Origin of the sequence: Curtobacterium sp. NPDC086286 (genome assembly GCF_044746255.1) — a bacterium.
GTDB lineage: Bacteria > Actinomycetota > Actinomycetes > Actinomycetales > Microbacteriaceae > Curtobacterium.
In genome coordinates this window covers 78,181-135,080 of the sequence record NZ_JBIVBW010000002.1, presented here as the reverse complement: position 1 = coordinate 135,080, position 56,900 = coordinate 78,181, and the positions used below count along the sequence as shown (strand labels likewise).

The following is a 56,900-nucleotide window of genomic DNA, read 5'->3' as shown; positions in this document are numbered from 1 at the left end:
GGCCCGACCCCTCACGCGCTCGGCGCGACCGACCCCGTCATCGTGTCGCCCGACGACCGGGTGACGAAGCACGAGATGAACGTGTCCCCCTGGTCCCACGTCTCCTGGTCGGGCGCGTAGGAGCCCTGGACCTGCACGTCGCCGTACGCCGCCGCGGCCGAGGCGTTCAACGCCGCCGAGGTCTGGCACTGCTCGGCCGCCTGGGCCGCGAGCGCGTCCGGCCCGGGCCACTGGTTCGCCGAGACGGGCAGCCGCGCGGTGAGCTGTGCGACGTGCGGCGTCTGGCAGTCGACGACCGTGTAGGTCTGCGCCCACGCGTTCGTGAACGGCGACAGGCACTCCCCGCCGGCGAGGTCGGTCCACGCGTGCTCGCCCGGGGCCGCCGGCGTCGTCGCGAACTGCAGCGTCTCGAGCGAGGTCGATGCCGACGAAGGCTGCGACGCCGCGGCGGACGGCGTCTCCTTCGGGGTCGCCGCCGACGACGCCGAGGCCGCCGAGGTCGACGTCGGCGCCGGCGTGCGCTCCTCGATCGAGTTGCCGAGGATCCACCGCGTCAGCGCGAACACGGCGACGAGCAGCACGACGATGAGCGCGACCGAGCCCCAGATGAGCAGCCGCTTCCCGCGCTGTCCCTCGTTCCGGAGCTTGGCGAAGCCCTCGTTGATGAAGTTGTCGCGGTCGCCCCCGCCCGCGGACGCCGACGGCACCGGCGCCACGGGTGGCACGGGCGTGCGCTCGGGCGCGGGTGCGTGCGCCGGCGTGGCACCGACGGCCGGCATCATGCGCGTTCCGGTGTCGTGCGGGTCGTACCCGGTCCCACCGAGCTGCCCGACCGCCTCGGTCCCGAAGAGGTCCTTGATCGCACTCGTGTCGCTGGTCTCGCGACCGTCCCACTCGGACTGGTCGAGGTCGTCCGGCGCGGCGACCGGGAGCGGCTCCGGCTCGTGACCGCGGATACCCATCACGGCGTCGAGGTCCTGCCCGACCGCCGGAGGCAGGTGCGCGGGGTACGCGCTCGGCTCCGCCTCGGACGCGGCCGGTTCGACCAGCGGCGGGGCAGCCGTCGGCGGCACGGTGCCGTCCGGCTCGGCCCACCACGGGCCGCCGGCGACGGGCAGCGCCGTGGTCGGTTCGTCGGCCTGGAGGCGCGGCTCGTCCTCCGGCGCCGCCGTCGCGCCGTCGAGGTGCCCGGGCTCCACCGCCGCGGTCGGCTCGACGACGGGCGTCCCGCCGACCGGGATCGGCAGCGCACCCGCGACGACGTCGTCGTCCGAGTCGTCCGCCAGGCTCCACGAGCCGCCGGCCAGCGCCGTCGTGTCGAACGCGTTCGTGGTCAGGGTCGCCGGCACCTCGCCGGCCTCGTCGTCGCGGATCGCCCAGTCGAACGGGCGCTCCTGCCCGCCGGTGCCCTCGCCCTCGCCGTCGGCGATGCGGAGCAGCTCCGTGAAGCTCGGCGGTTCGTCGGTGGCCGGCAGGACGTTCTCCACGCCGACCGGCTGCGGCACGACGGGGAACGCGGGCGCAGCGGGCGCGTCGGCCGGCTGCGAGCCCGTGGCCCGACCGAGCCAGTCGACGTCCTCGCGCCCGGCGCCGAACGGGTCGGTGCGGCGCCGCTCCTCGTCGATCGCACGGTTCTCGGCCGCACGCTGGTCGCGGTGGGACTGGGCGGTCGGCAGGCTGATCGACGACGGGTGCGGTGCGGTCGACGACGGCGGGACCGGGGCCGCTGCGGGGATCCGGTCGGAGAGCGTGGCCCGCTCGGCCTCGGCGTCGGCCTGGGGGTTCTCGGACGGTGCCTCGAGCTGCTCGGGCATCGAGATCGCCTGCGTGGAGTCGTCCTCGGCGGACGACGCGGACGACGCGGACGATGCGGGCGACCCGGGCGACCCGGGGGTCACGGGCTCGTCGGACACCACCGGCTCGAACGGGTCCGGCAGGGGTGCGCCGGTCTCGCGCGCGGTCTTCTCCGCCTCGCGCCGCTCACGGCGCGAGGGCCAGTCGTCCGCGCCCCGCGGCGCACCGAAGATGTCGGCGGCACTGCGGAGACCGTGGAACGGAGCGTCCGGGGCGGAGTCGCGCCGTGCCTCCAGTCCGTCGTCCCCGTCTGCGGGACCGGCGGTCTGGTCGGGCTCGTGCGCGTCGTCCGGACGCTCCTCGGTCACGCGCTCAGCCCCAGATCAGCCAGCCCGATGGCCGCGAAGTACGGGTACCCGGCAGCCTCGATCTTCTCCTTCGCGCCGGTGTCGCGGTCGACGACGACGGCCACGGCGGCGATGATCGCGCCCTCGCGCTCGAGTGCCTCGGCGGCCTTGAGCGGCGAGCCGCCCGTCGTCGAGGTGTCCTCGAGCACGATCACGCGCTTGCCGGCGAGGTCCGGCCCCTCGACCTGCTTGCCGCGGCCGTGGTCCTTCGGCTCCTTGCGCACGACGAACGCGTCGTAGGCGAGTCCGCGGGCGGCGGCCTGGTGCAGCACGGCGCTCGCGATGGGGTCGGCGCCCATGGTCAGTCCGCCCACGGCGGCGACGTCCGGTACCTGGCCGATGAGGTCGGTCATCACCTGACCGATGAGCGGGGCGACACGGTGGTCCAGGCTCACCTTGCGGAGGTCGATGTAGTACGTCGCCTTCTTCCCGCTGGTGAGGGTGAAGTCTCCGTGGAACACCGCTTCGTCCGTGATGAACTGGATGAGCTGGTCGCGCGCGTCGGTCACAGCCCACAAGGGTAGCCGGTCGTCCCCGCAGCGCGCTGCCCCGTGTGGGTGGGGTGCGCTGCGAGCCACGCTCGGTACGCTCCGGTCATGTCCTCCGACGCGCGCCCGGTCAGCGAGGTCGTGCGTCCGACGGGCGGCTCGCGGTGGCGCGCGCGACGGCTCGCGGTCGGCCAGGAGGCGCTGGGCGCCCTGGTCGCGCTGGCCCTGGCCGTCATCGCCCTGCGCCACGTCGTCGCGACCTCCAGGGTCGCCCTGCTCTGGTACGACGGGGACTCGGTGCTGCTGCCGCTCGTCGAACGGTCGATGCAGCTCGGGCAGCCGTTCGAGTGGGCGATGTCCCCGGCGCTGTTCTTCTTCCCGGAGCTGCCGGTCTACCTCCTCTGCTCCGTCGTGACGGCCACGCCGCAGCAGGCGCTCGCGCTGAACGGCGTCCTCGTGCTGCTCGCCGTGTACGCGCTCGTGCGGGCCGCGGCGAACGAGCTCATGCCGGCGGCCCGGCGGTCGGCCCGGATCGCGGTGTCCGCGGTCGCCCTCGGGTTCGTGACACTGCTGGTGCTCACCGAGTCGTCGGCCACCGCGACCTCGTTGGAGCTCGCGTCCCTGCTCCTCACGACGACGTACTACTACGGCGCGGTGCTGGCGATGCTCGGCACCGCGGTGCTCGTGCTCCGTGCGGTGCGGCTCGGGCGGGCGTCCGTCACGGTCCTCGTCGTGCTCGGCCTCGTCGCCGCGTGCACGACGGCGTCGAACCCGCTGTACGTCCCGTGGTCGGCCGCCCCGGTCGTCGTGACCCTCGTGCTCCTGGCACTCGCCCGCCGGCTCCCGTGGCGTCCGGTCGGGCTGCTCGCTGCGTTGCTCACCCTCGGGTCCGTCGTCGGGTACCTGCTGCGGATCCCGCTGCGGCCGTTCGTGTCCCTCGACCCGTCGACCTACGTCCAGCCGTCGCGGGCCGGCGAGACGCTCGGGTTCTTCGCCGCGCTCACCGACGACCGCGCGGGGTCGGCGGCGGGCGACGCGGGGCTGCTCCTGCTGCTCGTGGGGGTGCTCCTGTCGGTCGGCGGCACCGTCTGGGCGTGGCGGGTCCGGACCTCGCGGACCGTCCTCGTCGCCCCAGCGCTCGCGCTCGTCACCGTCGTGGCGGTGTCGGTCGGGGTCGTCGTCGCGGGTTCGGAGACCCCGCGGTACCTCGAGCCGATCGTCACGGCGCCGCTGCTCGCCCTGGTCGCGGTCGCCGAGCTCGCCCGCACCGCCGTCCGCCGGACCCAGGTGCACCGGCCGCGACGCGGCATCCGGGCCGTGCTCGCCCTCGCGGCCGCCGGGGTGCTGCTCGCCGGGATCGCCACCGCACCGAGCACCGCCCGCGCGGTCGCACAGGCGCGGTACGACCCGGCGGCCTGCCTCGACCGCTGGGCCGACGGGCGGGACGTCGTCGGGGTCGGGCAGTTCTGGACGGTCCGCCCGCTCGCAACGTACGCGTCCACGAACGTGCAGCTGCTGCAGGTGCGCGACACGTTCGCGACCTACCCCTGGCTCGTCGACCTGGGGGCGTACCGCGACGCCGCGCCGACCTTCGTGGTGATCGGGTCCGGCGACGTCTGGACGACCGCCGTCGAGGACTCCCTCGGCCCGCCCGCGACGATCACGCACTGCACGGGATTCGACGTGTACGACTACGCCGGCACGTCGGGCGCCGCCGTCCTGCAGCGGGACGTCGTCGACAGTGCCGATGCCGTCCGACGGGAACGCGGCTTCTGAACGCCCGCCCTGCGAAGTTGTCCACAGCCGCGCGGCGACGGCCGATCGTGCCTGAACGGATGTATAGGCTCGTGCCCGTGACTCGTCCCACCAGCCACTCCCGTCCTCGTGCCGCCGTCCGACTCCGTCTCGCCGCCACCGGCCTCGCGCTCGCGGGCCTCGTCGGCACGGTGGTGTTCGACGCGCCGGTGGCGAGCGCGGCGACCTACCCCTCGTGGGACGAGGTCATGGCCGCGCGCGGGCAAGAGTCCGACAAGCAGGACCAGATCACCGAGATCCGCGGCATCATCTCCGGGCTGTCGAGCAAGGTGAAGGCGGCCGAGGCCGAGGCCGAGCGCCTCGGCACCGAGTTCTTCGATGCGCAGAGCGAAGCGCAGGACGCCGCCGAGAAGGAACAGCGGCTCCGCGCCGACGCCGACGACCACGCCGAGGTCGCCGAGCAGAGCGCCGCCCAGGCGGGGCAGTTCGCCGCCCAGATGGCCCGGTCCGGCGGCGCCGACGTCACCGCGTCCGTGATCTCCGGCGGCCAGGACGCCAGCGACCTCCTCTACAACCTCGGTGCGCTCAGCAAGCTCTCCGAGCAGGCCGAACGCGTCGAGGCCGCAGCCACCGCCGACGCCGCCGTCGCCCGGTCCCTCACCGCCCAGGCCGACCGTGCGTCCGAGGCGCTCGACGACCTCGCTGCCGAGGCCGAGCGCCGCATGCAGGCCTCCCAGGCCGCGGCGGACAAGGTGCAGGCCGCCTACGACGAACAGCAGACCAACAAGGCACGGCTCGACGCCCAGCTCGCGACGCTGACCTCCGGCCGGGTCCGGACCGAGGCCGAGTTCGCCAAGGGCGAGGCCGTGCGCAAGGCGGCGGAGGAGAAGGCCGCGCGCGAGGCGTACCTCCGGGCCATCGCCGCCCAGAACGCCGCGAACGCGGCCAACGCCGGCAGCGGCGGCGGGGGTGGCGGTACCGGCAGCAGCGGCTCGGGTTCCAGCGGTTCGCCGGGGTCCGGCTCGGGGACCGGGTGGGTCCGTCCGGCCAGCGGGTACGTGATCAGCCCCTACGGGTACCGCGTGCACCCGATCTACGGCACCGTGATCAAGCACGACGGCGCCGACCTCGCGAGCGGGTGCTCGACGCCCATCGTCGCGGCGGCCGCCGGCACGGTCGACTACGCCGGCTGGTACGGCGGGTACGGCAACTACGTGCGGATCAGCCACGGCGGCGGGGTCCAGACGGCCTACGGGCACATCGTGAACGGCGGGTTCCGGGTCAGCCCCGGCCAGCAGGTGTCGGCCGGGCAGCTGATCGCGCTCGTCGGCTCCACCGGCAACTCGACCGGCTGCCACACGCACTTCGAGGTCCACGTGAACGGCGCCACCGTCGACCCGGTGCCGTTCATGCAGGCGCGGGGCGTGGCCTTCTAGCCGTCCCGTCGGGCATCCGGTCCGGCGCTCGTCCCGTCGGCGGTCTCCGTGCCGGACGCGGTCTCGATGCCGGACGCGGTCTCCGTGCCGGACGCGGTCTCGATGCCGTCGTCGTCCAGGTTCCACAGCGCCCGGTACCAGGCCGTCCGCTCCTCGTCGACGGGCAGCCCGTACGCCTCGTGGAAGAGTCCGTCCCACCCGGGGCCGTAGTTCCACCCGAGCGCCATCGTCGCCACGCCCAGGTCCGCCCAGCGGTCCGCGATGCCGAGCGCGTCGAGGTCGACGTGCCCGGCGAACCGGCCGTCCGCGCCGATCAGGGTGTTCGGCGTGCACGGGTCGCCGTGGCACACCACCACGCGGTCCACGGGCGGCTCCGGACCGAGCGCCTCGGGGTCGGCGCCGGCAGCGCGGGCCCGTCCGGCCCGCTGCACGGTGGACCACTCGAACGGGCAGTCGAGCACGGGCAGAGTGTCGTGCAGCGCCCGCAGTCCCTCGCCGGCCGCGATCACGGCCGTGCGCGGTTCGTCGTGCCACCGGGGGTCGACCGCGCTCCACCCCGGCAGCGCGCGGGTGCGGAGCCAGGCCCCCTCGTCGTCGACCCCGTGGTCGAGGAGCTCCGGGACCCGCGCGTACCGGGAGGCCCAGGTCAGGCGTGCGGCCTCGCCGACGATCCACGGCGCGTAGGCGTGCGGGAGCACCTTGACGTACTCCTCGGCCAGGCCGTCCGCACCGATGCGGAACGTCCGGCCACCGATCTCGTTGACCCACACGGCCTGCACCGGACGACCCCGTGCGATGCCACGGACGACCGCGGGCACCGCGACGGCACCCCGCGCACGGGACAGTCCGTCGATCGAGCGCGGCATGCCGACCTCAGTGCACCCGGTCCGTGCGGCCGGAGCCCGCGCCACCCCGGGCGATCTCGAGCAGGACCGGCAGACGGTCCCCGAGCAGGGCGTCCAGGTCGGCGACGATGTCCTCCACCCCTGTCGTGATGTCGCGCGGCGAGGCTCCGCGCCGGGGTCGGACGCGGATCCGGATCGCCCGGCTGCCCCGGACCCGGAACACGTCGACCGCGAGCGAGCCCACCTGCGGCATGGCACCGATCGCCGACGACAGCGCGTGCTGCACCGCGGCGGCGTCGATCCGGACCGAACCGGCGACCCCGCCGGCGGACCCGTCGTCCTCGACCACGGTGCCGACCCGACCGCCACCGAGCGTCGACAGCACCACGATCGCCAGGACCCCGAGCACCACCGCACCGCCGAGGACCCAGGTCCACGCCGTCACCGAGGTCTCGCGCGGGGCATCCGCGCCCAGGGCGTCGAGCACGCCGGCACGCTCGTGCCACGCCGTGGCCGCCCACGGCAGCGTCTGGACGAGGATCGCCCCGACGCCGAGCACGAGCAGCGCGAGTCCGACCAGCACGAGCGCCGTCCGTCCGACGACGCGGTTCGTCGCGTTCATCCGTCCACCCGTCCGGTCGGCTGCACGCGGACCCGCGCGGTGACGCCGGGCTGCGCGTCGATCGCGGCGAACTCCGCGGTCACGGCGTCGGTCGCGGCGACCGCGGGGACGTCGGCCCCCGCGGGCGGGCGGAGCACGACGTCGACCGTCCGACGGCCGACGGTGCCGACGGCCGCGTCAGGACCGAGCCGGGTGGCCGACCGTGCGGCCCGCGCGGCGGCCGATGCGAGCACCTCGTCGTCGACGACCACGGCGAGCCGCGACGACGACATCGCGTGCCGGGGCCGACGCTGCGGCAGGAGGCCCTGCGCGAGGAACACGAGACCGACCAGGGCGACGATCGCCGCGATGCCGACCACGACGGTCGCGTCGAGCCCGCGGGGCGCCCGGGCGGCGGCGTCCACGACCGCACGGGGATCGACACCGAGCGCACGCTGGTCGAGGAACACGAGTGCGGCGGCGAACACGGCGGCCGCGGCGAGCACGAGGGTGACGAGCATCGCGACGACGACCGCTCCCGACCGCGAGGCGTTCGTCTCACGGCGGACGATCCGGCGGTACACCCGGTCGTGGGTCGGGCCGGCCGGGAGGGAACGCTCGGTCACCGGACCCTCCTCGGGGTGTCGACGACGGACGACGAGAACGTCACGGTCACCCGTTCGATCTGTCGGCCGGTGATGGTGCGGAGCCGCTCGGCGATCGTGCCGCGGGCGCGGTGCGCCGAGGTGGTGACGGGTTCGTCGGGGACCGCGTGGCTCCCCAGCACGGGGACGGCGAGCGGTGCGGTGATCTCGACCGCCAGCCCACCGCGGCCGTCGTCGGCGACCCGGGCACGTGCCTCCTGGAACGGCACCCGGAGCGCCTCCGCAGCGACCGCCTGCGCGGTGTGCACGAGGGCTGCCGAACCGATCCGGTCGGAGCCGGGGACCCGTCCGCCGCTGCCGGGACCGGCGACGGCGGGCGTACTCACGACGAGCTCCGGCGTCCGCGCAGCACGTCGAGGAGCCGGCGCACGTCGACGTCGCCGGTGACGATGCGGGCGACGATCCCGCCCACGAGCATGCAGAAGGCGACCACGACGAACGCCCAGGCGCCGAGCGTCACGGCGACGATCGCGAGCAGTGCGCCGACGCCCATGCCGACGACGGTGGCGTTCACCGGACGCGGCCCTCGGCGTCGTCGACGACACCGTTGAGGGCGGGGATGTTCACGTCGTTGATGGCGATGTTGACCTCGGTGACCTCGAGCCCGACGAGCTCGGTGACCGCGGTCGTGACGGCCGCGCGCACCGCGGTGGCGACGTCCATCATCGGCGTCGGGTAGTCCACGACGATCGTCAGGTCGACCGCGACCTGCGTCTCGCCGACCTCGACGCGGACGCCCTGGCCGAGCGCGCTCGAGCCGATCGCGTCACGGATCGCGCCGAACGCCCGGGCCGCGTTGCCGCCGAGCGCGAAGACGCCGGGGACGTCCCGGGCGGCGATGCCGGCGACCTTCGCGACGACCGTGTCGTCGATGATCGTCCGGCCCTTGGTGGTGACCTGCGTCGTCGTGGTGCCGGTCGTCGCGGTCCCGTCGACGCGGTTCGTCGTCGATGCCATGAGTGCCTCCGATGCAGTCTCGTCCTGGTGTCCAGCGAACACCATCGTGCCGTGCTCCGCCCGGGAGCACGGCCCGGCGCGCGGAGCCCCGCAGGGCCGGGGCGAGGAGCCCCGCCGGGCCGGCGCACGGTAGGTTCGGACCCATGCGCGTGGCGACCTGGAACGTGAACTCCGTCCGCACCCGAGTGGGTCGGATCGTCGACTGGCTGGTGCGCGAGGACGTCGACGTCCTCGGCATGCAGGAGATCAAGTGCAAGCCGGAGCAGTTCCCGGTCGAGGCGTTCGAGGCCGCTGGGTACCAGGTCGAGGCGCACGGCCTGAACCAGTGGAACGGGGTGGCCTTCGCCAGCCGACTCCCGCTCGAGGACGTCACCCGCGACTTCCCCGGCCAGCCCGGGTTCCTCAAGGGGCACGAGGGCCCCGACCTCCCGGTGGAGGCCCGCGCCCTCGGTGTCACGGTCGACGGCGTCCGCCTGTGGAGCCTCTACGTGCCGAACGGGCGCGAGGTCGGCGACCCGCACTACACGTACAAGCTCGACTGGCTCGGGCAGTTGGCCGACCGCACCTCGGAGTGGCTCACCGCGCACCCCGAGCAGCCGCTCGCGCTGATGGGCGACTGGAACGTGGCGCCGCTCGACTCCGACGTGTGGGACGTCTCGGTCTTCGAGGGGCACACGCACGTCACCGAGCCCGAACGCGCGGCCTTCCGGGAGTTCGAGGCGCGTGGGCTGCAGGACGTCGTCCGCCCGATCGTGCCGGACGGCTACACCTACTGGGACTACAAGCAGCTGCGGTTCCCCCGCAACGAGGGCATGCGCATCGACTTCATCATGGGCTCGCAGACGTTCTCGGACGTCGTGACGGACGCCCGCATCCACCGCGACGAGCGGAAGGGCGACGCGCCGAGCGACCACGTCCCGGTGTCGGTCGACCTCGACCTCGAGACCTCGCTCGACGACGACCGGCCGATGATCTTCTGACGCCTTCTGTTACTCCCCGCGTCCGCCCTCGTTGAGCGGGGCGGACCCAGCGACGTACGTTGCCTGCACCGAACCCCTTCGAGAGCAGGTGAAGCCATGTCCCGCACGACCCCGTCGACGATCCTTCCGATCCAGCGCGTCATGGCCGACGCCACGCCCCGCGCCTGGAGGGACGGCATCGTCGTCGAGACACGCCCCGCCGACGTGGTGGTCGCGTTCCTCGACGGCGGCGTGACGCAGCTGCGGGTGGCGGACGCCGACACGCTCGTGTCGGTCGGCGACCCGGTCGCCCACCACCCGGCCGCGGAGATCCTCATCGCCGGCGGTCGGAAGACCACCGCGCGCACCGCGTGACGCGTCAGGCGGTCATCGAGGCCATCATCGCCTCGCACTTCGCGACCATCTCGTCGCACGCCATCGCGCAGTAGCGGCACGACTCGTCCATGTCCGCGTGGCTGCGGCACTCGGCGGCACACGCCGTGCCCATCGCGACGCAGGCCGTGAGCATCGCGCGCATGCTGTCGGCGTCCATGCCCATCGGACGCATCATCATCCGCATGCCGGTGTCGGCCATCATCGCCGTGTTCGAGCACATCGCGGCACACGTGGCCATGTCGGCACCCATCTGCATGTCGCTCGCGGAGCACATCGTCGCGGCCATCGACGCGGCGTTCATCGCCATCATCGTGTCCTGCATGAGCTCAGCGTCCATCGCCACGGGCATCTCGCTCGTGGACATGGTCTTCATCATCGCCATGGTGTCCATCGGGGACCTCCTCTTCCGTTCGGTGGCGCCCACGGTACGCGCCGCCCCGATGCGTGACGCGGCTACGGGTGCAGGAGCGCGGCGACCGCGACCAGCACCGGCACGGAACCGATCGTCGAGATGAGCACCACGTCCCGCGCGACCGGCACCGCCGCCCCGTACCGCTGCGCGTAGTTGAACACGTTCTGCGCTGCCGGCAGCGCCCCGAGGGTCGTGAGCACGAAGACGTCCTGGTCCCCCAGCCCGAACACGAACCGGGCGAACACGAACGCCACGGCCGGCATCACGACGAGCTTGATCGCCGACGCGACGATGACGTCCGTCCGGATCGCCGGGTCGCGGAGCGGGGTCGCCCCGTGCAGGCTCATCCCGAACGACAGCAGGACCACGGGCACGGCGGCCGCGCCGACCAGCGAGAACGGCTCGAGCACGGGCGTCGGCAGGTCGATGCCCGTCGCCGAGAAGACCAGGCCCACGAGCGAGGCGATGATGATCGGGTTCCGGAACGGCCCCGAGACCCGGCGCCACCAGCTCCCGCCCGCCGAGGTCGCGGTGTCCAGGATCGTCAGCGCGATCGGCGCGAGCACGATGAGCTGCAGCAGGATGACCGGCACGACCGCGGTGGCCTGGCCGAGGACGTAGACGGCGACCGGCAGCCCGATGTTGTTCGCGTTGACGTAGCTCGCGGCGAGCGCCCCGACCGTCGTGGTCGCGAGCGGCCGGCGCAGGACGACCCGGAAGACCACGCCGGCACCGATGGCCACCACGACCGCGCTGAGCAGGGACACCCACAGCATCGGCGACAGCAGGACGTGGATGTCCGCCGTGGCGATCGTGTGGAAGAGCAGGCAGGGCATGAGCACGAAGAACGCGAGCCGGCTCATCACGAACTGGGCGTGCTGGCCGAGCAGTCCGATGCGTCCGACGACGTACCCGGCGGCGATGATCGCGCCGATGATCGCGAACCCGGTCAACACGCCACCCATCGGCTCCATCCTTGCACCATGTGACGTTGCTCAGGCCGGAAATGCGAACGCATCGAATACCGTTGTGCCCACCATGACCTCGACGAACTCCAGCACGCTCACGCGTTCGACCGACTCCAGCCAGCCCCTCGTCCCCCTGCTCGAGGAGCGGTGGAGCCCCCGTTCCTACGACGAGACCGCGACGATCGACGACGCGGCGTACGACGCGGTCCTCGAAGCCGCTCGCTGGGCCCCGTCGGCCATGAACTTCCAGCCGCGCCGCTTCATCGCCGGCCGCCGTGGCACCGAGACGTTCCGGAAGATCAACGAGAACCTGCTCGGCTTCAACGCCGCCTGGGCCTTCCGCGCCAGCGCCCTGGTCGTCGGTGTGCTCGAGACCGTGACCGAGGACGGCGACGAGCGTCCCTTCGCCCAGTACGACCTCGGCCAGTCCCTCGCGGCCCTGACCGTCCAGGCGCACGCCGAGGGCCTGCACGTGCACCAGATGGCGGGCATCGACGCCGAGGGCCTTCGTGCCGCGTTCGACCTGCCGGAGCGGTTCCTGCCCTACACGGTCACCGCGATCGGCACCGTGGCGGACCCGTCGCAGCTCGACGACAAGGCCGCCGAGCGCGAGGTCGCCCCGCGCACCCGTCTCCCCCTCGACGAGGTCGTGCTCGTCAAGGAGTAGTCCTGCACCACCGCACGCGGCCGCATCCCCACCGGGGTGCGGCCGCTGCCGTGTGCGGCGAGGCGTAGCATGTACTGACATGCAGCACGACGCGAACACCCCCGGCCCCGAGATGAACTTCTACACCCGCAAGTGGGTCCGTCCGGAGGACCTCAACGCCAACGGCACCCTGTTCGGCGGCAGCCTCCTCCGCTGGATCGACGAGGAAGCCGCCGTCTACGCGATCATCCAGCTCGGCAACGGCAAGGTCGTCACGAAGTACATGTCCGAGATCGTGTTCGTGTCGTCCGCGCGCGAGGGCGACATCGTCGAGATCGGTCTCGTCGCCACCCGCTTCGGCCGCACCTCGCTGACGATGCGGGCCGAGGCACGGAACCTCTTCACGCACCGCAGCATCCTCACCATCGACGAGGTCGTGTTCGTCAACCTCGACGAGGACGGCTCCCCGGCGCCGCACGGCTACACCGACATCACGTACGACCGCGACCGGGTGCCCGCCACGCACCGCGCGTGACACCGCAGACATCACGCAGCGCCGTCCGGGCAGGACATCGCACCCGGCATGTGATCGGGGGCCTCTGGCAGGATCGGGGCATGACCACGCCCCGCCTCGTCGCCTTCGACCTGGACGACACCCTCGCCCCCTCGAAGTCCGCGCTCGACCCCCGGATGCTCGAGACCTTCGCGTCCCTGCTCGAGGTCGTGCCGGTCGCGGTGATCTCCGGCGGCAACTTCCAGCAGTTCGAGCAGCAGCTGGTCGCACCCCTGCGGCGTCGCGACGGGCTCGTGCTCGACGACCTGCACCTCCTGCCGACCTGCGGCACCGCCTACTACCGGTGGACCGGCGACGACTGGGCGCTCCAGTACGCCGAAGACCTCACCGACGAGCAGAAGGCGCGCGCCCTGGCCGCGGTCGAGGCCGAGGCAAAGGCCGCCGGCTTCTGGGAGTCCGAGACGTGGGGGCCCATCCTCGAGGACCGCGGTTCCCAGATCACGTTCTCCGCGCTCGGCCAGTCCGCTCCGGTCGACGTGAAGAAGCAGTGGGACCCGACGGGCGCGAAGAAGGACGAGCTCCGTCGGCGCGTCCAGGCCGAGCTGCCCGACCTCGAGGTCCGTTCCGGTGGCTCGACGAGCGTCGACATCACCCGCAAGGGCATCGACAAGGCGTACGGCATGCAGCGCCTGGCCGAGATCACGAGCGTCGCGCTCGACGACATGCTGTTCGTCGGCGACCGCCTCGACCCCGAGGGCAACGACTACCCGGTGAAGGCCCTCGGCGTCCCCTGCCACGCGGTCGAGGGCTGGGAGGACACCGACGCGTTCCTCACGGAGCTGATCCCCACCCTGCGCTGACGCGCCGACGGACGGGAGGCGCGGCGAACCACTCAGGGGATGCTGCGGACCGCCTCGACGAACGCCCGGATCTTCGCCTCGTCCTTCACGCCGCGCTCGGACTCGACACCGCTCGACACGTCCACGCCGTCCGGGTCGAGCGACTCGATCGCCGCGACCACGTTGGCCGGCGTCAGCCCGCCCGCGAGGATCCATGCTTCGTCGACCTTCCCCGTGATCGAGGCGGGGTCGATGAGCCGCCCACTGCCCGGCACCGCGGCGTCGAGCAGGAGCAGGTCGTGGTCGTACGACGCGCGCTGTTCCGGCGTCTCGGCCAGGTAGTCCTCGGCCGCGACCGCCCGGATCGTGAAGAACCCGGCGTCGCGGGCGCGCGCGAAGTCCGTGGCCGACTCGCCGCCGTGCAGCTGCAGCGTGGTGAGCCCCACGGCCGAGGCGATGCCGACCACCTCGTCGATCTCCTGGTCTCGGAAGACCCCGACCGCGTCGATGCCGTCCGGCACCCGCTCGACGAGCTCCTTCGCGAGGTCCGCCGTCACGGTCCGGGGGCTGCCGGCGGCGAAGACGAACCCGACCGCGTCCGCACCCGCGTCGATGGCGGCGTCCACGGTCGCAGGGGTCGACAGTCCGCAGATCTTGATCCATCGCTGGTCGGTCATGCCGTCCATCCTGCCAGGGACCCCGGAGGTGCGGAGCGGCCGCCGGTACGGGGTGCGCGGCGGCCGTGCGACCGGCCTAGTGCAGGGTGCCGGCGACGTAGGACGCCCCGCAGGCGACCAGGACGCCGAAGGCCGCGAACGACCCGACGAGCACGTTGCGCCGCCGCCAGCGCCGCACGGTGACGAACGTCCCACGCTTGGCGTGCCGGTGCGCGGCGCGGTGCAGGCGGTGGTCGCGCTTGTGCTTCACGCGCTGCGGTCCCAGCGGCACCGGACCGGTGATCTGGGCCGAACCACCGCGGAGGGCGTTCGCGATCGCCACCGCGGTCGGGCGGCGGTCGGGGTTGCGCGCGGTCATCTTCGCGAGGAGGTCCCGCCACTCCGGCGCGATGCCGTCCGGGATCTCGGGGTCGTGGCGGAGCCGTGCGAGTGCCGCCTCGATGAGGGTGCCGGAGTACTCCTGCTTGCCGGTGAGGGCCTCGAGCAGAACCAGTCCGAGCGAGTAGACGTCGGTGGCGAAGCCGATCGGTTCCCCGGCGACCTGCTCGGGGCTGAGGTACGCGGCCGTGCCGATGATCGTGCCGTCGTTCGTCAGGCGCGAGCCGTCGACGAAGTGGGCGACGCCGAAGTCGGTGAGCTTCACGGTGCGCGCGAAGCCCGACGAGCCCTCGTCGCTGATGAGGATGTTCGCTGGCTTGACGTCGCGGTGGACGATGCCGCGCGAGTGCACGTACGCCAGCGCGTCGGCCAGCTGGGCCCCGAGGTCGGCCACCTCGTAGTTGTGCAGGGCGCCCCCGGCGAGCCGGCGCAGGAGCGTCGTGTCCGCGATGAGCTCCATCACGATGTACCGGTGCGGACCGTCCTCGAAGTCGTGGGTGCCGGCGTCGTACAACGGGATGAGCCCCGGGTGCGACAGCATGCTGAGCAGCCGGATCTCGCGCTCCTGGCGGACCCGGTCGGCCGTGGTCATCGACTCGGGCGTGGCGAAGAGCTTCACGGCGACGGCACGGTAGGTGTGCTCGTCACGTGCTTCGTAGACGGATCCCATGCCGCCCGTGCCGATGAGCTTCACGAGGCGGTAGCGGCCCGAGAGGACCGTTTCCGACCGTGTGTCGTTCAGCAGGGTCATGGCTGATGTCGTTCCGTCCGGAGCCGGTGTTCCGTGGCAGTTGCCAACGTGGTGACTCACCCACTACGGTACGCGGCCGCCCCGTGATCCGCGCGGACGTTATGACATCGTGATCGGCCCACTTCCCTGTGTTCATGCGGATGCATCGGGGTACAGTCCGACGTCCGAACAGGTGAGCGATCACGCAAGGAGGACACCATGGCGCTGTCGAAGGGCGACACCGTGCACTGGAACACGTCGCAGGGGAAGACGACCGGCACGCTCGTGCAGAAGCGGGTCTCGGACTTCGAGTTCGACGGCCAGTCGTTCAAGCCGAGCGACGACGACCCGTACTGGATCGTCGAGTCGGAGAAGTCCGGCAAGCGCGCCGCCCACAAGGAGTCGGCGCTGACGAAGGCGTGAGCGCTCAGTCGCCGGCGGGCTCGGCGCGACGACGGCCTCGGGCAGCCACTGCGCCGTGCTCGGTGCGCTGGTTCCGCTCGGCCCGGATGCGTCGGACCCGTCGGACGACGAACGTCACCACGACGACGGCGATCGCCACGTAGAGGACCCGGTCGATCCACTCGGTGTACTGCTCGACCTTGTCGTACTGGGTCCCGAAGGCCGCTCCGAGCAGCACCAGGGCGCTGTTCCAGATCCCGCTCGCGATGATCGTGAACACCGAGAACGTCCCGAGGTGCATCCGGTCCGCTCCGGCCGGCAGCGAGATGAGGCTGCGGACGATCGGCACGAACCGGCCGAAGAAGACCGCGCTCTTGCCGTGCCGGTGGAACCAGTCCGCCGCCTTGCGGAAGTCGTCCTCGTCGACGAGGGGCAGCTTGCCGAGCCAGCGCGTCGTCCGCTCGAAGCCGATGACGGCGCCGAGCCAGTACAGCACCAGTGCGCCGAGGTAGGAGCCGAGGGTCGCGAGCAGCAGGACGAGCACGAGGTTCATCCGGCCGGCACCCGCCAGGAACCCGGCCAACGGCAGGATCACCTCGGACGGGATCGGCGGGAAGACCGTCTCGACGAAGAGCATCAGCGCGACGCCCCACTCCCCCAGGGCGTCGATGAGCTGCAGCACGAGGCCGGACAACCCGCCCATCTCGGGGTCCGCGGCGGAGTCGCCGGCGGCGACGGTCATGGTGTGGGCAGGCGCAGCCACGGCAGTCGTCATCCCCCGATGGTGCCTGAGTGCCCTGTCAGGACCCGGCACGCAGCCTGGACGTCAGCCGAGTCCCATGTGCGTCGTCCGGACGTGGGTCAGGGAACGGGCGAGGGCGCCGCGGGCCACGGCGTCGCGGCCGACCGTCGACGGGACGATCTCGACGGGGTGGCGGAGCTGCGGCGTGACGATCTCGGTCAGGGCCTCGCAGAACACCGGGGCCGCGGGCAGGACCTCGCCCCCGACGACGACCACCTCGGGGTCGATCGTCGCGATGAGCTGCACGACCCCGGGCGCGACGTCCGCGGCGAGCGCCCGCACGGCCGCGGCGGCGTCCGGGTCGCCTTGCCCGGCCGACGCCATGACGGACTCGACGTCCGTACCGGGGGCGATCCGCGCCTCCAGTCGGGCGGGTGCGCCGGGCCAGCCGGTCGATGCCAGGCCGCCCATCTCGCCGGCCGCCCCGCGCGCACCGCGCGCGAGGGACCCGTCGACCAGGTAGGCCGCGCCGATCTGGCGACCCATCACCAGGTACAGGCCGTCCTGCACGCCGCGGAAGCGTCCCCACATCGCCTCGGCGGTGGCGGCGAGCTTGGCGTCGTTGTCGAAGAACGTGGTGGCCGTGGGGAACAGGTCGCCGATCCGGCCGGGGACCCGTCGCTCGACCCACTGCGGGACCGCGACGGTGTAGTCGATCTCGCCGGAACGGTCCACGACGGCCGGGACCCCGAAGGTGGCGGCGAGGAGCCGCGACGGGTCGGTGCCCTCGACCAGACGACGGACGACGTCCTGCACGCTCTCCCACGCCTGCTCGGCGGAGGCGAGGTCGGTGTAGACCTCCTCGACCCGGGCGAGCTGCCGACCGCGGAGGTCCGAGCGGAGCCCCACGATGCCGTGCAGCCCGAGGTCGACCCCGAGCACCGATCCGGCCCCGGCGTCCGCGCGGAACCGCTTCGCGCGGCGACCCGCCTTGTTCGGCGTGGCGATCGCCTCGGCCTCGGTGACCCACCCCTCGTCGACGAGGTCGGCCAGCGCCGCCTCGACCGTGGGGCGCGACAGGCCCACGGTCTGCCCGAGCTCGGTGACGGTGTGCGAGCCGTCGTCACGGAAGAGCTCCGCGAGGAGCGCACGCGAGTTGATGAGTCGGAGCATCCCCGGTGTGCTGCCGACGACACCGTTCGGAAGCGTTGACACGGTCTCGTCCACGGCCATAGCCTCCATATTACGAAAGATCATTGAGGAATGGTGGACTCCGACATGCTCATCCCACGGCCGCGCCGCACCGAACCGGGTGCCGGCGCCTTCGCGATCACCCCGTCGACCCGCATCGCCGCAGACGCCGCGAGCGAGTCGGTCCGACTGTACCTGCAGCAGACCCTGCGGGGGTCGACCGGGCTGCCGGTGCGCGACGCCGACGACGCGGCCGGGGTCGACACCGCGCGCACGGACGTGATCGCACTCCGTGTCGCCGACGACGACACGCTCCCCACCGGACCGGCCGGTGACCGCTCCGAGTCGTTCCGGCTGCGGGTCACGGCCGACCGGGTCGAGATCACCGGCGGGGGCCCGGCGGGCGTCTTCTACGGCGTCCAGGCGCTCCTGCAGTCGCTGCCGGCCGACGTCTACCGCCGGGGCCGGGTCGGCACCGGCCCGTGGACGGTCCCGGCGGTCACCGTCGAGGACGCCCCGGCGTTCGCCTGGCGCGGCGTCATGCTCGACGTCGCCCGGCACTTCCGCACCAAGCACGAGGTCATGCGGGTGATCGACCAGCTCGCCGCGCACCGGCTCAACCGACTGCACTTCCACCTCACCGAGGACCAGGGATGGCGCATCGAGATCCGGAAGTACCCGCGCCTGACCGAGGTCGGCTCGTGGCGGAAGGAATCGCAGGTCGGGGCGCACGTGCCGGACGCCGACGGGGTGCTGCACCCGGCGGCGTTCGACGGTCGTCCGCACGGCGGCTACTACACGCAGGACGACATCCGCGAGATCGTCGCCTACGCGGCCGACCGGTTCGTCACCGTCGTCCCCGAGATCGAGACGCCGGGGCACGTCCGCGCCGCCCTCGCCGCCTACCCGTCGCTCGGCGTCTCGGGCGAGCCGATCGACGTGTGGACGGAGTGGGGCATCGCCGAGGACGTCCTCAACGCCGAGGAGTCCACGATCGCCTTCTTCCAGGACGTCCTCGACGAGGTCATCGCCCTGTTCCCCTCGGAGTACATCGGCGTCGGCGGCGACGAGTGCCCCAAGGTCCAGTGGGAGGACGACCCCCGCACGCAGGAACGCATCCGCGAGCTCGGCCTCGACGACGAGGAGCAGCTGCAGGCGTGGATCATCGGTCGGCTCGCCTCCCACGTCGAGTCGCACGGGCGGCGGGCGTTCGGGTGGGACGAGATCCTCGAGGGCGGCACGCTCTCGAAGTCCGCGACCGTGCTCTCGTGGCGCGGGCTCACCGGCGCCCGGACCGCGGCGAAGCGGGGCCACGACGTGATCTCCGCCCCGGACGACCAGGTGTACCTCGACTACCGGCAGAGCGACCTCGAGACCGAGCCCATCCCGGTGTCGATCGTCCTGTCCGTCGACGACGTGTTCGCCTTCGACCCGGTGCCGGCGGACCTCACCGACGCCGAGCGCGCCCACGTGATCGGCGGCCAGGGCAACATGTGGACCGAGCACGTGGACACCGCCCGCAAGCTCGACTACCAGCTCTTCCCGCGGGTCGCCGCCCTCGCCGAGGCGCTCTGGTCGGCCGACGTCACCGGGCCCCGAGACGTCGCCGAGTTCCGGGGGCGGCTCGCCGAGCACCTCGCTCGGCTCGAGGCGATGGGGATCGAGTACCGGCACGACGCCGGGCCGTTCCCGTGGGAGCAGCGGCCGGGGGTGCCGGGGCGGCCGCACTCGCGCGAGGAGCGTGCGGCCTACATCGACGCCGTCACCGCGAACATCGCGGACTGAGGCCCGGCCGCCCGCCCGCGCAGGCGCGCGCACGCGCGCGCACGCGCGCGCTGGCCCGCGCTGCGTTTCGTGAGCAGAAACGGTCGGGTCGTACGTGCCCACCCGACCATTGCTGCTCACGAAGTGCGGTGGTCGCGACCACGGACGGACGGACGGGAGGCGCGGTGCCAGCCGGCACCCCTCCCTCGCAGGCTCGGTCGGCGCGCCCCGCGCAACGCTTCGCGTTGCCGCTGAGCGGGGCGCGCCCGTCAATCAGGTGGTGACGACCACTACACGGCGACCGCCACGCGGTCGTCCGCCGTCTCGGACACGGCGGCGTCGGCCGCCGGGGCCCGCCGCACGAACTTCTTCAGCCCGACGAGCACGAGCGCCGACACCACGGTGCCCGCGAGGATCGCGACGATGAACATCGCCACGTCCCCGATCGCGAAGAACACGAAGATCCCACCGTGCGGCGCCCGCGAGGTCACGCCGGCAGCCATCGAGATCGCACCCGTGACCGCGGCACCGACCATCGACGCCGGGATGACGCGCAGCGGGTCGGCGGCCGCGAACGGGATCGCCCCCTCGGAGATGAACGAGGCACCGAGCAGCCACGCGGCCTTGCCGTTCTCGCGCTCGGGCTTCGTGAAGCCCTTGCGGTAGAGCACGGTCGAGGCGAGCGCCAGGGCCAGCGGCGGGACCATGCCCGCGGCCATCACGGCCGCCATGATCTCGAACGGGACGACGTTCGTCGCGGATCCGGCGCCGAGGCCGGCGACTGCGAACGCGTACGCCACCTTGTTGACCGGGCCACCGAGGTCGAACGCCATCATCAGGCCGAGGATGATGCCGAGCAGGATCGCCGAGGCACCGGACAGCGAGTTGAGGAACTCGGTCAGCTGGGTCATCAGCCAGGCGATGGGCCCGCCGAGCACGAGCAGCATGAGCCCCGAGGCGATGATCGACGCGAACAGCGGGATGATGACGACGGGCATCAGGCCACGCAGCCAACGCCAGGTCGGGATGCGGCCGATCCAGTAGGCGGCGGCACCGGCGATGAGACCACCGATCAGGCCGCCGAGGAACCCGGCGTTCATGAAGACGGCGATCGAACCGGCGACGAAGCCGGGCGCGATGCCGGGTCGGTCGGCCATGGCGTAGGCGATGTACCCGGCGAGCGCTGCCACCAGGAACCCGAGCGACACGCCACCGATCTGGAACGCGGCGGCACCGAGGTAGTACGCCAGACCCTCCGGCGGCAGGTTCAGGAGCGTGTAGTTCGTCAGCGTGTAGACCGCGTTGTTCTGCCCCGAGTCACCGTGGGTCAGCGCGATGCCGTACCCGGCGAGCAGGAAGCCGAGCGCGATGAGCAGCCCGCCGCCCGCGACGAACGGGATCATGTAGCTCACACCCGTGAGCAGCCAGCGCTTGAGCGCCTGCCCGAAGTGCTCGTCCTTGGCGGTGCTCGAGCCGGCCTCGGCCGCGTTGCCGTGCACGCGTGCGGCGTTCGGGTCGTCGGCGGCACGGAGGGCCTCGGCGATCATCTTGTCCGGCTCGTCGACACCGCGCTTGACCGGGCCGGCCACGAGGGGCTTGCCGGCGAAGCGGCCACGGTCGCGGACGTCCACGTCGACCGCGAAGACGACGGCGTCGGCACGGGCGATGAGGGCCGGGTCGAGCGGCTCGACCTGCGAGGACCCCTGCGTCTCGATGTGCATCTCGGCACCCGCGCGCTGGGCCGCGGCGACGAGGGCGTCGGCTGCCATGTAGGTGTGCGCGATGCCGGTCGGGCAGGCGGTGACGCCGACGAGCACCTTGCGTGCTCCGGCGGTGGACCCGGCCGCGTCGCCGTCCGCGGCGTGCGTGGCGGCGGCGGGTCGCGCCTCCTGGCCGGTGGCGGTCGCACTGGAGGCGCTGCTCGCGGTGCCGACGCCGGCCTGCGCGACCTCACCGCTCACCTCGCGGTCGACGAGGTCCACGATCTCCTGCGGGGTGGCGGCGGCGCGGAGGGCGGCGGTGAAGTCCTCGCGGATGAGCGCACGGGCCAGGGTCGAGAGGACCGTGAGGTGGTCCTTGTCGGCCCCTTCGGGCACGGCGATCATGAAGACGATGTCGGCGTCGCCGTCCGGGGCGCCGAACGACACCGTGCGGGCGAGGCGGCTCATCGCCAGGGTCGGCTCGGAGACCGACGCGGACCGGGCGTGCGGGATCGCGATGCCACCGGGGACGCCGGTGCCGACGCTGGCCTCGCGCTTGATCGCGTCAGCGGCGAGGGACGCCCCGTCCGCCGCGCGGCCGGTCGCGGCGACGCGGTCGGCGAGGACGCGGATGACGTCGCTCGAGGTGGCGCCGAGGTCCTCGTCGAGACCGACGAGCTGGACGCTGATGAGGCGTGGACTCGTGTTGACGGACATGGGTTGCTCCTTTGCAATGGCGCTGGGGGCGCGGGTGCTGCGGGGTTGAGTGTGTGTGCGGGGGTGGGTCAGGCGGGTTCGGGCGCTCGCTCGAGCGCTCGGACCTCGATGCCCGACGGGTCGGTGTGGTCGAGGGCGGGGACGTCGCTGCCGGGGAGGGCGGCGGCTGCCGCTCCGGTGGCGACGGCCTGGGCGAGGCGCTGCTCGGGCGACTGCCCGGCGACCTCGGCGAGCAGGTAGCCGGCGAGGGAGGAGTCCCCCGCGCCGACGGTCGAGCGCGCCACGATCCGGGGTGCTGCGGCCGCGTAGCTCCCGTCCTCCGTCACGAGGACGGCTCCGGCGCTGCCGAGCGTCAGGAGCACGGTGCCGACGTTCTTGTCACGAAGGCGCTGCGCCGCGATCGCTGCCGCGTCGACGTCCCGCTCGAACTCGTCCGGGTCGCCGCCGACGACCTCGGCGAGCTCCTCGGCGTTCGGCTTCACGAGGTCGATCCGCTCGCCGGACTGCAGCAGCGCGGTGAAGGGCACGCCCGAGGAGTCGACCGCGATCCGGACGTCGCCGCCGTGGCGCTGCCGGACGGCTCGGACGAGGACCGCGAGGGCATCGTCCGGCAGCCCCGGGGGCAGGGAGCCGGCGAGGACCACCCAGCGTGCGACGGGTCCGGTCGCGGTGGCACCGGCGGTGTCGGCGACGAGTGCCGCGAGGTCCTCGAGGCGACCCGCGAGCGACGGACCGGGCTCGTTGAGCTTCGTCGTCGTGCCGGTCGGCTCGGTCACCGTGACGTTCGAGCGGAGCGGTGCACCGATCGGGAGTGCCGCGGTCGGGATCCCGCGCGTCGCGAGGCCGAGCAGCACCGGGTCGAGCTCGTCGCCGGGCAGCACCGCCACGGTGTCGCCGCCGCTCGCGACGACGACGCGGGAGACGTTGACGCCCTTGCCGCCGGGCTCGGCCGTGGAGCGGGTGGCGCGCTGGACGGCGCCGCGCTGGAGTTCGCCGGCGAGCTCGATCGTGCGGTCGAGGCTCGGGTTCGGGGTGACCGTGACGATGCGGGTGCTCATGGTGCTGCGTGTCGTGTTCGTGTTCGTGGTCATGCGACGACCACCTCGACGTCGGCTTCGGCGAGCGCTCCGGCGAGGTCGGCCGGCGGCTCCTGGTCGGTGACGATCGTGTCGATCTCGTCGAGCCGGGCGAACCGCATGAGCGCCTCGACCCCGTGCTTCGCCGCGTCCGCGAGCACCACGCTGCGCCGGGCCGCGAGGACGTACGCCCCCTTCACCGCCGCCTCGTACTCGTCCGGCGTGCTCAGGCCGAAGCCCGCGGACAGGCCGTTCGTCCCGACGAAGGCGATGTCCGGACGCAGCGCGCCGATCTGCTCGACCGTGGCCGTCCCGACGGCGGCGCTCGTCACCCCGCGGACACGGCCGCCGAGCAGGTGCAGCTCGACGTGCTCGCTGTGCTGCAGGGTCGCGGCGATCGGGACCGAGTTCGTGATGACCGTGAGGGTCGCCCCGGCCGTCGCGGGCTCCCACCGGGCGAGCTCGGCGGCGACCGCGGCGCAGGTGGTGCCGGCGTCGAGGGCGATCGAGCCGGTGAAGGTCGGCGGGACGAGGCGCATCGCGGCCCGGGCGATGGCGGACTTGGCGGAGTTGTGCTGCCCCTCGCGCTCGGCGACGGAGAGTTCGACGACGCTCGATCGGCCGACCGGGACCGCTCCCCCGTGCACGCGGCGCAGGAGGCCGGCGGACTCGAGGGCGTCGAGGTCACGGCGGACGGTCTCGGTCGTGACGTCGAAGTGCTCGGCGAGGTCGGCCACGGACACGCGGCCGGCGTCCTGCAACGCTGCTGCGATCGCGTCGTGCCGCTCGGTTGCGTACATGCCCGAACTCCTTCGTTCCCGTGGGTTTTGAGAAGCGTACGTCCGGATGCCACACAAACGCAACCATGCTTGTCAGTATTTCAACATTTGATATGCTGTTATTATGCACGCACCTGCAGGCACCCATTGGCGGACGGACATCCAGGGCCTCCGCGCCGTCGCCGTGCTCGGCGTCGTGCTCTTCCACGCAGGTGTGCCGTGGCTGGACGGCGGCTACACCGGAGTCGACGTGTTCTTCGTCATCTCCGGGTTCCTCATCACCCAGAACCTCCTCCGGGAGCGCGCGGGCTCGGGCACCATCCGTCTCGGTCGGTTCTTCGTCGGGCGCCTGGTGCGCCTCGGCCCGGCGGCTGCGGCCACGGTGCTGTGCACGGTCCTCGCCGTCCACTTCCTCCTTCCGCCGCTCGACCGGACCGGCGCGCGGACGAGCGCCTGGGCCGCGCTGTTCGGGGCCGAGAACCTCAAGCTCGCCGCGACCGGCACGGACTACCTCGCCGCGCACGCACCGAGTCCGTTCCAGCAGTTCTGGTCGCTCGGCGTCGAGGAGCAGTTCTACGTCGGGTGGGCGCTCGTGCTCGCCCTCCTCTGCTCGGTCCCGGTGCTCCGCCGCGTCCTGCTGCCGATCGCCGTCCTCCTCTTCGTCCTGAGCTTCGTCACGATGATCGTGGTGAGCGACATCAGCGGCCCCTGGGCGTTCTTCGGCGTGCACACGCGGACGTGGGAACTCGGTGCGGGAGCGCTCACCGCGATCGTCGCTCGTTCCGGCCGCCGTCGGGCCAGCGGGGACGCACGACTCCCCCGCTGGGCGGGTCGTCTCGCCCGGCCCGTCGGGCTCCTCGCGATCGTGGTCTCGTACGTCGGGTTCGACGAAGCGACCCCCTTCCCCAGCGCTTGGACCCTACTCCCGGTCCTCGGAGCAGTCCTCGTGGTGGCACCGCTCCCGGCGGACCGCACGGCGGCGCTCCTCTCGACCGCCCCGCTGCGATGGCTCGGAGACCGCTCGTACTCCCTGTACCTGTGGCACTGGCCGGTCCTCCTGCTCCCGACCCTCGCCTGGGGGCGGCCGCTCCGTCCGTTCGAGGTGGTCGCGGCGTGCGCCGTCACCGTCGCGCTCGGCTGGAGCAGCCACCTGCTGCTCGAACGCTGGACCAGTCACTGGGCTCGGCGCACCCGACTCCGTCCGGTCGCGCTCGTTGCGGGAACCGTCGTCGTCGCTGCTGCAGTGGCGCCGCTCACCGCACTCCCGACGCTCCGCGGCGAAGTGGTGGCGAGTACGCCGTCACCCACCGACGTGCTCGGCGGGCCGCGATCACCCGCGGGCGTCCCAGCCAACCTGACGCCCGCCGTGGCATCCGCGGAGGACGACCTCCCGGCGCTCTACGCGGACGGCTGTCATGCAGAATCGACCGCCACCGCACCCACGTCCTGCACGTACGGCGACGACGACAGCAGCCGGACGATCGTGCTCTTGGGAGACTCCCACGCCGCACAGTGGTTCACGCCGGTCGTCGAAGCGGCCGATGCCTCGGGCGCACGTGTCGTACCGATGACGAAGTCCGCCTGCCCCGCGGCGAGCATCCCCGTGACCTCCGAAGCACTGGGCCGCGAGTACCGCGAGTGCGATCAGTGGCGAGCAGCCGCACTCGAGCGGATCGCCGAGCTGGAGCCGGACCTCGTCGTGCTGTCCAGTGCGGCCGCCGGCTACGAACCGACACGGATCGGCACCGGTTCGTTCGAGCGAGCATGGGAAGACGGACTCCGCCGGACGATGTCGACGATCACCGAGCGCACCGGCGCTCGGATCCTCCTCGTCCACGACACCCCTCGGTGGACGGAGAGCCCGAACCGATGTCTGTCCGGAGCGATCGACGACGTCGGCTCGTGCGCCCGCTCGCAGGTCGACCTGCACCGCCCGGAGATCGCCGAAGCCGAGCGTCGTGCCGTGAGCGCGGTGGGCGGCACCGCGGTCGACCCGTTCCCCTGGCTGTGCACAACGACGTGCTCCCCGGTGGTGTGGAACGTGCTCGCTTACCGTGACGCCGACCACATCACGGACACCGTCGCGACCGTGCTCACGCCGAGGGTCGCCGAGGCGATCGGCTCGGCGGGCTGAGCCTGCGTCAGCCCTTGACGGCCCCCGCGGTCATCCCGCTCACGAGCCGCCGCTGCACGATGAGGAAGAACATCACCACCGGGATCGAGAACAGCACACTCGCCGCCATGAGCCCGCCGAAGTCCGTCCCCTTGTTCGTCGAGAACCCCGCGAGCCACACCGGCAGCGTGTACATCCCCTGGTCCTTGAGCATCACGTAGGCCGTCAGGTAGTCGTTCCACGCAGCGATGAAGGCGAACACACTCGTGGCGATGACCCCCGGCATCACCAGCGGGAACAGCACGCTCCACAGGATCCGGAACGTCCCCGCACCGTCGACCTTCGCGGCTTCCTCGATCTCGACCGGCACCGCGACGAAGAACCCCCGCATGACCCAGATCGAGAACGGCAGCACGCTCGCGACGTAGGCGAGGATCAGCCCGATGTAGCTGTTGAGCAGCCCGAGCGACTGGAACGACAGGAACAGCGGGATGAGCAGAGCACCCGACGGGATCATCTGCACGAAGAGGATCGCCACGAGGATCGCCCGCCGGCCACGGAACCGGAAGCGCGACAGCGCCGCCGACGCCAGGAACCCGACGACGATCGACAGCAGCACGGCCGCCACGACCACGATCGCGGAGTTCCGCAGGTACACGAGGAACCCGTCCTGCGTCAGCGCCCGCGTGAAGTTCTCGAGCGTCGGCCGCAGCGGCAGCCAGATCGGCGTGAGGGTCGTCACTTCGTCCGACGGCTTGAACGCCGTGTTCACCATCCAGTAGATCGGGAACACCCAGACCAGGCAGAAGACCACCGCGATCGTGTTCGCCACGACCCGCGGCCTGCGTCGGCGCGCGCGCACCGGCGCGATCGGACCGGGCCTGGAGGCGCGACCCGCCCCCGTCACGTCCGGTTGCGTCTCGGAAGCGGTCGCCCCGGTGACACCGGGGGTGGTCGTCGTCGTCACAGGTCTTCCTCCCCGCTCCGGACGAGCCGGCGGATGTAGTAGCTGGTGAGCGCCCCGAGGATCAGCGTCGAGATGACGGCGATCGCCGCGCCCTGCCCGTACGCGTTCGACACGAAGGACTTCACGAACGTCCAGATGCCGAGGGTGAGCGTGGTGTCCTCGGGGCCGCCCTTGGTGAGCAGCCAGATCTGGTTGAAGACGTTGAAGTCCCAGATCACCGAGAGGATCGTGACGAGCAGCAGCGTCGGCACGAGCGCCGGCAGGGTGATCGAGCGGTACATCGCCCACGCGGACGCCCCGTCGAGCGCCCCGGCCTCGTAGTACTCGGGCGCGATCTGGGACTGCGCGGCGTACAGCGTCAGCGCGACGAACGGCACCGCCTGCCAGATCACGAGCGAGAGCACGATCGTCAGCGCCTGCCCGGGGCTCGACGCCCAGTTGTCCTGCGTGTGGTCGCCGAACACCCCGAGTTGAGTGATGAGCCAGTTGAGCACGCCGTAGAAGGGCTGGAAGAGCCATTGCCAGACCAGGCTCGACGCGACGTTCGGCATCGCCCACGCCAGCACGAGCACGACACTCACGACCGTGCGCATGACGACACCGAGCCGGGTCAGCAGCTGGGACACCGCCATGCCGATGCCGATGGTCCCGATCACCATCGCGCCCGTGACGAGCACGGTGCGCAGCATGACCGGCCAGAAGCTGGCGTCGGTGAGGACGTTCGTGTAGTTCGTGAAGCCGGCGAACCCGGCCTGCCCGGTGAAGATCGCCCGCAGCCCGTAGTCCTGGAAGGAGATGACGACCAGGCGGACGAGCGGGTAGACGACGAGCGCGAGGAGCAGCAGCGCAGCCGGTGCGAGCAGGACCAGCGGCGCTCGTGACGAGGTGAGCGATCGACGTCCTGCGCGGCCGCCCGGCCCGGTGGGACCGCGACGCCCCGTCGACCCACGCCGGGTCCCCGGCTCGGCCTGCGCCGAACCGGGGACCCGCTCCGCAGTGGAGGTCATCGAACTACTGCTGCGCGTTGAGCGCGGTCGTGAGGTGCTCCGAGAAGCCCTCGGCTGCCTGCTTCGGCGTCTTCCGACCGGTGGCGACGTCCGCGAACATCGTCTGGAACGTCGAGTCGCCTTCGATCGTCGCCCAGCCCGGGGTCGCCGGCGTCGGACGGCTGGTGGAAGCGGCCGCGAAGTACGGCTTGTGGAGCTCGTCCACGTCACCGGCGACCGCGTCGAGCAGCTGCGTGGAGTTCGGCTCCCAGCCGTCGACCCCGAACACCTGGTCCTGCTGGAACTTCTTCGAGGTGAGGATCTTCGTGTAGTACAGCGCGAGGTCCTGGTTGGCGGACTTCGACGGGATGCCGAGGTCCGAGCCACCGAGGAACACCGGCTGCGTCTTGCCCGCGGTGCTCGACGGCATCGCGAAGGTGCCGATCTGGTCCTTGAGCTCGGGCTTCGCCGTGGTGATCGAACCGATCTCCCACGCGGACCCGAGGATCGCCGAGGTGTTGCCCTGTGCGAAGACGTCGGACTCGGCCGGCTTGTCGGTGTTGATGTCCTGCGTGGACTTCGCCGAGTACGAGTTCTGGAAGTCCTTCCACGCGGTGAGGCCCTTCACGGCGTCGGCGGAGTCGATCGCGCCCTTCCACTTGCCGTCCTTCTCGGTGGCGATCTGCCCACCGGCGTCCCACACCCACTGCAGCCCGCCGTACCAGTACTGCCCCGGCATGTAGAACGCCGAGAAGTCCGCTTGCGGGTTCTTCGCCTTGACCTTGTCGAGGTCGGCCGTGAGCTCGTCGTAGGACTTCGGGACGTCGGTCACCCCGGCGTCGGCCCACATCTTCTTGTTGTAGATCACCGCACGGTTGCCGGCGAAGAGCGGGGCGCCGTACAGCTTGCCGTCCACGGTCGCCGGGCCCTCGAGCCCGGAGAGCCACGTCTGCCCGTCGGCCAGCTCGTCCTTGTACGGCGAGAGGTCCATCAGGCCACCTGTCGCCGCGTACACCGGTACCTGCGTGTTGCCGAGGTCGACCACGTCCGGCGCGTCCTTCTGTGCGAGGGCCGTGGTGAGCTTCGTGGTGATGCCGTCCCACTGCTGGAGCTGCAGCTTCACCTTGGCGCCGGTGGCCTTGGTGAACTGCTTCTCGGCGACGTCGAGGATCTTCGGGCTGAGGTCGCCGTTCATGATCCAGACGGTGAGGGTCTTGCCCTTGCCATCGGGTGTGCCGATGGACTTCGTGCCGCCGTCGGAAGCTCCGTTGCTTCCGGCGGAGCACCCGGTGAGGGCGAGCGCGCCTGCGAGGGCGAGCGCACCGAGTGCGGCGAAACGCGTGCGTGTCACGTTGACTCCCTTGGTCCGACCTTTATGAAAGGACGTTGCGTAATGGTGAGTAAAGACCCATCACGCGGGGATGTCAACCACGAACCGGCAGGCTGTGGACAATCGCGATCCGCATGTTTCCGGGGGATCACGGATGTGGAACGGATGATCGACGGCGCTTGACGAACTGGTCATGACCAGGCATGATCAGCACCCGCGCTCAGGCGTCGAACGGCACCTCGCCGTGCTTGCTCACACCCGCACGCTGCCGGTGGGCCAGGTGCCCACCGAGGTACCCGCCGACGCCGACGACCGCGAGCCCCGCGAACCCGAGGAGCTTGCCTGCCCCGTGGTTCCCGGACTTCCGTTGCATCCACGACAGCCCGTACAGCGAGATGCCCACCCAGTTCACGGCCTGGTGCACCCAACCGGTGCGGAGTTGCTCACGATCGAGCTCCGACCAGTCGACGTAGCCGGCCACCGAGGCGCTGCCCGACGACACCAGCCCCACACCGACGAGGGTCTTCGCCGCCCGCGCGTTCCCCTTCCCGCCGATCAGGTCGAGCACCGCCGCCGAGATCCACGCACCCAGCGGTACCTGCACCATGAGCGGGTGCAGCGGGTGCCCGAACGGCACGCCGTGGAGCAGCTGGCGCAGTGCCTTCGGCTTCGCGAGGGCGTTCACCACGGAACGATCGATGTCGACAGCCTTGTCGAGCACGCTCGCGTGCTCGACGGCGTCGGTGAGGCGACGGAACGCTCGGATCCCAGGCATGCCCTGGACGGTAGGCCTGGAGGCGCGGTACCGGTCCCAGGAACCGGCACCGCACCTCCAGGCCGTCACGTCCAGTGCGCCGCCTACTCCTCGACGATCTCCGCGAGTTCGAACGGCTCCACCGTCAGCTCATCGCCGCCTGCGGCGACGTCGACGCGGACGGTGTCCCCGTCACGCACGTCACCGGCGAGGATCGCCCGCGCCAACCGGTCGTCGATCTGCCGCTGCATGAGCCGACGGAGCGGACGCGCTCCGTACACCGGGTCGTACCCGCGCTCGGCGAGCCAGGCCCGGGCGTCCGGGGTGACGGCCAGCTCCAGTCGGCGGTCGGTCAGCCGGCGTGCGAGCCGGTCGACGTAGAGCGACACGATCTGGCCGAGGTCCTCTTGCGTGAGCGCCTGGAACACCACGATGTCGTCGAGTCGGTTGATGAACTCGGGGCGGAAGGCCTGCTGGACGAGCTCGCGGACAGCCTCCTCGCGCTGCACGTCGGTGATCGACTGGTCGGTCATGAACTGCGACCCGAGGTTCGACGTCAGGATGAGGATCGTGTTCCGGAAGTCCACCGTCCGGCCCTGGCCGTCGGTCAGGCGGCCGTCGTCGAGGACCTGCAGGAGCACGTCGAAGACCTCGGGGTGGGCTTTCTCGATCTCGTCGAGCAGCACCACGGAGTACGGGCGACGCCGGACGGTCTCGGTGAGCTGCCCGCCGGCCTCGTAGCCGACGTACCCGGGCGGGGCGCCGATGAGCCGCGCGACCGAGTGCTTCTCGCCGTACTCGCTCATGTCGATCCGGACGAGTGCCTTCTCGTCGTCGAACAGGAACTCGGCGAGCGCCTTGGCCAGCTCGGTCTTGCCGACGCCGGTGGGGCCCAGGAACAGGAACGAGCCCGTCGGACGGTCCGGGTCGGAGATGCCCGCGCGGGTGCGACGGACCGCTTCCGACACGGTCGAGACGGCGGAGCGCTGCCCGATGATCCGGCGGCCGAGTTCGTTCTCGAGGTGCAGGAGCTTCTCGGTCTCGCCCTGCAGCAGGCGCCCGAGGGGAATGCCCGTCCACTGCGCGATCACGGCGGCGATGTCCTCGTCGGTGACGCTGTCGTTCACCATCCGGTCGGCCTGCTCAGCTTGTTCGGCGGCGGCGAGCTCGGCCTCGATCCGGGGCTTCTCGCTGTACTCGATGCGCGACACGAGTTCGTAGTCGGCCTCGCGCTGTGCCCGCTGCGAGCGCATGTTGAGGTCGTCGAGCTGCTGCTTCAGTTCACCGATGCGGTTGAGGCTGGCGCGTTCGGCCTGCCACCGCTGCTCGAGTTCGCCGAGCAGGGTCTCGCGGCTCGCGAGCTCGGCCCGCAGCGTCTCCAGCCGAGCCTTCGACGCGTCGTCCTTCTCCTGCTTCAGCGCGAACTCCTCGACGCGCAACCGGTCCACGGTGCGCTTGAGCTCGTCGATCTCGACCGGGCTCGAGTCGATCTCCATCCGGAGCCGGCTCGCGGCTTCGTCGATGAGGTCGATCGCCTTGTCGGGCAGCTGCCGCCCGGAGATGTACCGGTTCGACAGGCTCGACGCGGCCACGAGCGCGGAGTCGTTGATCGTGACCTTGTGGTGCGCCTCGTAGCGCTCCTTGAGGCCGCGGAGGATCGCCACGGTGTCCTCGACGCTGGGCTCCCCCACGAAGACCTGCTGGAAGCGCCGCTCAAGGGCGGCGTCCTTCTCGATGTACTCGCGGTACTCGTCGAGCGTCGTCGCGCCGATGAGCCGGAGTTCACCGCGCGCGAGCATCGGCTTGAGCATGTTCGACGCGGCCACGGACCCTTCGCCCCCACCGGCGCCCATGAGGGTGTGCAGCTCGTCGATGAACGTGATGACCTGCCCGTCAGAGTCGTTGATCTCCTTGAGCACGGCCTTGAGCCGCTCCTCGAACTCGCCGCGGTACTTCGCGCCGGCGATGAGGGCGGACATGTCGAGCGACACGAGCCGCTTGTCCTTGAGGGAGTCGGCGACGTCACCCGCGACGATCCGCTGGGCGAGTCCTTCGACGACGGCCGTCTTGCCGACGCCGGGTTCCCCGATGAGCACGGGGTTGTTCTTGGTGCGACGCGTCAGCACCTGGGAGACGCGCCGGATCTCGGCGTCCCGCCCGATCACCGGGTCGAGCTTGCCGTTGCGGGCGATCGCCGTGAGGTCGACGCCGTACTGCTCGAGGGCGGTCTTCTGTCGCTCTTGCGAGTCAGGAGCGCCCTGGAGGTTCGCCATGCGTTCCGTCCTTTCGTTGCGGTGGTCCTGTAGTTGAGTCTACTCCACTCAACTTGCGTTCGCAGCGGGAGATTCCCGCCGCGGGTTCCGGATGCCGACGGCACTCACGAGTGCGCCGGCGAGGAGCAGCAGCGCCATCACGACCATCGCGCGGTGCAGTCCCTCGACGCTCACGGCACCGCCGAGGACGATCCCGGCGAGCGCGACCATGACGAGCCCGGCGATCCGCGCGATCGCGTTGTTGACGGCCGAGCCCGCACCCGCCTCCGACTGCGGGACCGACCCGAGGACCGCACTCGTCAGCGGCGTCACCATCAACGCGATCCCCGCTCCGACGAGCACCAGACCGGGGAGCACCGACCACCAGTACCCGATCGGCTCGTCACCGGCGAAGAGCAGCAGGAGCGCCCCGACCGCGGCGATCGCGGGACCGGCGGCCATGAACCACCGCGGACCCCAGCGGCCGGCCAACGACCCGACCGTGGTGGAGAGGAGCAGGAGCATCACGGTCGGGGGCAGCGTCGCGAGGCCGGCGAGCCAGGCCGGGAACCGCCAGACCTCTTGCAGGAACAGCGTCACGACGAAGAACACCATCCCGAGGGCCCCGTAGATCGACAGCGTCGCGAGGTTGCCGACGGTGAAGTTCCGCGCACGGAAGAGCTCGAGCGGGACCAGGGGTGCACCGTGCCTGCGGGTGACGCGGAGCTCCCACGGCACGAACGCCACGAGCGCTGCCCCGCCGAGCACCAGCGCGGCGAGGACGACCGGCGCGCCCCACCCGAGACGCTCCTGCTCGATCAACCCGAGGACGACACCACCGACGCCCACGACCGCCAGCACGGCGCCGACCACGTCCACGTGCGCCCGCGGCCCCACCCGGACGTCCGCCGAGATCCGCGACACGAGCGGGATCGTCACCGCGATCGGCACGGCCGTCAGCACGAAGATCCACCGCCAGCCGATGCCGTCCACGACGAGGCCGCCGACGACCGGCCCGAGGATCGTCGCCGCGCTCGACCACGCCGTCCACGTGCCGATCGCCTTCGCCTGCGCCGCACCGCGGAACGCCGCCACGATGAGCGCGAGGGCACTCGGGGTCACGAGCGCACCACCGACGCCCTGCAGCGCCCGGGCGACGATGAGGACCTCGCCCGTGGGGGCGATCGCGCACACGATCGAGGCGATCCCGAAGACCACGAGGCCCCACGTGATGATGCGGACGCGGCCGAACAGGTCGGACAGACTGCCGGCCACGAGGATGAGCGAACCGAGCGTCACGAGGTACGCGTCCACCGTCCACTGCTGCACGACCAGTCCCCCGCCGAGTTCGTCGCGGATGGCGGGGAGCGCCACGTTCACGACGCTCGAGTCGAGTCCCACGACGAAGGACGACAGGATCGCGACGACGAGCACGACACGGCGGTCGTCGCGGAGCGGGGCCGTGGCCGCCGGGGCTGGGGTCGTCATGTGCCCATCCTCCGCCACCGCGCGCGGTCCCGCCTGCCCCCGGGAGGACCTGTGGACAACTCGCCGGACACGACGAAGCCCCCGCGACCGATGGGGTCGCGGGGGCTGCCGACAGGACGGGGCTGGGGTCCTAGTTCCTGGAGTCCGAGTTCGGCTGGACCGACGGGCCGGGGTTGACGACCGGCTGCGGAGCCGGCTCGGCCGCGGTGTTCGTCACGGTCGTGGTCTGCACGCCGGGGTCGGTGCCCTTGGCCTTCTTCTCGTCGTCGCCCATCTCCTTCTTGAAGATGTTGATCGACTGCCCGAGGCCCTTGGCGAGTGCCGGGAGCTTGGTCGCACCGAACAGCAGGATGACGATCCCGAGGATGATCAGCAGGTGTACGCCACCGAGGTTTCCGAGCATCATGACTCCTTGAATCTGGATCTGGTCGCCGTCTCCGAGTCACCGTCGACGCGTGCGGCGGAAGTCCGTCGTGCACCCATCGTAACTCGCACCGGTCGGGAAACCCAGGCCGGGCACCCGAACGGACACCGTTCGCACAGGCAGCACCCCCGGACTGCCGTTGCAGCCCGGGGGTGCGCGTGCCGGTCGCGGGTCAGGCGCGACCGGGTCAGTAGGCGCCTCGGGAGCGCAGCACGGACGGGATGGTCCGGGCGAGGATGACGACGTCGTGGACGAAGGACCAGTTCTCGACGTAGTGCAGGTCGAGTCGGACACCGTCGGCCCAGTCGAGGTCCGAGCGGCCGCTCACCTGCCAGAGCCCGGTGATGCCCGGGGTCACGAGCAGCCGACGGTCGGCGAAGTCCTCGTACAGGGCGACCTCGCGCGGGAGGGCGGGTCGGGGGCCCACCAGGCTCATCGAACCGGTCAGGACGTTCCACAGCTGCGGCAGCTCGTCGAGGGACGTCCGACGCAGGAACGCACCGGCCCGGGTGATGCGCGGGTCGTGCTTCATCTTGAAGAGCGGCCCCGCGCCCTCGTTCTCCTGCTCGAGCGCGGCCATCCGGGCTTCGGCGTCGACGCACATCGTACGGAACTTGAGGATCGGGAACTCCCGCCCGTCGCGCCCCACGCGGGTCTGGCGGAAGAACACGGGGCCACGGTCGTCCGCGCGGATGACCAGGGCGATGACGGCGAACACCGGCGCGAGGAGCAGCAGACCGATGCCGGCGCCGACGACGTCGAGCGTCCGCTTGCCGATCCGCCGCCGGTAGTCGGGCGTCTCGACGTGCATGAGCGGCAGGCCGTCGACGGGTCGTTCGTGCACCCGGCCGGCGGCGATGTCCGCCAGCGGCGAGGAGACCACGAGTTCGACGCCGTGCGCTTCCAGTTGCCATCCGAGCCGCCGGAGTCGCTCGTGCCCGCCCCGGATCGCGCCGGCGACCACCACGGCGGCCACCGGTTCGCTCTGGGCCCGGTCGAGGACGGCGTCGACCCCGTCGATCACCGGGACGCTCGTGTCCCCGAGCGGTACCCGGGACCCGGCCCGGACGCAGTCGGAGATGATCGCCCGGACGCGGTACCCCGCGGCGGGGGTGGCCGCGATGCGCCGTCCGACGTAGGTCACGTCGTCGAGGTCGCCGACGAGCAGGACGTCCTGCAGCCCCTCGCCCCGGCAGCGACGTCGAGCGAGCACGGTCCGGACGGCCTTCCGACCGATCGCGAGGAGGAGCAGCCCGAGCGGGAACGCGATGGCGACGTAGCCACGGGCGAGGTCGACCTGGACGGCGTACGCGACCCCGGCCACCGTCGCGACGGTGACGAGGCTCGCGGTGATGAGTCGCCGGAACTCGTCGCCGCCGACGCCGACGATGCGCGGGTCTCGGCTGCGGGACACCGTGAGCAGGACCATCCAGGCCACGATCATCACGGGGGCGACCACGAACTCGGTCCACCCGGCAGCGCTCGAACCCGCGGGGAGCTCACCGGGGAACCGGACCACGTGGGCGACGGCGAACGCGACGAGCAACAACCCCAGGTCGAGCCCCGCCAGGCCGAAGCCCGTCGCACGGCTGCGGCGGGTCCGGCTGCGGGTCGGACGCCCGACGACCTCGACGGAACGGGACACCGCGCTCAGCGGTCGCATCGCGAGTGACATCGGGAGCCCTCCAGTCGGCCACCGGCCGGGGGGACCGACCGGGTGCCGCCGTCATGCGAGAGGACGGAACGGCACTCCGATCAGAATATCACGCTGGAGTTCTGCATATCAATGGTCGAGCACGTCCGCTAGCGTCCACGCCACGGGAGCCGCAGTGAGCGCCGGGATGTCTGCCTCGGTCACGCCGCGCAGTCGGTAGGCGACACGCTCCCCCGGCAGCAGGGTCATGAACCCGCGGTCGACCGTGCCCCCGGGTGCGACCCGGTCGGGCTGGAAGAGGAGGTCCCGCACGAGGCCCTCCGCCTCGACGACGAGGTCGAGGCCGTCGCCGTCGGGAGCCGCGGTGAAGGCGGTCCGGTACCGTGCCGGCTCCCAGCGCATGTCCTTGTCGGGTCCCGGGGTCCACACCGCCCGACGCCAGTCCATGTCCGCGACGACGAGCTCGTTCGTCGGGTCGTCCACCACACCGACCGACTCCGGCAGTGCCACCACGGCGACACCGGCGGCGGACAGGCGGACGGGCAGCGACGCCTCGGCGAGGACCGTCCCCGCGAGGGTGACCCGCCGCACGCGGACGACGCTGTCGTGCCCCGTGCGGGTCGAGCGGACGGCGACCTCGATGGGCGCGTTGCCGAACGCCCCGGGCGACACCCCGAGCGAGAGCGTGTCCGCCAGATCGCCCAGATCGGCCGTCTCACCGACGGAGGCCGACGTGGTCGGGCGATCCGCGCCTCCTGGCTGCCCCGACGGCTCGCCCGCAGAACCGGACGCGCCCGCCGGACCGGACGCAGCAGCCGGAGCGGACCCGCCCGCCGGAGCGGACCCGACCGCCGGACCGGACCCGCCCGACGGACCGGACGCGACCGCAGCCGCGACCGAGGACACCGGACGGATCGTCAGCAGCACGTCGTCGTAGAGCCGACGCAGCTCGTGCGCCAGCGGCTTCAGCCGCCCGGCCGAGTCGATCGCCGACCACGACGAGACCGGCCAGAGGTCGTTCAGCTGCCACACGACGACCCCGGTGTTCCGGGGCCAGTGCGTCCGCCAGTGCTCGACGCCCGTCGCGATGGCGCGCGCCTGCTGCAGCTGCGTCAGGTAGTGCCACCGGTCGAACTCGGCCGGCGCCACGGAGCCGAACCGCGGCGCGAGGCCTCGCGCGAGCTTCCCCATGCCGTCCGCGGCCTTCTGGTGGTGGACGACACCGGGCGAGTCCACCGCGAGCGGCGAGTCCCGCACCGCGTCGCGCAGCGTCCGCCAGGCGGGCGGCGCCTGCCAGCCGAACTCCGAGACGAACCGCGGCACCGAGTCGCGGTAGGCGGTGTCCGGGAGCCGGTTCCAGACGTCCCACGAGTGGTGCGTCTCGTGGTCGACGTCGTTCGCGGGGAGCGACTCGGAGCCCGACCACGGCGAGGCGACCGTGTAGAAGCGCGAGGGGTCGACCGCGTCGACGATCGTCGGCAGGAGGTCGAGGTAGTAGTCCAGGCCCCAGCCGCGGCCCTCGAGCGAGGCCTCCCAGCCGTCGACCTCGTGCAGCCAGATGTTCTCGTTGTTGCCGTTCCAGAGCACGAGCGAGGGGTGCCGTGCGAGCCGGGCGACGTTGTCCCGGGCCTCGGCGATGACCTCGCTGCGGATCGGCTCGCCCTCGGGGTAGGCCGAGCAGGCGAACGGGAAGTCCTGCCAGACGAGCAGTCCGAGCTCGTCGCAGACCTCGTAGAAGTCGTTCGACTCGTAGACCCCGCCGCCCCAGACCCGCACGAGGTTGACGTTGAGGTCCGCTGCCGCGCGCAGACGGTCCTCGACCCGGTCGCGCGACACCCGCGAGACGATGACGTCGTCCGGGATCCAGTTCACGCCGCGGACGTCGATGAGCGTGCCGTTGACGTGCACGTTGAAGGGCTTGCCGATGCTGTCGGACGTCGTCTCGATGCGCGTCGAGCGGAAACCGGTGCGGAACGTCGAGCGGTCGAGGACCTCGCCGTCGACCGTCTGCAGCTCGACCACGACGTCGTACAGGTCCTGAGCGCCGTAGCCACGCGGCCACCACCGCTGGACCTCCGGCACCCGCACGGTGACCACGGTCTCGTCGTCGCGCGGGGTCAGCTGTGCGCGCGAGCGCTGGCGGGTGGTGCCACCCTCGGCCGTCGCTCCGCTGACCGTCACGACGAGCACGAGGTCGTCGTCCTCGCCGTCCTGGTCGAGGTCGTTCAGCCCGGAGCGCTCGACGGTGATGTGCGCGTCGAGCACGCCCTCACCCGCCTCGACGTCGACCAGGGGCCGGACGTCGCGCAGCCTGGCTGTGGACCAGCGCTCGATCGCGACCGGTCGCCACGGACCGCTCGTGACCGCCGTCAGCCCCCAGTCCCACCCGAAGTTCGACGCCATCTTTCGGAGGTACGGGAACGGTTCGTCGTACGGACCGGGCATGCTGCCGGCCTTCGCCGCGACGCGTCCGGCCTCACGGTAGGGCGACTCGAACAGGAGCTCGAGCGTCTTCTCCCCGCGGCCGACGCCGCCGGTGCTGTCCCGGGCGTCGAACCGGTAGCGGCGGTGCATGTTCCGCGTCGTCCCCACCACGACGCCGTCGAGGCTGAGCTCGGCGACGGTGTCGAGCCCGTCGCACACGAGGTCCACGCGCTCGAAGCCCCGCGGGTCGACGTCGACGGTGCGCTGGTACGACCAGTCGGCCCGGCCGACCCACTTGGCGCCGTCCTCGTTCCGGTCGAACGTGGGGTCCGCCAGCAGCCCCTCGCGCTCGAGGTCGGTGTGGACCTGCCCCGGCACGGTGGCGCCGATGGTCCGGCCCACGACGTCGGCCGGCGCGCCTGCTGGCGGCGCCTCACCCGCCATGGTCACGGTCCAGCCGTCGCGGAGTTCCTCGCGTTCGAGGGTCATGCGGGTCCTTCTCTTCGGCGGACGGGTTGGTGTCCGCTGCGGTCGGGACGCCGGCCGGGGGCCCGCCTCGTGGCCGGGTTCTCGGCCGGGAGGCGCGGCACCGGTTGCCCGGGCGTCGTCGCGTCGCGCGCGCGGAACGCTGGTGCGGTCGCGCGTCGGGGTGCTCGGCGATGCTAGTACGGCGACCTTGCAGGACTGCGAGTGGCAGGCTGGAAGACGTGATCAGTGTTGCACTCGCCACCGCCCTGCGTGACGCCGGCCTGCGGTGGCACCCGACGACCGGTGACCGGTTCGTGATCGACAAGCCGGGCGTCGACGACGACGTCTACACGGTGTCCGAGATGACCGTGGAGCGGCACGACTACCCCTCGGGGACGGTGCTCGGCTTCAACGGGACGACCGAGTGGGCGCTCGACTCGGTCGACGCCGCGGAGTCCCTCTGGCTCCCGCGCGAGGACCAGCTGCGTGGGCTGCTCGGCCCGGCGTTCGTGTCCATGTCGGCGGGGTTCACGGTGGTCGCGACGGTCGACGGCGCTGATCGTTCCTTCACGTCCGACGACGCTGCGGAGGCGTACGGGCTGGCCCTGCAGGCGTACATCACGGCGGCGCTGGCGTAGCGGGGTACGCCGGGCGGCGACGGCTCGCCCGGGCTGAACGTTGCCGGAATGCCTGCTGGGTGGCCTTTGGTTGACTCGGACCATGACCGTTCCGAACATCACCCTGAACGACGGCAAGACCATCCCGCAGCTCGGCTTCGGCGTCTTCCAGATCGACCCCTCCGAGACGAAGGAAGCGACGCTCGCGGCGCTCGAGGTCGGCTACCGCCACATCGACACCGCCGAGATGTACGGCAACGAGAAGGAGGTCGGCGAGGCCATCGCTTCGTCGGGCATCCCGCGCGAGGAGATCTTCGTCACGTCGAAGCTCAACAACGGCTTCCACGACCCCGAGGCAGCGCTGGAGAACGGCAAGAAGTCGGCCGACCTGCTCGGCGGCTACACCGACCTCTTCCTCATCCACTGGCCGCTGCCCACCGTGTCGGACTTCGTGCCGACGTGGAAGGCGATGGAGGAGCTCTACCGCGGCGGCACCGCCCGCTCGATCGGCGTGAGCAACTTCCAGGCCCACCACCTCAACCGCCTCGCCGCCGAGACCACGATCACCCCGGCCGTGAACCAGATCGAGGTGCACCCGTACCTCACGCAGGACGAGCTCCGCGCCTACGACCGCGAGCACGGCATCGCGACCGAGGCCTGGTCGCCCATCGCGCAGGGCCTCGTGCTCGACGACGAGACGATCACCCGCATCGCCGGCAACGTCGGCAAGTCCGCGGCGCAGGTCGTCCTCCGCTGGCACATCCAGCGCGGCGACATCGTCTTCCCGAAGTCGGTCACCCGTGCCCGCGTCGACGAGAACTTCGCGATCTTCGACTTCGAGCTCTCCGACGAGGACATGACGGCGATCTCGTCGCTCGACAAGGGGCACCGGACGGGTCCGGACCCGGACACGTTCGACTACGTCCCGGCCTGATTCGGTCACCGCGTGAGGAAGGCCCCCGTCACCTGTTGGTGGCGGGGGCCTTCCTCGTCTTCAGTTGTGCTTGCTGGTGATCAGCGAAGGGTGAGTCGAACCGTCTCCGACTCGGCCGCGATGGCGCCCTGCTTGTGGTACACGACGAAGTCGTGCGTACCCGCGCCGATCGCAGTGGTCTGCAGCGTCCAGGTGCCGTTCTCGACCGTGGCGGTGCCACGGGACTTCCCGTTCACGAACACGGAAACCGTGGTGCCCTCCTTGCCGACGCCGGTGAACGTCACCGGCCCCGCGGCGACGGTGTCACCGTTCGCCGGGGACTCGATCGCGAAGTCGGCCGCCGGCGCCTGCACGATCAGGTTCAGGCGCACCTGCTGCGCCTGGGACCCACCGACCGGCTTGTGGAACACGGTGACCTCCTGCTCGCCGTAGTTCAGCGTGCCCGTCAGCGACCACTTGCCCTTGCTGTCGACCAGGCCCTCGGCGAGGGTCGCGTTGCCCTTCTTGATGACGACCTTGCCGCCACCGGCACCCTGGCCGGTGAACGTGACCGACTTGTCCGCGGTCTCGACCACCGAGTCGTTCGCCGGCGAGGTCACCTCGAACGGCAGCACGACCGAGCCGTCCGTGACCGTGACGGTCAGCGGGCTCGACACTGCCGACGAACCGGGCATCTTCTTGTAGTACGCGGTCAGGTTGTGCTTGTTGAAGCTCAGCTCACCGGTGAAGGCCCACTTGCCGTCAGCGCCGACCTCGGCCGTCCCGACGGTATTCGTGCCCTTCTTAATCGTCACGACACCGCCCGTAGTGCCCGTGCCCTCGAACGAGACCTGGTTGTCCGGTGCGGTCACGGTCGAGTTGTGCTTCGGGGCAGTGATCTCGAACGGAGCGTTCTGCTCGTTGTTGGTCACCGTGATGTGCAGCGGCACCTTGTTGGTCACCGCACCCGTTGGGATCTTCTTGTAGTAGACCTCGAGGTCGTACTCGGTGTACGCCATGAGCGACGTGAAGGACCACTTGCCGTCCGCGTCCACGATCGCAGAACCGATGGGCTTGTTGCCGTTCAGGACGGACACCTTGCCGCCCGGGTTCCCCAGACCGGTAAAGGTCACCGACTTGTCGGCGGTGCGGATCACGTCGTTGTTCTGCGGGCTCGTCAGCTCGAACCCGGTCGCAACGACGCGGATGTCCTTCGACACCGCGTCCACACGCTCACCGCCCACGTACTGCACGAACTCGACCGTGTTCGCGCCAGCCTTCAGGCCCGACACGCGCCCGCTCCACGAACCATCCGCGGCAGCGGTCGCGACGACCGTGCTCCCGACACGGATCTGCGCACCAGCAGTCGCCGTGCCCGACACCAGCGCCGTCCGCGCATCGTTGTCGACCGAGTCAACGTTCACCGAGAGGGCGTCGTTCGCCGACTCGCCCGGGTTGACCACGACCGTCGAAGTCGTCGTGTTCGCACCCTTCGACTTCTGCGTGGCCCCGATCGTGTTTTCACCCTTGCGGATGTTCACGGCCTTGGTCCACGTGCCGTTGTCCTTCACCGTCACGGGCGCGACGTCCGTACCGTTCACCACGACGGTGACCTCGGAACCAGCCTCACCCTTGCCCTCGACCGTGATCGGCGAGTCTGACACCTCGGACTGGTCCGCGGGCGAAGTGATCGAGACCTGCGAATACTGCAGTGCGGCGGATCCGACAGCTGAAACATTTCCGGCGACGTTCTGCGTAGCGGTGAAAGTCAGTCGCTCGCCGCTGTTGGGTGCCGCGACTTTGTACGTGAAGAGCCCCTTTGTATCGGCGTTACCGGAGGCGACAACTGCACCCTTATGCAAAACTTCGATTTTCGCATTCGCGCGGCCTCGCACCTCAATGCGAGCCAACTCCTCGCGATCGTCCAGAAAGACCCCAGTAACGGTGGGTGCAGACGGCACATCGAGCGCCGAAATGTAGATGCTACTCCCTGCAGTCGCGTGATAACCCGGGCCAGCTGCGCTTCCATTAGGGGCCAACCCGAGCGTACGACCACCCGAAATCAGGTATCCACCCGAAGTGCGCCACTCGTTCTTGACATCACACGTGCCCCAAACCCAGTGTCCGTGAGACCAAGTCGACAGGCACGAGTTGCCTGCTCGAACAGTTCCAACCTCACCTTCCGCAGGTACCGTCGCAAGGACTCCCGCATTCGGCGAGAGAGATGCCGTTGCATTAATCCACTGCGTGTTGTTGGACCACCAGGTGAAGTTTGTGCCGGTGATTGAGCCGTTTGGCCCCTGCAGCCGCACGGTCTTTGTTCGGGGCGTGACCTGACTCGTACCCTCTTGGGAATGTAGCTGGACGCCTTCTCCAGTAGATGCCGACGCCGCCGTTGCACCGAGGGGAGCGAAAGCGAGGCCGGAGGCGAGGGTCGCGACGGCGAGGGCACTGGCACCCAGGCCCTTCGCGATGCGCTTCTTCTTGCTTGACATGGTGTGGTCCCTTTCGAGGGATCGGGCCGCGCGCTCTCGTTCGGGACGATCGGGTCGCCCGCGGCTCGCGGTCATCGTGGTCGCGGGACACCCCGCTGCCATACCAAAATATCAAACACTGACGTGAAATACAACACTGTGCGATGAGATCACCTTGAGCCATTCGGACGCAACTTTCAGCTCCCAGAGTTGACGCGCCTCCAGTCCTGAGTAGAGTTGAGTCCATCGGACGCAAGTCCAACGACTTCAGCAGTACCCGCACCAACAGAAGGAGCACCCACACATGGGACGTGCAGTAGGCATCGACCTCGGAACCACCAACTCGGTCGTCAGCGTGCTCGAGGGCGGTGAGCCCACGGTCATCGCCAACGCCGAGGGCATGCGCACCACGCCGTCGATCGTCGCCTTCACCAAGGACGGCGAGGTGCTGGTCGGCGAGACCGCCAAGCGCCAGGCCGTCACGAACGTCGACCGCACCATCGCATCGGTCAAGCGCCACATCGGCACCGACTGGACGACGGACATCGACGGCAAGAAGTACACGCCGCAGGAGATCTCGGCCCGCATCCTGGGCAAGCTCAAGCGCGACGCCGAGCAGTACCTCGGTGAAGACGTGACCGACGCGGTCATCACCGTGCCGGCGTACTTCAACGACGCCGAGCGCCAGGCCACCAAGGACGCCGGTGAGATCGCCGGCCTGAACGTCCTCCGCATCATCAACGAGCCGACCGCCGCAGCACTGGCGTACGGCCTCGACAAGGGCAAGGAAGACGAGCTCATCCTGGTCTTCGACCTCGGTGGTGGCACGTTCGACGTCTCGCTGCTCGAGGTGGGCAAGGACGACGACTTCTCCACGATCCAGGTCCGTGCGACCTCCGGTGACAACCGCCTCGGTGGTGACGACTGGGACCAGCGCATCGTCGACTACCTCGTGAAGAAGTTCAAGGACGAGCACGGCGTCGACCTCTCGACGGACAAGATCGCCAAGCAGCGCCTCAAGGAAGCCGCCGAGCAGGCGAAGAAGGAACTGTCGTCGCAGATGTCGGCGAGCATCCAGCTCCCGTACCTGACGCTGACGGCCGACGGTCCGCTCAACCTCGACGAGACCATCTCGCGCGCCCAGTTCGAGCAGATGACCTCCGACCTGCTCGACCGCACGAAGAAGCCGTTCAACGACGTCATCAAGGAAGCCGGTGTCTCCGTCAACGACATCGCGCACGTGGTGCTCGTCGGTGGCTCGACCCGCATGCCCGCCGTGGCCGAGGTCGTCAAGTCGCTGACCGGCGGCAAGTCCCCGAACCAGGGCGTCAACCCGGACGAGGTCGTGGCCGTCGGCGCCGCGCTGCAGGCCGGTGTCCTGAAGGGCGAGCGCAAGGACGTCCTCCTCATCGACGTCACGCCGCTGTCGCTCGGCATCGAGACCAAGGGCGGCCTGATGACGAAGCTCATCGACCGCAACACCGCGATCCCGACCAAGCGCAGCGAGACCTTCACGACCGCTGACGACAACCAGCCGTCGGTCGCGATCCAGGTCTTCCAGGGCGAGCGCGAGTTCACCCGCGACAACAAGCCACTCGGCACCTTCGAGCTCACCGGCATCGCGCCGGCTCCCCGTGGCGTCCCGCAGGTCGAGGTCACCTTCGACATCGACGCCAACGGCATCGTGCACGTGTCCGCGAAGGACAAGGGCACCGGCAAGGAGCAGTCGATGGTCATCTCCGGGGGCTCGTCGCTGCCGAAGGAGGACATCGAGCGCATGGTCCGCGAAGCCGAGGAGCACGCGGCCGAGGACAAGGCCCGCCGCGAGGCCAACGAGCGTCGCAACCAGGCCGAGCAGCTCGTCTACTCGATCGAGAAGCTCATCAAGGAGAACGACGAGAAGCTCCCCGCGGACGTCAAGTCCGAGGTGCAGGCCGACGTCGACGCCCTCAAGTCCGCGCTCGCCGGCGAGGACGACGAGGCCGTGAAGACCGCCTTCGACAAGCTCAACGAGTCGCAGGGCAAGCTCGGCCAGGCCATCTACGCCCAGCAGGACGCAGGCGCCCCGGCCGGTGAGCAGCCCACCGCCGACCAGGCAGCGCAGGACGACGAGGACATCGTCGACGCCGAGGTCGTGGACGACGAGGACGACAAGGACAAGAAGTAACGATGACGGATCCCAAGGACAACGTGCCGAACGAGGACGAGCCCCAGGTCGAGGGCGATGCCACGAACGCGGCCGAGCCCGAGGACCTCATCGAGGCGGAGGGGCCCGACGTCGAAGTACCGACCGACGGCCCCGCCGCCGGGGGCCCGGCGGCGGACGCCGCGAACGACCTCTCCCCGGAGGACGAGGCACTCCTCGCCGACGCCGCCCGTGGCATCGCGGAGGACAAGCTCAGCACGGAGGACCGCGACCTGGTCGCCGAGATGCGTGCGGACATGCTCCGTGCGCAGGCCGAGCTGGTGAACTTCCGGAAGCGCGTCGAGCGCGACCGCGAGGCCAACCGCGAGGTCGCCATCGCCGAGGTCGTCCGGGCACTCCTGCCGGCGCTCGACGACCTCACCCGCGCCGAGGCGCACGGTGACCTCGCCGAGGGCCCCATGCAGGTCATCGGGCAGAAGATCCGCGGCGGCTTCGAGAAGTTCAAGCTCGTGCAGATCGGCGAGAAGGGTGAGTCCTTCGACCCGAACATCCACGAGGCGATCGTGCAGCTGCCGACACCGGGCGCCACCGGCCAGACCGTGGCGGACGTCGTCGAGCCGGGCTACAAGCTCGGTGAGCGCGTCCTCCGTGCGGCCAAGGTCGCGGTGGCGGTCCCGGCCTGAGCGCGGGGAGGAGGTAGGGATTCATGGCCAGTCAGGACTGGTTCGACAAGGACTTCTACAAGGTCCTCGGCATCGACAAGACGGCGAGTGACGCTGAGCTGAAGAAGACCTACCGGAAGCTCGCGCGGCAGTACCACCCGGACTCCAACCCGGGCGACGCCGCCGCCGAGAACCGCTTCAAGGAGATCAGCGAGGCGTACTCGGTGCTCTCCGACAAGGAGCAGCGCCAGGAGTACGACCAGGTCCGCGCCATGGGCTCCGGCGCCCGCTTCACCGCGGGTGGCCCGGGCCAGGGCGGCGGCTTCGAGGACGTCTTCGGCGGCATGTTCGGCCAGGGCGGGGGCGGACAGCGTGTCCGCTTCGGCCAGGGCGGAGCAGGTGGCGCCGGCGGCTTCGAGGACATCCTCGGCGGGATGTTCGGCGGTGGCGGCGGCTTCGGCCAGACCACCGGCGGCTACCGCGGCTTCGGTGGGCCGACGAAGGGCCGCGACGTCACCGCGACGACGACCCTCGACTTCACCACCGCGATCGCCGGCGACACCGTCAAGCTCTCGCAGGGCAACGGCCGTCCGGTGAACGTCCGCATCCCCGCGGGGGTCGCGGACGGGCAGAAGATCCGGCTGCGTGGGCGCGGCGAACCCTCGCCCGACGGCGGAGAGGCCGGTGACCTCGTGGTCACCGTCACCGTCCGCAAGCACCCGGTGTTCGAGCGCGACGGGCAGAACCTGCGGCTGGACGTCCCCGTGACGTTCGTCGAGGCGGCGCTCGGCGCGACGATCGAGGTCCCGACGCTCGGCGGCTCCACCGTCAAGCTGAAGGTCGCACCCGGCACGCCGTCGGGTCGCGTCCTCCGTGTCAAGGGCCGCGGCGTCGCCACCAAGAACGGGACGGGCGACCTGCTCGCGACCGTCCAGGTCGCGGTGCCGTCGCACCTGACGGACAAGCAGCGGGAAGCGGTCGAGGCCCTCGCCGAGGCCCTGCCCGACGAGGACCCCCGAGCGGACCTCCTCGCCAAGGCGCGCAGCTAGCGCTCCGCGACCACAGCAGTAGACCGGGTCTGGAGGCACGGCGCGGCTCCGTCAGGAATGCGCGCCGTGCCTCCAGTCTGGTTTCCGGACCATGCGAACGACGGAAAGGAACACGCCATGACCGACATGGACGAGAACTCGCCCGTCTTCGCGATCGCGATGGCGGCGGAGCTCGCCGAGATGCACCCACAGACGCTGCGGCAGTACGACCGGCTCGGCCTGGTCGTGCCCGGCCGCACGCGCGGCGGGTCGCGCCGGTACTCGATGCACGACGTCGCGCAGCTGCGCGAGATCGCACGCCTCGGGTCCGAGGGCGTCTCGCTCGAGGGGATCCGCCGCGTCCTCGAACTCGAGAACGAGAACCGCGCGCTCCGTGCGCGCGTCAGCGAGCTGGAGACGGCCCTCGCCGACCAGCTCATCAGCCGGCCGGGCGCCCGCGTGTTCGCGGCGACCACCACCGGCGGAGCAGTGCCGCTCCGTGCCGGCATGCGGCCGCAGCGGAACACGCAGATCGTGCTCTACCGCGGGCCGCGCTGACCCGTCCCCACCGGGACCATCGGTACGCTGGCGCCGTGCCACCGGACTTCGCCGACTTCTTCCGCCGCCGCGACGACGACGCGCCGGACCTCATCGCGATCGACGGTACGGACCGCTTCATCCTCGACGAGGCGCCGCACGTGCACGGCGACGCGCTCCGGCAGCCCGGCGAGGTCGCCGTCGTCGACGACCGGTACGGCGTGCTGACCCTCGGGGCGATCACGGTGCACGGTGCGTCGGACGTCCGGGTCGTGCAGGACTCCCTCGTCGGGGTGCGTGCGCTCGAGGCCAATGCCGGCACCTTCGGACGCCGGGGCTTCCACCACCCCTCGTCGCTCGAGCAGGCGTTCCGGGACGTCCGGCTCGTGCTGCTCCGGCTGTCGAAGTCGAACGACCGGCTCGACGAGCTCGCCCGCGCCGTCGCCCGGTTCGCCGCGCCCGACGTCGTGCTGCTGTGCGGCGGGGTGTCGAAGCACATGAACCTCTCGCAGAACGACGTCCTGCGCCGGTACTTCGGCGACGTGACGGCGTCCCGCGGCCGTGGGAAGTCGCGGCTGCTGATCGCGCAGGACCCGCTCCGCGCCCAGGCGACCCGGGCGGACGCGACGAACCCGTGGCCGCGGTCGGTGCACGTCGACGACCTCGGGATGACGCTCGTCGCGCACGGCGGGGTGTTCGCCGGGACCTCGCTCGACCAGGGCACCCGGGTGCTGCTCGACGCGATGGACGATGCGGTACCCGGCGCTCGGACCGCCGTCGACCTCGGCTGCGGGAACGGGGTGATCGCCACCGCTCTCGCGCGGCGTCGACCGGGCATCCGGGTGATCGCCACGGACGTGTCGCAGATCGCCGTGGCGTCGACGATCGCCACGGCCGAGGCGAACGGCGTGGCGGACCGGGTGCTCGTCGTCCGGAGTGACGCCGGCGACGAACTCGACGAGGGCTCCGCGCAGCTCGTGCTCTGCAACCCGCCGTTCCACGCGGACACGACCGTGACCACGGACGCGGCCGAGGCGATGTTCCGGAACGCGGCCACGATCCTCCAGTCCGGCGGGGAACTGTGGTGCGTCTGGAACTCGCACCTGCGGTACCGGCCGGTGCTGGAGCGGTTCGTGGGGGCGACGCGGCAGGTGGTGCGGACGCCGAAGTTCACGGTGACGGCGTCGCGGCGGGCGTGACCGCGAGCAGAATGCAACATGTTTAGCAGGCGGTTCCCGGCGTCCGTAGCGTCTCGACGTCCGCCGGGGTTCCTCCCTCACAGCGACGTCGATCCGCCAGCACTCCACACCTGACCACTGCGACGTAGCCACGACCCCGCGCGGGCTGTACACACAGTCCGAACCGTTGGAGTCGCCCCTTGGCACACCTCGCCAGCCCCACCCGCGCACGCCCCCAGCTCGACTTCCTCGACGGATTCCGCGGAGCCCTCGTCCTGCTCGTCGTCACCGGTCACGCGATCGGCTACAGCGGTCTCCGTGGAGAGATCGCCGGAGCCGATCCGGCCCTCGGTCAGTTCCTCGTCGCGGTCGAGCTGCGCGTCCCGATGTTCTTCGTGCTGTCCGGGTACGTCCTGATGATCGCCGTTGCGCGCGATCCCGAACTCAGACTGCGCGGCGGGATGGCCGGGCACGTCCGCCGCCGCGCCCGACGACTCCTCTTGCCCTACTTCGCAGCGCTCGCCCTCTCCCTCGGCCTGATCGCCACCGTTCCACTCCTGCAGATTCCGGCAGGTACCGCCTGGGACCCTCGGATCCCCGTGACGTGGGAGAGCGTCGTCACGCATGCGCTCCTGGTGCACAACTTCCTCCCCGAGGGGTTCTTCCGCATCAACGCACCGCTGTGGACGATGGCCGTGGAATGGCAGCTCGGCTTGCTCATGCCACTGCTCCTCGTGTTCTGGCGTCGGAGGTCTCCCCTGGTGGTCATCCTGCTCCTGCTCCTGCTCGCGGGCGCCTCCAGCGCCACGGGCGTGATGGACTGGTCCGCGCCGATCCTGCTGCCGCTCTTCGCCCTCGGCATGTACGCGGCGCACGTCACCCACCGCGACGACGTTGCCGATCCGGTGACCACGGCGATCCTCGGCCGTCGCTGGCTGGGGATGACGTGTTGCACGGTGCTGATCGTCGGCGCCGTGCTGGTCGGGATGCTCGAGGCGTCGATGCTGCGCGGCCTGCCGACGATCGCGTTGCGGTGGGCACTCGCCGGATCGGCCGCCGCGATCTTCCTCGCGCTCGTCACCCACCGGCAGTCGGTTTCGGCGCACTCACCGACCACGGCACTCGCCCACGACGTCCTTGCCTGGGCGCCGCTGCGGCACGTCGGGTTGATCTCCTACAGCGCGTACCTCATCCACAGCCCGATCCTCGCGATCGCGAACCTCGTGATGATCGGGACCGGTCTCCCGACTGCGTTGATCGTGGTGCTGCAGCTCCTCGTCACGACGCCCGTCGTGTTCGTCGTCGGCCTGCTGTTCGCCGTGTGCTTCGAACGGCCCGTGATGAGCGCACGGCAACGGGCAGCGCTCGACCGACTCCTGCCAGGTCGTCCCTACCGATCTGTCGACAGTATTTGATATACTGAAGGTGATGTCACGATCAACCCGAAGGGAACCACCATGAAGCGCCTCCTCCTCACCACGATGATCGCCGCCGCAGCGGTTTCGCTCGCAGGATGCACCTCCGGCGCGCCGGAGCCCCACGAGAAGGTCGCCGAGTCGACGCCGAAGGCAACGATCACATCGACCCCAGTCCCTGGGTACACACCGCCCACCGGAACCTGCGACGACGGCACCGCGACCATCATCGCCGACGTCGAGGAGATCGCACTGCCGGACGGCTGCGCGAACGTACGGATCGTCAGCAGCGCGTCGACGATCACGCTCGGACCGGTCGAGCACCTGCAGATCGAGGGCAACGACAACAGCGTCACCGTGGCGTCTGTGGACGAGATCGCAGTGTTCGGCGATCGGAACGACATCGGACACGGCGGCGAACCGACGGTGGACGACGAGGGCGCCGAGAACACGATTGCTGCGAAGTAGTCCCCAGTGACGACGAAGGGCCCCGCTCGACGAGCGGGGCCCTTCGCGTCTGCGCGCTACCCGACGGTCGTGCGGAGTGCTTCGAGGTACCCGAAGCCGTCCTGGGCGTTCGGGATCAGCCCCGGCCCGCCCTCTGCCCACTCGGAGACGTTGTACACGGTGATCATGCGTGGCAGCCCCTGCTGGTCGATCGCGCTGACTGTCTTCCGGAGGAGTCGGCGGAACGACTCCGGCGAAGCACCGGCGACGGCGTACGACGACGGATGGGGCTTGACGGTCTCGAGGGACGTGAAGACACCGGGGACGGTGTTCTGCCGGCCGAACGCAGTCGTCGTGTCCAACGAGTCGACGTAGGCGTCGTACCCGTCGTTCGTCGTCGCGCCGGCGTACTTGCCGTCGTACGACGAGAAGTACACGTTGACGTGGTCGTCTCGGAGCGAGTCGGCGTTCGCGGCGATCACACCGCCGTTGCGGGCGAGCACGGTCACACCGTCGTACCCGATCGATCGAAAACGATCGGCGAGATCTCGGAGGAACGCCGTCGACTTCGCACTTCCCTGGTAGTTGTCGAAGTTGCCGCGGAGCGCCTCGAGGTCCCAGACGTTGACCACGGCGTAGCGTCCGCCGTCCACTGCTTCGGTGTGAGCCCACGGATGGGCTGCCACGAACGCGACGAGCTCCTGCGCCCGCCGGCTGATCTCGGCGGCACCACCCTTGTTCGCGAGCGGGAGGACGTAGCCGAGAGCCTTCGCGTTCGGGGTCTCCTCGAAGTAGGCGTGCGACCAGGTGCCGTCCTTCGACCAGGACGAGGAGAAGCCGGCGGCGTTCGGGAAGCTGACCGCGTCGACGCCGCCCGATGCCAACCAGTAGGCGATCCAGCCCAGGACATCGGGGTCGTCACCACGGTAGTTGCCGATCAGCGGAGCCCGCGACGGGTCCCAGCCCGGCGCGGCCACGCCGTCGCCGGTGTTGTCGGGCTTGTTCCACCGCCAGTCGTACCAGCCGTTCCAGTCCGACGACGCCAACGAGGTCTCGTTGCCGAACCCCTGGTACCAGTGCGCGACGACGTCGATGCCGGAGTCGATCGTGGCTGCGGGCGGACTGTCGAGTCGCCCGAAGTCGAACGGCACGTCGCTGACCGCGCAGGCGGCGTTCTGGGGCGTCCCGAAGTCCGTGCGGTAGGGAACATCCGCCGCCGGAGTCGTCGGCCACGAACACCCCGGATGCTCGCTCGCCTGGGTGGGGCCGCCCGCGACGATGCGGTGGAGCACGAGAATCGAGGCGAGGACGACAGGGAGGGAACGAAGGGCGAGCCGGACCGGCTTGGTGAACTGCATGGCGAGAGGGTAGCTCCGGCCGGTATGTCGTCACGAGGAATATGTATGCATGCGATATCAGGCTCGCCGACGCGCCGCCCCCTGGACACTGACGGGCCCCGTGGCGACAGCCGGCGCGTCGCCGTAGTAGCCGCCGTAGACACCGTAGGAGAAGTCGCCACCACGGCGGGCCGGCAGCATGGTCAGGACCACGCCGAGGATGCGCGCCTCGATCTTCTCGAGACGGTCGAGGGCTGCGCGGAGATGTGCCTTGCGCCCTGACCGGGCGGACGCCGCGACGATGACACCGCTGCAGACCTTCGACAGGACCGCGGCATCGGTGACCGGCAGCAGTGGGGGCGCGTCGACGACGATGAGGTCGTACGTGCGGCCGAACTCCTCCATGAGGACTTGCATGCTCTGGGATCCGAGTAGCTCGCTCGGGTTCGGCGGGATCCGACCCGCGGGCAGGATGTGCAGGCCACCGTCGCCCCATTGCTGGACGACGTCACTCGGCTCAGCACGCCCGACCAGGACATCGGAGAGACCGGCGGCGCCCTCGAGGTCGAACACCTGGGCGACCCGCGGCCGGCGGAGGTCCGCGTCGATGAGCAGCACGCGGGCATCCGAGTCGGCCATCGCGATCGCGAGGTTGGTCGACGTGGTGGTCTTGCCCTCCGACTGCATGGCGGACGTCACCATGACCGTCTGCATCTCTGCGTGACCGGCGAGGTAGGCGATGTTGGTGCGCAGGTCGCGGATCGCCTCACCCAGCGCGCCGCGGGGTGCGTGCCGCATGAACAACGACTGGGTCTCGTGGTCGGGGTTGAAGCCGATCGCGCCGAGGACGGGCAGGTCGGCCACCGCCGCCACGTCCGAAGCGGTCCGGATCCTCGTGTCGAGCATCGAGCGGATGAAGAGCGCGGCGATGGCGAGTGCGAGGCCGAGGAGCGTCCCGAGCGCGAGGTTGAAGGACGGCCGCGGATCGATCGGGCCGGTCGGCTGCGTCGCCGGCTGGAGGGTGGTCACCTTGACCGGGCTGCTGCCGTCGGCGAGCGGCTGCTCGAGATCCTCGACGACGGCGCCGATGCTCGTACCGATCGTGTTCGCGATCCGGGTCACCTGCGCCGCATCGTGCCCCTGCACGGACACGTCGAGCAGCTGCGAACCCTTCGGCGTCGAGACCGACACGTCGGACGCCAGCGCCTTCGGCGTCCGATCGAGACCGAGTTCGCGCACGACCGGCTCGAGGACCGGAGCGCTCGTGACGACCGGGACGTAGCCGAGCACCTTCGCCTGGGCGGCACTCGAGCCCTGGTTGAGCTCGGACGCGCTCTGCGACTGGCCGGTCTGCACTGCGACGTAGAGGCGCGTGGTCGCCTGGTACGACGGCGTGCTTACCACAGTGAGGGCGACCCCACCCGCGGCACCGAGCAGGGCACCGAGGAGCAGGAGCCACCAGCCGGAGCGGAGCAGACGCATCGCGTTCGAGAAGTCCATGGGTACTCGTCTCGTTGAAGGAGGTGGTTGGCTCAATGATATATCACATGTGATTGTCATTCAAGGGTGCGACGCTTCGCGGTGCCGAGGATCATTCCGAGCGCCACGAAGTACGGCGCGGCCGAGTTCGGACTGAGGGCGACCTCGTTGAAGGTCGCGTTGGCGAGGAACCCGAGGATGAGCGCGAGCGCGCCGAGTCGCAGGCGCGCATCGGCGAGGTGGCGGGCATGCGCGATCACCGACCAGAAGAACACGGCGTAGAGGAGGATCCCGGGGATGCCGAGCTGTGCGATGATCACGCCGACGCCGGACTCCTGGACCTCGGATTCACTCCCGCCGTCGAAGAGCCCGGCGAGCACACCGACGTTCCCGACGCCGCGTCCGAGCGGATGCCCGGGCAGCTCGACGAAGGCCGCGGTGAACCCACCGACGTGTGCCGCCGTCGAGCCACTCGAGTTGTCCAGGGTGAAGAGGTAGAACCCGGCGCCGGCCCCCACGACGACGATGATCGACAGCACGCGCACGACCGGGTGCGCGTAGACCTGCGCCCAGAGCGCGACGAGGATCAACACCGACAGGAAGAAGCCCTTGCTCACCGTCATCACGGCACCGACGGCGGTCAACAGCATGACGAGCCGGCTCCGGACGAGCATGGCGGCGGTGAACGCGGCGAAGAGGAAGGTCCCGAAGTTCACGGGGTCGGCGAACGACGACACCATCCGACGGACGATCTCGCCGTCGAACTCCTCGGACGAGTAGAAGTTGGCGGGGAGCGGACGGACGTCGGCGATGCCGAGACCCTTCGCTTCCCACAGGTGGCGCAGACCTGCTCGCTCCCAGAACTGCGGCGCACTCAGCTCGAAGAAGCCGAACAGTACGGTGCACGCCCCCAGCACCGCCAGTGCCCCGAGGTAGCGGTTCACCCGCGTCTGGGTCGACGCCAACAATCCGATGAGCAGGAAGAGCATCGGCGTCACCAGGTTGCGGAACGAGGCGACGGCAGCGACGGGTTCCGCGCGGAAGAGCACGAGCCCGAGCGCGGTGAAGACGAGGAGCCCGGCGATCACCAGGACAGATCGGCGGACGAGCACCGTCCGGCTGTCGGCGACCGGGTCGGGGACCGCGGCCGTGGACGCGCGAGGGCGACACACGGCGAGGATCGCCACGAGCAGCACGGCATCGACGAAGTTGAGGATGATGATGACCTGGAGGGCGCTCGGCGCCACGTCGTCGGCGACGAGCAGGAGGTACAGGTTCTGGGTGGCAGAGATGACGGTGGGCACGAGCACGAAGCCCGACATGTCCGCTCCGCTCCGCACAGCGTGGATCGCCGGGACCACGAGCAGCGCGAGGAGGAAGGTGCCCACTGCTGCGAGCTGGAGCGCACCGTCGAGTGCGCTCGACGCGAGCACCCCGGCGACGAAGACCGCGAGCAACAGGATCGGGAAGAGCAGGCCGGGACGCGGGGCTCCGACCGACGACGCGATGCGCGCAGGCGACGACACGAGGGCACTCACGCGGCACCTCCGGGGAGACGTCGCACCACTGCGGCCCTGACGACGACGAGATCCGAGCGTCGCAGGCCGACGAGGCGCCGCGGGTCGTAGCCGAGTACGCGGTGCAGTGCGATCGCGTTCACGAGTGCGATCGCGACGCCGCCGCAGAGCGTCGAGACCGCCGCGGCCATGACCCCGATCGCCGGGGTCAGCACGAGCAGGACGGCGATGTTCACGAGGCAGCCGAGCACGAATGCCAGACTGCGCACACCGGGCCGTCCGCGCGCGATGAGCGCCGAACCTCCGATCGTGGACGCGCTTCCGATGCACGTCGCGACCAGCAGGACGAGCACGAGCGGGACGGCACCGACGAAGTCGTCGCCGAACGCGACGGGGACGAGCAGCGGGGCGGCGAACGCGAGGACGACGGACACGACGAGCACCGCGCTCGAGGCGATGCGCGCAGTCCGTGCCAGGCGCTCGTCGGACCGATCAGCGGCGTCGGCACTGAACGAGACGTCGCGCGCCGCGTCGCTGATCACTCGTGGGAGTTCGGCGACGGTGACCGCGACGACGTAGAGCCCGAGCGCCTCGACGCCGACCAACGGTGTCAGGAGGGCCTGGTCGAGCCGGAGCAGGAGCGCGCCCGAGACGCTCCCGATCCACACCCGCGCGCCGTACCCGAGCATCGATCCCATCGTCGGGCCGGTGCCCGGAGCAGCGGCTGCGCTCGGACGAATGGCCGTGCGCCGGAGGAGACCGAGGTAGGCGAAGCCGCCCAGGACGGGCGACAGCGCGAGCACCGCCACCGCCAGCTCGATCGAGAGCGAGCCCGCCATGGCCGCCCCGCCGATGCCGCAGAGCCGGACGGCGGCCGTGATGAACCGCTCCACGGCGACGAGTCGCCAGCGACCGGAGCCCCCTGCGGCCGCCTGCAGGACCAGGACGACGAGACTCGGCAGGACGGCGCACGCGGCGATCGAGACCAGACGTGCGAGCGGCGCGTCGCCGCCGGCGAACCAGTCGCTCAGCATGACGAGGGCGACCGTCACCAGCACGGCGACGACCGCGACGAGCAGCGCCCCCCGGAGGACCAGCCGCCCGAGTGGACCAGTCCGTCGGGCCGCGTGGAAGGTGACGGACGCCGGGACACCGATCGTCCCGATCGTCGTGGCCAGCAGCAGCGGCGCCGTGACGGATGCGACAGCCCCCCGACCGTCGAGTGACAGCCCGTGCGCGAGGATCGGTGCCGTCGCGAGCGCCGCGAGCGGAGCGAAGGCGCTCCCCGCGATCGTGATGAGCGTGTCCGAGCCGTGGCGGCGGGACGGTGTCGGGTCAGTGGTCACGCAACTAATATAACAAATGCTAGGTATTGAGCGCCAGACTTCCCCCGCACCCGCTAAGGTCGTCATCGTGCGATGGAGTCGAGTGGGCTGGCCCGCCGTCGGGTACGTCTCCCTCGAGGACGTCGACGGCTACCCCGAACACCTCGCACGCCTGGTGACCGACGCCCCGCCGTCCGTGGCCGCCCTCGCGTCCGTCACGTGGAGCGAGTCCCGCATCCAGAACTGGCGCATCGAGGAGGCCGGCCGCCACGGTGACGCCGGCGTCGACGCGACACCGACCCACACCGTCCACGCCGTGTTCGTCGTCCGCAACGACGAGGTGCTCGACACCCCGGACGGCCTCTGGCGCCGGTGGAACCACGCGCGGGTGTCCCTCCGCTTCGACCGTGCCGTGCTCGATCCGTCCGACACGGAGGCGCTCGACCTGCTGGCCGGTGACGTCCACGTCTCCCGCGGTGAGATCGCACACGTGGACGCCGACGTCTGGGAACTGCGCCTGCTCGTCTCCCCCACCGGCGAGCTCGCGATCCACTTCCGCGACGTCGTGATCGAGGTGCGGCCGGTCGACGAAGAGGACTGGGCAGCGCTCGAGTCACGCCCTGCCCACGGCTGGCACGGCCCGGTCCCGGACGGCTGGGTGGAGTGGGCGACCCCGGCGGTGCGGGCTGCGGCGCACGGAGACGTCGGCGGCCTCTCGCTGGCGCTCGACGGCATCGGTCAGGACCCCGCTGGCATCGACGAGGTCGACCCGCGGTGGGGCTTCGCGCCGCTGCACGCGTCCGTCTGGTTCGACAACCGCGGCACGACCGAGGCACTGCTCGAACGCGGTGCTGACGTCCGGGTCGAGGACGCCGAGGGGCGGACCGCGATGGACATCGCCCACGAGCGCGGCGCACGCCGGGCGGAGGAGATCCTCCTGGCCTGGTTCGACCGGCCGGCTCACGAGCCGACCGAAGCAGACTGACGACGGACGGGAGGCGGGGGGGCCGCGGGGCCCCCCCCCCCCCCCCCCCCCCCCGGGCCCGCCGCCCCCCCCCCCCCCCCCTGGCCCCCGGCCCCCCCCGGCCCCCACCGGGGGGGGCCCGCCCGGCCCGCGCCCCGCCCCC

51 protein-coding genes are annotated in these 56,900 nt (G+C 70.9%); 20 read left to right on the top strand and 31 right to left on the bottom strand.

Annotation, left to right across the window (positions count from 1 at the left end; translation table 11 throughout):
• Positions 1-11 precede the first annotated feature (11 nt).
• Complete coding sequence (locus tag ACIPKM_RS04080) at positions 12-2,162, bottom strand: septum formation family protein (RefSeq protein ID WP_402736220.1); 2,151 nt, start codon at positions 2,160-2,162, stop codon at positions 12-14.
• Positions 2,159-2,710 carry an orotate phosphoribosyltransferase gene (gene pyrE / locus ACIPKM_RS04075; protein WP_022905654.1) on the bottom strand — a complete coding sequence of 184 codons (552 nt, stop codon included), beginning with the start codon at positions 2,708-2,710 and terminating at the stop codon, positions 2,159-2,161. Before pyrE ends, ACIPKM_RS04080 begins: the two co-directional genes overlap by 4 nt.
• Before the next feature lie 87 nt (positions 2,711-2,797).
• Here pyrE and ACIPKM_RS04070 point away from each other — a divergent pair, with 87 nt between their 5' ends.
• The gene (locus ACIPKM_RS04070) at positions 2,798-4,465 is read left to right on the top strand and encodes a hypothetical protein (RefSeq protein ID WP_402736219.1); all 1,668 of its coding nucleotides are present in this window, start codon (positions 2,798-2,800) and stop codon (positions 4,463-4,465) included.
• Positions 4,466-4,542: 77 nt separating this feature from the next.
• Positions 4,543-5,880: a M23 family metallopeptidase gene (locus tag ACIPKM_RS04065; protein WP_139201829.1), complete on the top strand. Its 1,338-nt coding sequence runs from the start codon at positions 4,543-4,545 to the stop codon at positions 5,878-5,880.
• On the opposite strand, the gene ACIPKM_RS04060 is transcribed toward ACIPKM_RS04065, so the two are convergent.
• The 6 genes from ACIPKM_RS04060 to ACIPKM_RS04035 are packed head-to-tail and all read right to left on the bottom strand — an operon-like array spanning position 5,877 to position 8,948.
• On the bottom strand, positions 5,877-6,746 hold the full coding sequence (locus ACIPKM_RS04060) for a phosphotransferase (RefSeq protein WP_402736218.1): 870 nt from the start codon (positions 6,744-6,746) through the stop codon (positions 5,877-5,879). The genes ACIPKM_RS04065 and ACIPKM_RS04060 overlap by 4 nt on opposite strands.
• Before the next feature lie 7 nt (positions 6,747-6,753).
• Positions 6,754-7,347 carry a hypothetical protein gene (locus ACIPKM_RS04055; RefSeq protein ID WP_402736217.1) on the bottom strand — a complete coding sequence of 198 codons (594 nt, stop codon included), beginning with the start codon at positions 7,345-7,347 and terminating at the stop codon, positions 6,754-6,756.
• Positions 7,344-7,952, bottom strand: coding sequence for a hypothetical protein (locus tag ACIPKM_RS04050; protein WP_092384648.1), 609 nt, complete (start codon positions 7,950-7,952; stop codon positions 7,344-7,346). The genes ACIPKM_RS04055 and ACIPKM_RS04050 overlap by 4 nt, the downstream gene beginning before the upstream one ends.
• The gene (locus ACIPKM_RS04045) at positions 7,949-8,317 is read right to left on the bottom strand and encodes a hypothetical protein (RefSeq protein ID WP_402736216.1); all 369 of its coding nucleotides are present in this window, start codon (positions 8,315-8,317) and stop codon (positions 7,949-7,951) included. Before ACIPKM_RS04045 ends, ACIPKM_RS04050 begins: the two co-directional genes overlap by 4 nt.
• Positions 8,314-8,505, bottom strand: a complete 192-nt coding sequence (locus ACIPKM_RS04040; RefSeq protein WP_402736215.1) for a hypothetical protein — start codon at positions 8,503-8,505, stop codon at positions 8,314-8,316. The genes ACIPKM_RS04045 and ACIPKM_RS04040 overlap by 4 nt, the downstream gene beginning before the upstream one ends.
• Positions 8,502-8,948, bottom strand: a complete 447-nt coding sequence (locus ACIPKM_RS04035) for an Asp23/Gls24 family envelope stress response protein (protein ID WP_336697999.1) — start codon at positions 8,946-8,948, stop codon at positions 8,502-8,504. Before ACIPKM_RS04035 ends, ACIPKM_RS04040 begins: the two co-directional genes overlap by 4 nt.
• Positions 8,949-9,091: 143 nt before the next feature.
• Here ACIPKM_RS04035 and ACIPKM_RS04030 point away from each other — a divergent pair, with 143 nt between their 5' ends.
• Positions 9,092-9,928, top strand: a complete 837-nt coding sequence (locus ACIPKM_RS04030; RefSeq protein ID WP_402736214.1) for an exodeoxyribonuclease III — start codon at positions 9,092-9,094, stop codon at positions 9,926-9,928.
• Between the two features lie 96 nt (positions 9,929-10,024).
• Positions 10,025-10,282 (top strand): hypothetical protein, encoded by a 258-nt coding sequence (locus ACIPKM_RS04025; RefSeq protein WP_071303455.1) that lies wholly within the window; start codon positions 10,025-10,027, stop codon positions 10,280-10,282.
• Positions 10,283-10,286: 4 nt separating this feature from the next.
• Here ACIPKM_RS04025 and ACIPKM_RS04020 read toward each other — a convergent pair whose 3' ends face one another.
• Entirely contained in the window at positions 10,287-10,694 is a 408-nt protein-coding gene (locus ACIPKM_RS04020; RefSeq protein WP_071294427.1) for an aldehyde dehydrogenase, read from the bottom strand.
• Positions 10,695-10,756: 62 nt separating this feature from the next.
• Positions 10,757-11,680: an AEC family transporter gene (locus ACIPKM_RS04015; protein WP_071294426.1), complete on the bottom strand. Its 924-nt coding sequence runs from the start codon at positions 11,678-11,680 to the stop codon at positions 10,757-10,759.
• Between the two features lie 73 nt (positions 11,681-11,753).
• On the opposite strand from ACIPKM_RS04015, the gene ACIPKM_RS04010 reads away from it, so the two are divergent.
• The 3 genes from ACIPKM_RS04010 (at position 11,754) to ACIPKM_RS04000 (ending at position 13,703) form a co-directional block, all read left to right on the top strand.
• A complete protein-coding gene (locus tag ACIPKM_RS04010; RefSeq protein WP_070417061.1) occupies positions 11,754-12,350 on the top strand; it encodes a nitroreductase family protein in 597 nt (198 codons plus the stop codon).
• Between the two features lie 79 nt (positions 12,351-12,429).
• A complete protein-coding gene (locus tag ACIPKM_RS04005; RefSeq protein ID WP_083295084.1) occupies positions 12,430-12,864 on the top strand; it encodes an acyl-CoA thioesterase in 435 nt (144 codons plus the stop codon).
• 80 nt (positions 12,865-12,944) lie between these two features.
• On the top strand, positions 12,945-13,703 hold the full coding sequence (locus ACIPKM_RS04000; protein ID WP_071294424.1) for an HAD-IIB family hydrolase: 759 nt from the start codon (positions 12,945-12,947) through the stop codon (positions 13,701-13,703).
• A gap of 32 nt (positions 13,704-13,735) precedes the next feature.
• On the opposite strand, the gene ACIPKM_RS03995 is transcribed toward ACIPKM_RS04000, so the two are convergent.
• Together ACIPKM_RS03995 and ACIPKM_RS03990 are read right to left on the bottom strand one after the other, a co-directional pair.
• Positions 13,736-14,359, bottom strand: coding sequence for a phosphoribosylanthranilate isomerase (locus tag ACIPKM_RS03995; protein ID WP_070417063.1), 624 nt, complete (start codon positions 14,357-14,359; stop codon positions 13,736-13,738).
• 76 nt (positions 14,360-14,435) lie between these two features.
• Complete coding sequence (locus ACIPKM_RS03990) at positions 14,436-15,488, bottom strand: serine/threonine-protein kinase (RefSeq protein ID WP_071294423.1); 1,053 nt, start codon at positions 15,486-15,488, stop codon at positions 14,436-14,438.
• A 198-nt stretch (positions 15,489-15,686) separates the two neighbouring features.
• On the opposite strand from ACIPKM_RS03990, the gene ACIPKM_RS03985 reads away from it, so the two are divergent.
• Entirely contained in the window at positions 15,687-15,890 is a 204-nt protein-coding gene (locus tag ACIPKM_RS03985) for a DUF2945 domain-containing protein (protein WP_070417065.1), read from the top strand.
• 4 nt (positions 15,891-15,894) lie between these two features.
• On the opposite strand, the gene ACIPKM_RS03980 is transcribed toward ACIPKM_RS03985, so the two are convergent.
• Both ACIPKM_RS03980 and ACIPKM_RS03975 read right to left on the bottom strand, forming a co-directional pair.
• Complete coding sequence (locus ACIPKM_RS03980) at positions 15,895-16,644, bottom strand: DedA family protein (protein ID WP_254789382.1); 750 nt, start codon at positions 16,642-16,644, stop codon at positions 15,895-15,897.
• Between the two features lie 51 nt (positions 16,645-16,695).
• Positions 16,696-17,838 (bottom strand): ROK family transcriptional regulator, encoded by a 1,143-nt coding sequence (locus tag ACIPKM_RS03975; RefSeq protein ID WP_217637336.1) that lies wholly within the window; start codon positions 17,836-17,838, stop codon positions 16,696-16,698.
• A gap of 36 nt (positions 17,839-17,874) precedes the next feature.
• Between ACIPKM_RS03975 and ACIPKM_RS03970 the strand changes: the two genes are divergently transcribed.
• Positions 17,875-19,587: a beta-N-acetylhexosaminidase gene (locus ACIPKM_RS03970; RefSeq protein WP_402736213.1), complete on the top strand. Its 1,713-nt coding sequence runs from the start codon at positions 17,875-17,877 to the stop codon at positions 19,585-19,587.
• A gap of 269 nt (positions 19,588-19,856) precedes the next feature.
• On the opposite strand, the gene ACIPKM_RS03965 is transcribed toward ACIPKM_RS03970, so the two are convergent.
• The 3 genes from ACIPKM_RS03965 to ACIPKM_RS03955 form a co-directional block, all read right to left on the bottom strand.
• Positions 19,857-21,983, bottom strand: a complete 2,127-nt coding sequence (locus ACIPKM_RS03965; RefSeq protein ID WP_071303450.1) for a fructose-specific PTS transporter subunit EIIC — start codon at positions 21,981-21,983, stop codon at positions 19,857-19,859.
• 68 nt (positions 21,984-22,051) lie between these two features.
• Positions 22,052-23,074 carry a 1-phosphofructokinase family hexose kinase gene (locus ACIPKM_RS03960; protein WP_261646397.1) on the bottom strand — a complete coding sequence of 341 codons (1,023 nt, stop codon included), beginning with the start codon at positions 23,072-23,074 and terminating at the stop codon, positions 22,052-22,054.
• Positions 23,071-23,859 (bottom strand): DeoR/GlpR family DNA-binding transcription regulator, encoded by a 789-nt coding sequence (locus ACIPKM_RS03955; RefSeq protein ID WP_070417069.1) that lies wholly within the window; start codon positions 23,857-23,859, stop codon positions 23,071-23,073. Before ACIPKM_RS03955 ends, ACIPKM_RS03960 begins: the two co-directional genes overlap by 4 nt.
• Before the next feature lie 103 nt (positions 23,860-23,962).
• Between ACIPKM_RS03955 and ACIPKM_RS03950 the strand changes: the two genes are divergently transcribed.
• Positions 23,963-25,972 carry an acyltransferase family protein gene (locus tag ACIPKM_RS03950; protein ID WP_071294418.1) on the top strand — a complete coding sequence of 670 codons (2,010 nt, stop codon included), beginning with the start codon at positions 23,963-23,965 and terminating at the stop codon, positions 25,970-25,972.
• A 7-nt stretch (positions 25,973-25,979) separates the two neighbouring features.
• Here the strand turns inward: ACIPKM_RS03950 and ACIPKM_RS03945 are convergent, their stop codons facing one another.
• The 9 genes from ACIPKM_RS03945 to ACIPKM_RS03905 form a co-directional block, all read right to left on the bottom strand.
• Positions 25,980-26,783 carry a carbohydrate ABC transporter permease gene (locus tag ACIPKM_RS03945; protein ID WP_254790681.1) on the bottom strand — a complete coding sequence of 268 codons (804 nt, stop codon included), beginning with the start codon at positions 26,781-26,783 and terminating at the stop codon, positions 25,980-25,982.
• A 131-nt stretch (positions 26,784-26,914) separates the two neighbouring features.
• Entirely contained in the window at positions 26,915-27,925 is a 1,011-nt protein-coding gene (locus ACIPKM_RS03940; protein WP_083295087.1) for a carbohydrate ABC transporter permease, read from the bottom strand.
• Between the two features lie 4 nt (positions 27,926-27,929).
• On the bottom strand, positions 27,930-29,255 hold the full coding sequence (locus tag ACIPKM_RS03935; RefSeq protein WP_071294417.1) for a sugar ABC transporter substrate-binding protein: 1,326 nt from the start codon (positions 29,253-29,255) through the stop codon (positions 27,930-27,932).
• 199 nt (positions 29,256-29,454) lie between these two features.
• A complete protein-coding gene (locus tag ACIPKM_RS03930; protein WP_071294416.1) occupies positions 29,455-30,009 on the bottom strand; it encodes a DUF2231 domain-containing protein in 555 nt (184 codons plus the stop codon).
• Positions 30,010-30,092: 83 nt separating this feature from the next.
• The gene (locus tag ACIPKM_RS03925) at positions 30,093-32,261 is read right to left on the bottom strand and encodes an ATP-dependent Clp protease ATP-binding subunit (RefSeq protein WP_083403134.1); all 2,169 of its coding nucleotides are present in this window, start codon (positions 32,259-32,261) and stop codon (positions 30,093-30,095) included.
• A 48-nt stretch (positions 32,262-32,309) separates the two neighbouring features.
• Positions 32,310-33,728 carry an MFS transporter gene (locus ACIPKM_RS03920; RefSeq protein WP_071294415.1) on the bottom strand — a complete coding sequence of 473 codons (1,419 nt, stop codon included), beginning with the start codon at positions 33,726-33,728 and terminating at the stop codon, positions 32,310-32,312.
• Positions 33,729-33,858: 130 nt separating this feature from the next.
• On the bottom strand, positions 33,859-34,134 hold the full coding sequence (tatA, locus tag ACIPKM_RS03915) for a twin-arginine translocase TatA/TatE family subunit (RefSeq protein WP_306577014.1): 276 nt from the start codon (positions 34,132-34,134) through the stop codon (positions 33,859-33,861).
• A 205-nt stretch (positions 34,135-34,339) separates the two neighbouring features.
• Positions 34,340-35,827 carry a sugar transferase gene (locus ACIPKM_RS03910; RefSeq protein WP_071294414.1) on the bottom strand — a complete coding sequence of 496 codons (1,488 nt, stop codon included), beginning with the start codon at positions 35,825-35,827 and terminating at the stop codon, positions 34,340-34,342.
• A 108-nt stretch (positions 35,828-35,935) separates the two neighbouring features.
• Positions 35,936-38,719 carry a glycoside hydrolase family 2 protein gene (locus ACIPKM_RS03905; protein WP_261646398.1) on the bottom strand — a complete coding sequence of 928 codons (2,784 nt, stop codon included), beginning with the start codon at positions 38,717-38,719 and terminating at the stop codon, positions 35,936-35,938.
• Between the two features lie 218 nt (positions 38,720-38,937).
• Between ACIPKM_RS03905 and ACIPKM_RS03900 the strand changes: the two genes are divergently transcribed.
• A complete protein-coding gene (locus ACIPKM_RS03900) occupies positions 38,938-39,336 on the top strand; it encodes a pilus assembly protein CpaE (protein ID WP_261646399.1) in 399 nt (132 codons plus the stop codon).
• A gap of 82 nt (positions 39,337-39,418) precedes the next feature.
• Positions 39,419-40,249 (top strand): aldo/keto reductase, encoded by an 831-nt coding sequence (locus tag ACIPKM_RS03895; protein WP_071294412.1) that lies wholly within the window; start codon positions 39,419-39,421, stop codon positions 40,247-40,249.
• An 80-nt stretch (positions 40,250-40,329) separates the two neighbouring features.
• Here ACIPKM_RS03895 and ACIPKM_RS03890 read toward each other — a convergent pair whose 3' ends face one another.
• The gene (locus ACIPKM_RS03890; RefSeq protein ID WP_139199456.1) at positions 40,330-42,723 is read right to left on the bottom strand and encodes a hypothetical protein; all 2,394 of its coding nucleotides are present in this window, start codon (positions 42,721-42,723) and stop codon (positions 40,330-40,332) included.
• A 283-nt stretch (positions 42,724-43,006) separates the two neighbouring features.
• Between ACIPKM_RS03890 and dnaK the strand changes: the two genes are divergently transcribed.
• The 7 genes from dnaK (at position 43,007) to ACIPKM_RS03855 (ending at position 50,136) form a co-directional block, all read left to right on the top strand.
• On the top strand, positions 43,007-44,869 hold the full coding sequence (gene dnaK, locus ACIPKM_RS03885) for a molecular chaperone DnaK (RefSeq protein WP_070417079.1): 1,863 nt from the start codon (positions 43,007-43,009) through the stop codon (positions 44,867-44,869).
• A 2-nt stretch (positions 44,870-44,871) separates the two neighbouring features.
• Positions 44,872-45,531 carry a nucleotide exchange factor GrpE gene (locus ACIPKM_RS03880; protein WP_083295090.1) on the top strand — a complete coding sequence of 220 codons (660 nt, stop codon included), beginning with the start codon at positions 44,872-44,874 and terminating at the stop codon, positions 45,529-45,531.
• A gap of 23 nt (positions 45,532-45,554) precedes the next feature.
• Entirely contained in the window at positions 45,555-46,559 is a 1,005-nt protein-coding gene (locus ACIPKM_RS03875; RefSeq protein ID WP_261646400.1) for a DnaJ C-terminal domain-containing protein, read from the top strand.
• A gap of 126 nt (positions 46,560-46,685) precedes the next feature.
• A complete protein-coding gene (locus ACIPKM_RS03870) occupies positions 46,686-47,096 on the top strand; it encodes a heat shock protein transcriptional repressor HspR (protein WP_070419260.1) in 411 nt (136 codons plus the stop codon).
• Positions 47,097-47,131: 35 nt separating this feature from the next.
• Entirely contained in the window at positions 47,132-48,274 is a 1,143-nt protein-coding gene (locus ACIPKM_RS03865; protein ID WP_071294409.1) for a class I SAM-dependent methyltransferase, read from the top strand.
• Between the two features lie 179 nt (positions 48,275-48,453).
• Positions 48,454-49,668, top strand: coding sequence for an acyltransferase (locus ACIPKM_RS03860; protein WP_071294408.1), 1,215 nt, complete (start codon positions 48,454-48,456; stop codon positions 49,666-49,668).
• 42 nt (positions 49,669-49,710) lie between these two features.
• The gene (locus ACIPKM_RS03855; RefSeq protein ID WP_071294407.1) at positions 49,711-50,136 is read left to right on the top strand and encodes a DUF3060 domain-containing protein; all 426 of its coding nucleotides are present in this window, start codon (positions 49,711-49,713) and stop codon (positions 50,134-50,136) included.
• 56 nt (positions 50,137-50,192) lie between these two features.
• Here the strand turns inward: ACIPKM_RS03855 and ACIPKM_RS03850 are convergent, their stop codons facing one another.
• Genes ACIPKM_RS03850 through ACIPKM_RS03835 form a run of 4 tightly spaced genes read right to left on the bottom strand, consistent with a single transcriptional unit; the run spans position 50,193 to position 55,794 of the window.
• Positions 50,193-51,473, bottom strand: a complete 1,281-nt coding sequence (locus ACIPKM_RS03850) for a hypothetical protein (RefSeq protein ID WP_071294406.1) — start codon at positions 51,471-51,473, stop codon at positions 50,193-50,195.
• A 57-nt stretch (positions 51,474-51,530) separates the two neighbouring features.
• Positions 51,531-52,952: a polysaccharide biosynthesis tyrosine autokinase gene (locus tag ACIPKM_RS03845; protein WP_071294405.1), complete on the bottom strand. Its 1,422-nt coding sequence runs from the start codon at positions 52,950-52,952 to the stop codon at positions 51,531-51,533.
• A 56-nt stretch (positions 52,953-53,008) separates the two neighbouring features.
• Positions 53,009-54,469, bottom strand: a complete 1,461-nt coding sequence (locus ACIPKM_RS03840; protein ID WP_071294404.1) for a hypothetical protein — start codon at positions 54,467-54,469, stop codon at positions 53,009-53,011.
• On the bottom strand, positions 54,466-55,794 hold the full coding sequence (locus tag ACIPKM_RS03835; protein ID WP_261646401.1) for a lipopolysaccharide biosynthesis protein: 1,329 nt from the start codon (positions 55,792-55,794) through the stop codon (positions 54,466-54,468). Before ACIPKM_RS03835 ends, ACIPKM_RS03840 begins: the two co-directional genes overlap by 4 nt.
• Before the next feature lie 67 nt (positions 55,795-55,861).
• Here ACIPKM_RS03835 and ACIPKM_RS03830 point away from each other — a divergent pair, with 67 nt between their 5' ends.
• Positions 55,862-56,758, top strand: a complete 897-nt coding sequence (locus tag ACIPKM_RS03830) for a hypothetical protein (RefSeq protein ID WP_402736212.1) — start codon at positions 55,862-55,864, stop codon at positions 56,756-56,758.
• The last annotated feature ends 142 nt before the right edge of the window (positions 56,759-56,900 follow it).

Excerpts from the sequence above, each read along its gene's own strand:
- ACIPKM_RS03930 (WP_071294416.1), bottom strand. The coding sequence starts at position 30,009 with ATGCCTGGGATCCGAGCGTTCCGTCGCCTCACCGACGCCGTCGAGCAC.
- ACIPKM_RS03905 (WP_261646398.1), bottom strand. The coding sequence starts at position 38,719 with ATGACCCTCGAACGCGAGGAACTCCGCGACGGCTGGACCGTGACCATG.
- ACIPKM_RS03940 (WP_083295087.1), bottom strand. The coding sequence starts at position 27,925 with ATGACCTCCACTGCGGAGCGGGTCCCCGGTTCGGCGCAGGCCGAGCCG.
- dnaK (WP_070417079.1), top strand. The coding sequence starts at position 43,007 with ATGGGACGTGCAGTAGGCATCGACCTCGGAACCACCAACTCGGTCGTC.
- ACIPKM_RS03925 (WP_083403134.1), bottom strand. The coding sequence starts at position 32,261 with ATGGCGAACCTCCAGGGCGCTCCTGACTCGCAAGAGCGACAGAAGACC.
- ACIPKM_RS03955 (WP_070417069.1), bottom strand. The coding sequence starts at position 23,859 with ATGTACGCAACCGAGCGGCACGACGCGATCGCAGCAGCGTTGCAGGAC.
- ACIPKM_RS03970 (WP_402736213.1), top strand. The coding sequence starts at position 17,875 with ATGGTGGACTCCGACATGCTCATCCCACGGCCGCGCCGCACCGAACCG.
- ACIPKM_RS04010 (WP_070417061.1), top strand. The coding sequence starts at position 11,754 with ATGACCTCGACGAACTCCAGCACGCTCACGCGTTCGACCGACTCCAGC.
- tatA (WP_306577014.1), bottom strand. The coding sequence starts at position 34,134 with ATGATGCTCGGAAACCTCGGTGGCGTACACCTGCTGATCATCCTCGGG.
- ACIPKM_RS04005 (WP_083295084.1), top strand. The coding sequence starts at position 12,430 with ATGCAGCACGACGCGAACACCCCCGGCCCCGAGATGAACTTCTACACC.
- ACIPKM_RS03850 (WP_071294406.1), bottom strand. The coding sequence starts at position 51,473 with ATGCAGTTCACCAAGCCGGTCCGGCTCGCCCTTCGTTCCCTCCCTGTC.
- ACIPKM_RS04030 (WP_402736214.1), top strand. The coding sequence starts at position 9,092 with ATGCGCGTGGCGACCTGGAACGTGAACTCCGTCCGCACCCGAGTGGGT.
- ACIPKM_RS03870 (WP_070419260.1), top strand. The coding sequence starts at position 46,686 with ATGGACGAGAACTCGCCCGTCTTCGCGATCGCGATGGCGGCGGAGCTC.
- ACIPKM_RS04035 (WP_336697999.1), bottom strand. The coding sequence starts at position 8,948 with ATGGCATCGACGACGAACCGCGTCGACGGGACCGCGACGACCGGCACC.
- ACIPKM_RS04055 (WP_402736217.1), bottom strand. The coding sequence starts at position 7,347 with ATGAACGCGACGAACCGCGTCGTCGGACGGACGGCGCTCGTGCTGGTC.
- ACIPKM_RS03950 (WP_071294418.1), top strand. The coding sequence starts at position 23,963 with ATGCACGCACCTGCAGGCACCCATTGGCGGACGGACATCCAGGGCCTC.
- ACIPKM_RS04020 (WP_071294427.1), bottom strand. The coding sequence starts at position 10,694 with ATGGACACCATGGCGATGATGAAGACCATGTCCACGAGCGAGATGCCC.
- ACIPKM_RS03985 (WP_070417065.1), top strand. The coding sequence starts at position 15,687 with ATGGCGCTGTCGAAGGGCGACACCGTGCACTGGAACACGTCGCAGGGG.
- ACIPKM_RS04015 (WP_071294426.1), bottom strand. The coding sequence starts at position 11,680 with ATGGGTGGCGTGTTGACCGGGTTCGCGATCATCGGCGCGATCATCGCC.
- ACIPKM_RS03995 (WP_070417063.1), bottom strand. The coding sequence starts at position 14,359 with ATGACCGACCAGCGATGGATCAAGATCTGCGGACTGTCGACCCCTGCG.
- ACIPKM_RS03875 (WP_261646400.1), top strand. The coding sequence starts at position 45,555 with ATGGCCAGTCAGGACTGGTTCGACAAGGACTTCTACAAGGTCCTCGGC.
- ACIPKM_RS03960 (WP_261646397.1), bottom strand. The coding sequence starts at position 23,074 with ATGACCACGAACACGAACACGACACGCAGCACCATGAGCACCCGCATC.
- ACIPKM_RS03990 (WP_071294423.1), bottom strand. The coding sequence starts at position 15,488 with ATGACCCTGCTGAACGACACACGGTCGGAAACGGTCCTCTCGGGCCGC.
- ACIPKM_RS04060 (WP_402736218.1), bottom strand. The coding sequence starts at position 6,746 with ATGCCGCGCTCGATCGACGGACTGTCCCGTGCGCGGGGTGCCGTCGCG.
- ACIPKM_RS03895 (WP_071294412.1), top strand. The coding sequence starts at position 39,419 with ATGACCGTTCCGAACATCACCCTGAACGACGGCAAGACCATCCCGCAG.
- ACIPKM_RS04000 (WP_071294424.1), top strand. The coding sequence starts at position 12,945 with ATGACCACGCCCCGCCTCGTCGCCTTCGACCTGGACGACACCCTCGCC.
- ACIPKM_RS03845 (WP_071294405.1), bottom strand. The coding sequence starts at position 52,952 with ATGGACTTCTCGAACGCGATGCGTCTGCTCCGCTCCGGCTGGTGGCTC.
- ACIPKM_RS04025 (WP_071303455.1), top strand. The coding sequence starts at position 10,025 with ATGTCCCGCACGACCCCGTCGACGATCCTTCCGATCCAGCGCGTCATG.
- ACIPKM_RS03980 (WP_254789382.1), bottom strand. The coding sequence starts at position 16,644 with ATGACGACTGCCGTGGCTGCGCCTGCCCACACCATGACCGTCGCCGCC.
- ACIPKM_RS03890 (WP_139199456.1), bottom strand. The coding sequence starts at position 42,723 with ATGTCAAGCAAGAAGAAGCGCATCGCGAAGGGCCTGGGTGCCAGTGCC.
- ACIPKM_RS03965 (WP_071303450.1), bottom strand. The coding sequence starts at position 21,983 with ATGTCCGTCAACACGAGTCCACGCCTCATCAGCGTCCAGCTCGTCGGT.
- ACIPKM_RS04070 (WP_402736219.1), top strand. The coding sequence starts at position 2,798 with ATGTCCTCCGACGCGCGCCCGGTCAGCGAGGTCGTGCGTCCGACGGGC.
- ACIPKM_RS03880 (WP_083295090.1), top strand. The coding sequence starts at position 44,872 with ATGACGGATCCCAAGGACAACGTGCCGAACGAGGACGAGCCCCAGGTC.
- ACIPKM_RS03920 (WP_071294415.1), bottom strand. The coding sequence starts at position 33,728 with ATGACGACCCCAGCCCCGGCGGCCACGGCCCCGCTCCGCGACGACCGC.
- ACIPKM_RS03910 (WP_071294414.1), bottom strand. The coding sequence starts at position 35,827 with ATGTCACTCGCGATGCGACCGCTGAGCGCGGTGTCCCGTTCCGTCGAG.
- ACIPKM_RS03855 (WP_071294407.1), top strand. The coding sequence starts at position 49,711 with ATGAAGCGCCTCCTCCTCACCACGATGATCGCCGCCGCAGCGGTTTCG.